Source organism: Blastococcus sp. SYSU D00922, assembly GCF_054050495.1.
In genome coordinates, this window is record NZ_JBJGZL010000003.1 from 335,594 (window position 1) to 392,707 (window position 57,114).

Genomic DNA, 57,114 nt, shown 5'->3' on the forward strand with positions numbered 1-57,114 from the left:
GGGGTTCCAGGCGACCAGGGCGCCGGGCACCTTCGAAGAGACCAGGTCGGCCAGGCCGGCCGCCGTCCCGACCGGGACGGTGGACTTGCCGACGACGAGCTCGCCGGGAGCCAGGACGTCGAGCAGCGACTCGACGGCGTCCTGGACGTAGTGCATGTCGGCGGCGTACTCGCCGCGCTTCTGCGGCGTCCCGACGCAGACGAAGTGGATCTGCGAGCCGGCGGCGTCGGCGAAATCGGTGGAGAAGCGCAGCCGGCCGGTCTCCAGCGTGCGGGCGAGCAGCTCCTCGAAGCCGGGCTCGTAGAACGGCGCCCGCGCCTGGTTGAGCGCCTCGGTCTTGGGCTGGTCGACGTCGATGCCGACGACCTCGTGGCCCAGCTCCGCCATCGAGGCCGCGTGCACGGCACCGAGGTAGCCGCAGCCGATGACCGAGATCTTCATGAGTGCTCCGCTTTCGTCGGGTGGCCAGGGACCACCCGTGCCCCAATGGCGCGATCAGGCGCCGTGTCACCCCGGACGGTAGAGGCACACCAGACCGTCAGCTACCTGCACGGAGGCCCCTCACCCGGCGCTGGTGCGGGCTTCCTCTCGACAAGGGACGGGCGGGCGCTGCGCGGCCGCCGTCGACCGTCACCGAATCGTGGCCATGCGGGTGGTTGGGAGCGGCGTACCGTGGGGAGTGATCCAGGGCACGCGGACGACGGGGAGTCCTCACTGTCCACGCCGGCGTCGAGCAAGGGCACCGGCCGTCACGTCTGAGGGACGGCTATGAGCTGGGTCCTGGTGGTCATCGCGGCATGGCTGCTGATCGCGATCGCGCTCGGCATCGTGCTCGGGCGCGCAGTCCGTCACGCCGACGAGCGAGCCGCGCTCACGAGCGCCGCGCCGGAGCCGAACGTCGTCATGGACGAATCCACGCGTGCCGGGGCGTCGGACACTCGGCAACAGCACCACCTGCCGGCTGCTCGCCGCCCGCTGAACCGCCCGCGCAGCCCGTCCTCCAGGCCCTCGGCACGCGGTCGGTCGTCCCGCCGCGGCTGACCGACGCCGGCGCGATCACCCGGCGGGGTGATCGACACGGCTGGGCTGCCCCTCCACCGCCGTACGCTCGTGCGGACTGTCGGAGTACGGGGGCTGGCGTGAGCGTGCACGAGACCGGCGAGCAGGAGTACTACTCCGCGGAACCGGAAGGTCGTCGACCTCTGCGCCGGGTCCTGATCAGCCTGGGCGTCCTCGGGCTGGTGCTCGCGCTCGTCGCGGGCGGCGGGTTGTGGTTCCTGACCAACCGGTACGCCGGCAACATCGACCGGGTCGCCGACGTCTTCTCCGGCCTGGACGAGGACTCCCGCCCGGCGCCCGCGACACCCGCGGAGCCGGCCGGCGACGACCCGGTCACCTTCCTGCTGGTGGGCTCCGATACCCGTGCCGAGCTCGAGCCTGGCGAGACGCCCGACGGCCGCTCGGACGCGATCATGATCGCCCGCTTCACCGCCGACCGGCAGCACGCACAACTGATCTCGATCCCCCGTGACTCGTGGGTCGACATACCGGGACACGGGATGAACAAGATCAACGCGAGCTACGCCTTCGGCGGGCCGACGCTGCTGATCCAGACGGTCGAGCAGCTCACCCAGGTGCGCATCGACCACTACGTGACCATCGACTTCGACGGGCTGATCCAGGTCACCGACGACCTGGGAGGCGTGGACGTCGTCGTCGCCGAGACGAGCACCAACGGGCCGTACACGTTCGAGGCCGGCGAGAACCACCTCAACGGCGAGCAGGCCCGTTGGTACCTGGCCCAGCGCAAGGGACTGCCCGGCGGCGACTTCGACCGGGTGCGGCGCCAGCAGCAGTACCTGCGGTCGATGTTCAGCAAGCTGTTCAGCTCAGACACGTTCACCGACCCGGGTCGGCTCGACGCTGCGCTGCGGGCGGTGACCGGCGCGACGACCGTCGACGACACCCTCGGCAACACCGACCTGCTGGCGCTGGCCTACTCCCTGCGCAACGTAACGCCGTCGAGCGTCGAGTTCTTCACCGCACCGGTGCTCGGCACAGGCATGGAGGGTGCGGCGAGCGTCGTGTACCTGGACGCGGTCACCGGCGAGCGGATGTGGACCTACTTGCGCACCGACTCGCTCGCGCAGAACGCAGCCGAGTTCGAGCAGCAGGCGCTGCCCGAAGTCCCGCGCTGAGCATCGCCCTGTTTCCGCCGGTGGAGCGGGCGACTCAGCGACCCTTGGTCAATTCGTACTCGATCCGCCCGTCGCGATAGGCGCGGAGCTCTTCGGCGGCCGCTCGTGCGGCGGCTTCCTCGAGATGACCGCCCGGGTCGGCGAACAACGTGCGCCAGGTGGCGTCTCTGCGAAGGCTGGCGACGAGCACATCGCCCTGGCGCTCGACACCCGTCCAGGGGGGCGCCCCTGACCCAGCCAGGACGAGCAGCGGGCTGACCGGAAGAGGCACCCCGCGGCTGGCGAGCAGCTTGCCGATCTGCCGCGCACCCTCACGCGCCTGGTTCAGCTTGCCGGGAAGGTCCGGAACATCACGCAGACCGTTGCGGCGGCCGAAGGTCGCCTTGACCTCCACGGCGAAGCAGCCGCTCTGCGCCAGCACGACATGATCGATGTCGCGGTGCTCGAACGAGATCCCGCTGATCACGGCGAACACACCAGGAGCCTTATGCAGCTCGTCGCCGACCATCGCTTCGAACGCACGCCCCAGGCGGGGAAGCGCACTGCCGTCGGCGATCGCGAGCAGGACCAGTATCAGCACCATGAGCATCCCGACGTAGACGCCCAACACCAAGCCGACGAGGAACTGCGAATCGCGTACCACCCATGCGAGCAGCGCCCCGGACGTCGCGAAGGCGACGATGACGACGGCCAGATCGGGCCAACGCGTCTGAAGCACGCGCCGGCGAGCGCCGCGTAGCTCGCGGTCCAACCACGAGGCCCTGCGTCTACGACGGCTCGCCCGCCAACCTGCCAGCGACCATCGACGCCGACTCCGAGTGGACCGCACAGCCTTCCATCGGCCGGTTCGCCGCCGAGCCTGAGCCGCTCAGGAGTGGGCGGCGCCCTCTGCGCGGCCGGGGAGCTGCTCCGGCAGGTCGAGCGTGTGCTCGTCGGCGGAGCGGCGCAGCGCCCAATCGGCGGGCAGGACCAGACGGGGTGCCACACCGACCAAGACCGCGATCAGGAACGAGACGCCGGCTAGTGCCTCGCCGGACTCCTCGACGAAGGTCGCCGCAGCGGCCCAGTTGCTCGCATAGCCCACGGCCCCCGTCACCGCCGAGGACACGGCGGAGAGGCCCACCGAGGCGGTTGCGTAGAAGGCGAGGACACCGAGCATCCGGCGCCGGTCTCGGCGCTCGGTGCGACTCAGGAAGGCGAGCCCGGCCAGGACGACCAGAGCGGCACTCACGCTGAGGACGAGCGCCCCCGTGTCACCGACGGCCGCGGCGGCCGTGCCCATGACGTCGGAGTGGACGGTGCTGCCGGCCTTCACCGCGGCGATCCCACCGGCGACCAGGCCGACGGCGAGCCACCAGGTGCGGCGGCCGGGGATGCTTCCCGCCCCGGCGACCGCGGCCAGGGCGGCCGCGGCGAACAGGGCAGCCACGAACAGCCGGGGCAGCGACCACGGCGCGTCCATGGACAGGAGGTCGGCGGCTTGGCCCGTGAAGCCGTTCAGGCGGCCGACATAGCCGACGGTCTCGAGGGCGACGGCGACGCCGAAGAGCGCGACGCCGATCGGCGGGACGGGGAGGGTGCGGCGGCGGACCCGCGCGGTCGCCCGCGCTTCGGCAGAGAGGCGCCCGTCAACCACGGCCGTTCGCAGCTCACGCTCGTCGGCCAGGCGCATGCCGCGGCCGAGGAGGACCCCGAGCGCGACAGCGACGACGATCCAGGCGGCCAGACCGCCGAGCACCCATAGCCACCACACGCCTTCACCATCGGCAGTGGGAGCGGTGACTGTGACCATGCGGTCGCAGTTCCCTCGAACGAGGCAGCCGCGCTGCGGCGCGCCGGTCGGTCAGTGGGCGGCCGACTCCCCCGCCGCAGCAGTCCCTGCCGTCCCTGGCACGCGCAGCTCGGCGAGCCGGCGCAGCAGCGGGAGGAGCGTCTCGACGATCACCTCGCCGGCTTCCTCGTGCGCCTCGATGGGCTGGTTGATCGGGTCCCAGACGTCGTCGTCGGTGCGCGTGGCCGCTCGTCCCGGGCGCGCATCAGCCATGGAGCGCACCAGGGCGCGTGCCCGGTCGGCGAAGCCGTCGCCGCCGAGGTCGCTGTCCTCGCCGAGCAGGGAGATGAGGGCGGCCGCTTCCCGCAGGGTGAAGGTGCGGGCCAGCGCGCGCGGGGCGAGGCCGAGCACCTGGTTCCGGTGTGCCCGGGTCATCGTGAGGACGAGGTCGGCCACAACCGGGAGTTCCTCGGTCAGCTGGCGGGCGCGAAAGTCGCCAGCCTCCACGCCGTAGCCCCGGAGGACGAGCGCACTGTCCGGGTGCATGGCCGATCCGACGACGGCACGGGTGCCAGCGCTGGTGATGGCCACCTCGCCTGCCCCGTCGCCGAGCGTCTCGTCGAGCCAGGCGCGGCCCAGCCGCTCGGCGAATGCCGACCGGCAGATGTTGCCGGTGCAGACGAGGAGGATCCGGAAGGGATCTCTGCTGACCGTCGACACCTGCCCAGTGTCGGCGAGCGGTTCAATTCTCGTCCGGTCGACCTACCCGCCAGGGTGACCAGTGACGGGCCGGTCCGTTCAGCAGATTCTGCCCGCGTGGCGGACGGTGACCGGCAGGTGCCGCTCCGTAGAACTACGGGCATGACCTGGCTACTTCTCGTCGCGTTCGCCTGGACGGCGTTCGCGCTGCCGGTTGGCCTGCTGCTCGGCCGGGCCATGCGGGTGGCCGACCGCCGCGACGACGCCGCGAGGCTGGAGAGTCGGGTCCCGGACTTCATCCCCGCCGAGGTCTTCGTAGCGGTCGCCGCCCAGCAACGCCGCTACTGACACCGCTGGCGGTCACAGTCGGTCGACGGCGTCGCCGCGAGCAGACCCGGGTGTCGGAGACCGAGGCACCGTTGAGCGCACCTCGGACGCGTCACCCCACACTCGGTGTGTGGTGCCCATTCACAATTCGACACCATTCAACGCCGAGTGACGTCCCGCCCTCCAACGGGCTCTGGATGCGCCGCTTCGTCGAATCAAGGGTTCCGCTACGGTAGCCACCCCGGTTCGAGAAGGGCTACCACGTGCGAACCATCGAGGTACGTCGCCGCGACGACATCCCGCGCCTGGCTTGGGCGGTCAGGGTCGACTTGGACAGCGGGAACGCGCTCGCCACCATTGGCCCATGGGTCGAGTCTCGACCCGATGCAATATTTGAGGGCGCATGGTGCGGCGATGTTCTGGAAGCCGATTTCAGTAATTCCTATTCATTCACAGGAAGCGGCGCGATCATCCGCGGGGATGACATCGTGATCGTATCGCCGTGCCATACGATCGAAGCAGTCTATTCAGTGCGGGGTTCTCGCTCGCTTCACTTCTCCAACTCGATTGCTTTCCTGCTCCAGGAAGCAGGAGCGTCCCTTGACTTGAATTATCTGGATTACGAAGCGGACGCGCTTAGCATCAGCAAAGGGCTCGGTCTCTACCGCAGGACATGGCCCCTCGCGGAGGGGCGCGAGATGGGGGTCCACTACTACTGCAACCTCGTCGTAAGTCCCAAGGGCGGGATTCGCGAGGAGTCAAAGCCAAAACCAAGTCCAATGACCAGCTTTCTTGAGTATCGGCAGTTTCTCAGCGACGTTGTCGCAGCAGTGCACCAGAATGCCACGGACGCGCGACGCGCGCACCAATACCATCCGTTAGTCTTCTGTTCGAACGGATACGACTCCTCGACATGTGCTGCACTTGGTCGCGAGATTGCCTGCGACGAGGCTGTAGTGTTTGAGTCTAAGAACAAGAGTCGGTCCGATAGTGGTCGCCGAGTCGTCGAGGCACTCAACTATTCGACGATTCACGAGATGGAGGAACTGGCCTACCGCGAGCGAAGAGATGCCCACCTATTCGTCGCGACGGGAGAGCTAGGAACATCGATATACTTCGCGGCGGCAGCTGACGAACTACAGGGCAAGTTGGTGCTGTCAGGCGTTCACGGCGACAAGATGTGGGACCGCGCCGCTCGGGTCAACGACCAGATCTACCGCTCGCCATACCCGGACACCGCCCGTAAAGAGTTTCGTCTCTGCACCGGTTACACCATGCTGGCGCCGGCATTCCTGACGGTTGGCCGCATGCAAGACATCGTCAGCATCTCCAACTCGGCCGACATGACGCCCTGGACACTCAACAACGACTACGACCGACCTATCCCTCGCCGTATCGTTGAGGAGGCTGGGGTCCCTCGGAACCTGTTTGGCCAGCATAAGGACGGCGGGGCCGGGAGTTCACTCCGTTTCGGCACTCTGGCGCAGTTGCGCCGAGTCATGCCGCACGCCAGTTTCGAGGAGTTTCTTCCCTATCTTCGCGCAGCACGGAGGAAACGGAAGAAGATGAATACTCGTTTCGCCAAGAGGGCCGTCGCCTACCTCTTCTTCTTGGCTGCCGTTTTGCTAGACTTTCGCGGCCTCAAGGCCCCGGCGCGCCTTGTCTGGAGGTGGCCCACGGCCTACCAATGTAGCGTGTTCGCTCCCTCCTATCTGTTCCCTTGGGGAGTTAGCGTATGCGCACAATCCTATCGCGATCCGGCTACCGACAACCGCTCCTAGTGGCGGCGGGATAGCTGAGCTGACGACGACTCGATCAGCAACACGGACACTCATGGATAGGAGGGATGGCTACCCTTGTAACCCTTCGATCAAGCTCAAAGGATCAACCCTTCCCCCTCGGCGCTTGGCGTACACCGGCAACGTCCCCCACCAGCTTCCGCGGGCGCGGCGAGAACGTCAAAGTCTCAGCCGCGCGAACCGATCGCGGAGGACGCCGGACTATCTGTTCCCTCCACGGCGCACGCTCGCCGGCCGTTTCCCTTTTACATGAGCCTGTGATGCGGCAGATCGCACTCGTCCAGGCCGCTCCGCCGCCCTGCCCGCATCCACGCGGGAAGACGCCCAGCCGACGAGAACCAGAGGTAGGCAGAAGTAGAAGCTTGCTTGAGAGACGGCGAGCCACGAATACAATGGCGACATTAAGAGCCAGACGGAAAGTAGCGCGACGCCGTATCGCGTGATCGGGCTACTCGACCGCTCCCTTAGCCTCCCCAACACTCCTGCTGCGCATCCCACTGCGGCGCCAACGAGTACGACCAGCAAGACGCCGCCTACAGCCCAAAGGTGTGCCCAAGTGGGCAGGATCTGGTCCTCGCTTCCTCCAGCCCCATAGATGAGCGCGTTGTATGCACGTGTGCCTGAAACCGCTCGGAGCGAGTCCGAAACACCAGGTACTGGCGACAGCACCTCGGCAACCAGGGATACCGGAGGGAACGACTCGGGGCTCTCGGCGACGACCGCTGCGAACTGAGGAGCCTGGCCATAAACCTGCAGGGTATCGGCCAAGGACGGACCAGTGGATGGCATTTCCTGACGCAACGCTGCCGGCATCTGGGCCATGCTCCGATATCGACCCCACAGGAGTAGGAGCCAGGCAACCAATGCGCCCGAGAGCGCTACTAGTTTCCAACGGACCGTACGCCGCTCGTCCCCTCTGAGCAGAAGGACGGCCACCAAGGGTGCGGCGAGGGCAGCACGATTCAACCCATACGTCCCCAGTACCAATAGGCCAACGAGACCTGTCCCGCCGACCGCGACAACGCTACGGAAGCGCGATCCTGTTGCCCAGCGCACCAGCAACATCCCTACACCGACTGCCAGGAAGGGGCGCGCGAGAGCAGAGAACAAGGCGGCCGATCCCGCCACCTCCGCGGCGCTAACGTCCCCAAGCCAATACGTCATCAAGGCAGACGGATTCGGAAAGCGAACCACCATGGCCACCGCCCCGACGAGTACAGCAGCCCAGGCGAGACGCACGTCAACAAGACGGCCAAGCGGGGGGCGGTGAGTTGCTGCGGTGGTTCTCGGCGCGGGCGAGGTCAGCCGCAGGCCAACAGCGACAGCGGCGAAGTATGTTCCCGCTAGCGCACTCATCAATATGAGAGGCGTGCCCCGTTCGATCGGTCGGAAGTCCGGGTCCGACACCCCACCAACGAGCATTGAGCCGTACACAGCGGTTGCGCTGACCAGGGCCAGCAGACCGAGCCACTTGGCAGGCGTAAACCCATGGCTTCCTCCGCGGCGCTCGCCCAAGATGGCAATGAAGAGCGCAGATCCGCTCATGAGAAGACTGGCGTAGTAGATGTCCGGGGCTGGCTCACGATCCATCATCCCGAGAACCAGCAGGAAGGAGAACCAGGCCAAGCCAAACGCTCGACTGGCGAGCCAAAATGGATCGCCCTTTCGGGCCGGTACGTCCCTTGGCGTCACCCTCGTCACCACGGTTGGTAGCTCACGTGAGCTCATGACCCCACCGCTACGACGAGTGAGCCTGGCGGCCCCGCTGGCATGAGGCCCGACATCTGCGCCAGCCAACGATTCTTCTCTCGGGTATCTACTCAAGCTCTCACGCTACTTGTGTTGATCTCGGTACTCCGCCTTAAGCGGAGGACGGCCCAAGACAATACACCGATAGATACGGTATAACCCGCAACATGGGCCACGGCGAGACCCAGCGCACCCGCCGCTGGGACGGTAGGCCAATAGACCAATGCCGCCACCGTCGCCAGCACCACATCGCTGACCACCCAAGCCCGGATGTGCCCACCTGCAAGTGCGACTGCACCGATGGTCTCGTTCATGACCACGGGCACGATACCGGCAAGCATCACGAAGAAGACGGCAGCAAAGTCCCCGTAGTCATGCAACCAGGTATCGAACAAATAGGGCATAACCAGTGAGACAGCTAGCGCGCAAAGCGCGGCGACAGCGGAGGGCATTACTGTCGAGTCCCGCCGAGAGATGTCGGGCCGACCACTGCTAAGGAGCGGCACGAGCACCGTCGTCAGCGCCGCCGGGATTACCGACGCTCCTAGCGCGATGCGCAGAGCGACTGCGAAGGCGCCATTAGCGGCTGCGCCGCCTGGCTGGCTCATCAACCACGCCGAGCCGCCCCAGAACGACACCTGGACCATCAGTGAAGCGAAACCAGAACTCGAGCCGATGCGCATGACATGGGCGAGCTTGGCGCGGGCGTCAAAAGACCTGGCATCCAGTCGCAGCAGACCGCGATAGCGAAGGTAGAGAAGCGTGCCAATAGCAACCCCACACTCCGTGAGGAGAACGGGGATTGTCGTCTGCCTAAAATCCCCGGAGAGAGCACCCGCCACGGTTGCGGCCGAGATGCTGATCGAACGCAGGGCTAGAACAAGCGCGGCCGACGAGAACCACTGCCTACCAACCAGGATTGCCTGTGCGATGGTCGACACACCGGATGCCATCGCCCAAGCTACTATCCCGACTGCAAGCCAGACGTCAACTGTACTCGCCACAGAACCTACGTCGAACAGTTTGATGACGACGATGCTTACCGCCGCAATCACGGCGGACGTGGTCGCCGTCGTCCCGATGACGACGGTGGCGAACGCCCCGGCGTCCGGCTTTTCCGTACGTGCAATCTCGCGGCTGACGATCGGCGCGATCCCCAATTGTCCCACGCCCGCGCTCAGTCCGACCGTGGCGAGGATGAAGGCATAAGTGCCGTATCCCCCTGCACCTAGGAGGCCGGCAGCACCAATGACTGACAGCATGGTCACGGCTCGTGCAACCAGGGTGCCAGCAAGCGTCGATGACGCGCTTGTCAAGACCAGCCGGTTTCTATCGACGAAAGTAGCCGCGGCGCGGCGCCCACGCCTAAGCATCCGTCACTGCCGATCCCGGTCGCGATTGCCGTGCAGCCTTGTCGTACCCGGGCTCCAAGATCCCGTAATAGCGCGCGTACTGCGCCAACCTCCACCTAACTATCGCGGCACTTACGCTGGCCACTGACATACCGAGGGCGCGACCCAGCCGATACTGTCCTCGCGAGATGGCTGCAACGTGCGCCCCATGTGGCGCAGCACCCCTACTCATCTGATTTGCGTGGACTCTATAGAGGAGAAGCCTCTCGGGGAGAACGGCGACGCGTCCGACCATCGCCATTCGCAGCCACAGATCGTAATCTTCCATCTGGCGGAGGTCTCGTCTGTACCCCCCTACCTTTTCATAGGCCGATCTCCGGATCATCACAGACGGGTGCACGAGTCGGTTTTTCACCACAAGCGCACGACGCGCGTCATGGGTGGCGGGCGCCAAAGACTCGCCAACGACCCGACCACTACTATCTATAAGACTCGCCGCTGTGCCGACAACCGAGGCGTCAGCGTTGGACTCAAGGTAGTTCTGTAAGGTGCTAAGTCGAGCCGGCGCGGACACGTCATCCGCGTCCATCCGGGCGAAGTATTGACCCTTTCCCGCTACTGCTGCCGCCTTCAAGGCGTTAGACAAGCCTGTGCGATGAGGGTTGACCAGTATCTTCACTCGCCTGTCCCGAATCCACGCCGGTTGGCCCTCCGCTCTCGCGCCATCCAGAACGAGGATGAGCTCGAGATCCACATCCTGTTGATCCAAGATGGACTCAGCCGCCTCGGTCAACCACCGGTCGACAGATATCGTGGACATGAGAACGGAAACGTCAGGCACAGCGCGCCCCAAAGACTCGAGGGGAAGGCTGCGCCTGGTCATGCTCTCGAGGAGACGTCGCGACTACCATTATCTGGATCTATACACGTCGGCGTAATCCTCGGCGATCTTCTCCCACGTGAACCGCAGCGCGTTCCGGAGGGCTGCCGCTTGCAAGTCGCGCCTCCTGACGTCATCGCTGGCGATTTCCGTTACTCGCTGCGCAAAGGCCTGCACGTCGCCCACCGGCGCGAGATATCCGCCCTCCCCCAAGGCCTCCGGGATACCGCCCAGATTGCTCGCCACGGCTGGCGTGCCGCACGCACCTGCCTCAATCAGCACCATTCCGAACATCTCATCGCGCCTCGTGGGTAGCACCAGAGCGATCGCACCACTCAAGAGACCCCGAAGGTCACTTTCGGGGACCGGCCCCAAGTACCTTCCGCCGGCCGAATGCAGAGCATCGACGAGGCTATCGTGCGCCCCCCTGCCGAACTGCCCCACCGGGCCGGCCGCGACGACGCTCTGCTCCTTCAGCGCTAACGCCAGTTCGGGGAGCGCGTCCGAGCCCTTTTGTCGGTTCAGGCGTCCGAGGTACAAGACGTAGGGGGCCCCGTTGAGGAGTCCGTAGGCCGCGGCAACTCGCGCCGCTTCAGCGTCGTCGGGGAAGAATTGAGACGTACTGACTCCGTTATAGACGACACTGGTGCGATCCCCGTAATCGGCACCGTAGAACCGCAGGAACTCATCTCGACAGAACTCCGACACGGGACAGATGCGATGGAACGCGCGCAGCGACGTCTTCATGAGTCGTTTGCCAAGCTTCCACTTCGTCGCTCGAAAACGAAAGAAGTCAACGGTCAGAATCAGCCGGGCATGTCGAGCTCTTCGCCCCAATATCCTTGCAGCATCAGGGACGCCATGCGAATGAATCACATCAAACCTTTGTGCCCGGAGAGCCGAACGGACGCGGTACAGGTACTCATAGTCCCTGAAAGGGCGCCTCAACGAGTACGGGATGCCGTAGATTCTGACGTCGCGAACAGTCCGGACCCCTTCCTCACCAGCAGAGAAGATGGTCACCTCATGACCGGCCTTCACCTGCTCTTGGGCCAATGCAAGCACGCGCCGTTCGACGGCGCCGCCCCTGTCGTGCGTGACGGGGATCGACGTAGGAAGCAGGTGTGCTATTTTCACGCTCGGTCCAGGACTGTCTTGTAAAGTTCGATGTGCTTGCTCGCCATCATTGCAGGCGAGTACAGGCGCTCCAATTCCAGCCCCCGCGCAAAGGCTGCTCGAGCGTACTCTCCGTATCTCGCCATTGCAGCGCGGATCGCGGACGAGTAATTGGCTATGTCGCGGTCCACCAGGATGCCGGCCGGGCCGCCGATCTGCTCCCGAATCCCACCGACGTCGGTAGCGATTATTGGACAGCCCGTGATAAGAGCCTCACTGACCACAGAAGGCAGCGCCTCGGCATACGACGGCATGAGGAGTAGGTGAGCGCTCTGAAAACGTTGATAGAGTTCATCACCCCCCGCCTGGCCCAGGAAGAAGACGCGATCCTGTAGGCCCAGACTGCTTGTAAGACTCCTCAGCTCATTCTCAAGGTGGCTGTTGTGGTAAGTGAGATGGAGTCGCACATAGCTTGGCAACTGGGTCAGGGCTTGAATAGCCAGATGTATCCGCTTAACTCGGATCAGCTGTCCGACTACCGCGACATTGAATTCGTCACCGTCTTGCCACTGTCGAAGTTCGGGCTGGTGGGACACAGTGAGCGGCGGGATGCCATTGGGGATGACGAAGGTCCTCCCGGCAAGCATTGGAAGACGATCGACTTTGTCACGTCTTTCGTTTTCACTAAGGCAGACAACGGCATCCGACTTCGTCCAGACGATCCTCTCGGCGTTGCGCCGGCGAATGGTCAAGCCGTATGTGCTGGAGTGTGGCGTAAACACCATCGTCCCCGGAAGGAGCGCCTGCATCACCGCCATCTTTGACATATGGTGAACATGCACGACGTCATACTTGCAAGCGCCAATGCCAGCCTTGAAGTCCTTGAGCGATATGGTGTAAACATCCTCGCCAGCTTCCCGGAGACCAGCGGCCAGCACTTCTTCCGGAGCGGGACGTTTCCGCGCTCGAGCGTCGGGAGGCAAGCTGTAGACACCGCCAGCCAGGAGTATCCGCATCTTAGTGAGCCGATCAAACGTCGAGGCGACGCCAAAAGGCGCCCGCCGGGATATGGCCATGAGTTGTATGTGCGCGGTGGCCGATGCGCTTCGCGCAGGAGGCAGCGATCATTGAACTCCCTTTCCCGTCAAAGCACGTTCCTGAATCAGCGTCCTTAGTCGTTCTTCCTGGAGCTTCCAAACAGTCTCTCGGGAGAAGTGCTCACGGACCCACTTCCGCGCCGCTGCACGTCGGCTTACCGCTGCCGCGGGGTCCCTCATCACCGTTCGCATTGCGCTGGCCAGCGAGGTGGCATCGCCTACCGGGACAATCAGACCTCGGTCTGCGGCCGCTACATCTCGTGCCCCTGTCGCCGAAGTGGTGATGATTGGGCAGCCCGCAGCTGCCGCCTCGAGGAGCACCATGCCCAGCCCTTCTCGGTACGTGGGCAAGACGAATGCGTCACCCGCTGCGAAATAGTTCTCGGGGTTATTCACGTCGCCACAATCGATGATGTTCGGGTTAGTGGAAATTTGGTGAGCGACCGCGGGCGACACCGGGTCAGTGCGATCCTCCCGTCCCACCATCAGAAGCTTCGCCCGGGCGCCTTCGCGTTCCAAGCTGGAGAAGGCTGCGACAAGCTCTCCTACGCCCTTGTCCTTGGTACGGCGTCCGATGAACAGGAAGACGAAGTCGTCGGCCGCCAGTCCAAGCGCCTCCTTGGCCACTGCGTCGCCGGCCCTGTCGAAGCGGGCCAGGTCAACGCCGTTACATGACCCTTCGCCTAGCAGGACCGTCCGAGTGGCCCGGTAAAGGCCCATTCTCAAGGCGACGTCGCGCAAACTGGGGCTGACGGGCCAGATCTCCGTCGACAGTCGGCCAATCATGCGTTCGATGAGAGACATGATGACGCGAGCGAGTCCAGTGAGCGTCTCGAGGCGGAGACCGTGCAGCACATAGATGCGGATAGGGACACGGTTCATTGTCGCCACGAGCGAACCCAAGAGAGCTGCCTTAGGTGTGCCATAGATGATGATCGCTGGCCGCTCCCGCCGAACATGACCCCACAAACGGGCGATCGCGCCGATGTCGGCCAGAAGCGAGATTTTTCGTTCGAAGTTCACCTCGAGCATGTGAGCGCCCTCTCGGGCACCCACGCTCTCGGCGACATCGCCCCCGGGGCACGCCACCGCGACATCGAAGCCAGCCGCCCGCAAGTAGGCAAACTGTCCCATGTAGAGCCTGTCGGCGGACTGAGGGGACGACAGGCAATAGAGCACCCTCGGGGTGGGGGAGATCTTGCGGCGCGCCCCGGCCCAGCGGGGCATTCTCCAACCGGCTACTCGCTTGACCATGCCACTCATCGGGCTGGCACCCCCACAACTGTGACGCCGGGGGAGACGTCATGCACGACGCAGGCGGCGGCCCCGACGATGGACCCTGCGCCGACCGTCAAGCCTTGAAGGATCACCGCGCCGGCGCCGACCATCACGCCTCGCTGCACGTGGCACCGCCCCGAGACCGCGCCGCCTGGGTTGACCGAGACGAAGTCGTCTATGACGGAATCGTGGCCGATCATCGCGTTCGCGTTGAGATGCACGTGCTTGCCGATTATTGCGTCGGCCAGTACCTGAACGCCCCCCAGGATTACAGTTCCTTGATCGACAGACACATGGGGGGATACAACTGCTCCCGGGTGCACGACGGTAACGCTGGGGAGACCCCGCTCTGCGAATCGCTCCGCGACATGCAATCTGACAGCAGGTATGCCCAAGCCGGACACGTACCTCACATCACGCGCCTCGGCAAGCCATCCCTCGATAGGACCGAGATGCGGAACGCCACGACGCTCGAGCCGTGCCAGATTCTCATGACCTGGGGAGTCGTCGAGGACCCCCAGCACATTTAGGGTGGGGCGGTCGGCCGCCCGGTTGACTGCCTCAATCGCATCCAGGACGTTCCGCCCGAAACCGCCAGCACCCACAACCACAATGGGCTCCGCGATCACGCGTTCTGCTCCGGGCTACCGGTGAACCGGGGCATCGTCTCTGAGCCCGCTGCGGAGACGCCCTGGCGGCTGAGGACCGTCCGAACCGTCGCTGCGAGAATCTTGAAATCAAGAACTAGCCCGCGAGAATCGACATACTCCACGTCGGCTTGAAACTTCTCCTCCCAACTCAAGCCGTTGCGTCCGCGAATCTGTGCCAGTCCGGTGACTCCGGGACGTACTTCATGCCGCCGAGCCTGTTGAGGAGTGTACAACTCAAGGTAATAGGTTCTCAGCGGGCGAGGACCTACCAAACTCATATCGCCTTTGAGGACGTTCCACAACGTAGGAAGTTCGTCGAGACTGGACTTCCTGAGCGCCCGGCCCAGTCTGGTAAGTCGTTCTGCGTCGGTCCCTTCGCCGTTGCGCATGCTCCGAAACTTCACAAGGAAGAACGACTTTCCGTGCAGACCGGGGCGTTCCTGACGAAAGAGAACCGGGCGCCCCAGTCCGCCCAATACGAGAACCGCCACAACCGCCTGCACCGGAGCGGAGACAACAAGACCTACCACCGCCGCCAAGATGTCGATCATCCGCTTGAGCAAGTCGTAACCCCTCATGCCTGGCGCGATCCGAGAAATCCGGCGATGGCATCAAAGATACGGTTGGTTTGCCTCGCGCAAAGGGCGGAACCGCTGGGCAGGGTGAGGCCGCGTTCAAATAGGTGATCCGCGGCCCCCGTGACGAGCGAGCTCGCACGAGCGAACACCGGCTGGCGGTGCATCGGCTTCCAGAGTGGCCTCGACTCAATGTCGGCGGTGTCCAGAGCCTTTCGGAGGTCATCGGACGACCAGCCGGCCTCTACCGGATCGATGACGACAGCGGTCAGCCAGCAGTTGTCGTCGCCGTCGCCGGGGTGCTGGAAGACGGTCGCTCCATCGACGCCTTCGAAGAGTTCGACGTACCGCTCCCGAAGGACGCGGCGGCGGCCGATCATCTCGTCAAGTCGCTCCAGTTGCGCCAGGCCGAGGGCGGCGAGCACGTTGCTCAGGCGGTAGTTGTAGCCGATCTCCGTGTGCTCGTAGTGCACGGCGGGCTGCCGCGCCTGCGTGCTGAGGTAGCGAGCGCGATCAGCGATCCTCACATCGTCCGTGAGCAGCATGCCGCCGCCGCTCGTCGTCATCACCTTGTTGCCGTTGAAGGACAGCGCGGCGGTGACGCCGAAGGAACCGGCCGGCCGCCCCCGGTGGCTCGAACCGAGCGACTCGGCCGCGTCGGAGATCAGCGGCACTTCGAAGCGATCGCAGATCGTCGAGATGGCCGTGTAGTCGACGCATCGACCGAGCAGATCGACCGGGACTACCGCCGCGATCCGAGCGCCCTCCGACCGGAGATCACCGAGCGCCTGCTCGAGCAGCTCCGGCGAGAGGTTCCCCGTCTCCTCGTCGCAGTCGACGAAGAACGGCTCGGCGCCGGTGTAAGCCACGGCGTTCGCGGTGGCGGCGAAGGTCATCGTCGGGACGACGACCACGCTGCCCGGGCCGGCACCTACCTGAAGCAGGCCGAGGTGGAGCGCCGCCGTGCCCGACGACAGGGCCACGGCGTGCTGCCGACCGCAGCGCTCGGCGATGGCAGCCTCGAACCGGTCGACCATCGGGCCGAGCGGCGCGATCCAGCCGGACCGCACCGCCTCGACGACCAGCTCCTCCTCGCGGGCGCCGACGTCGGGTGGCGAGAGGAGGATGCGTCCGCTCACTGCTGCGCCCCCGACTGCGCGAGACGGGTCTCGATCGGGTCGACCTGGAGAACCGCTTCGAGCGGCGGGAAGGGGCGCGCCAGCCAGCCCTCGAGGTCGCCCTCGATGGCCGGAACCGGCACGTGGCTGATCAGGGGGTGCACGGGCCGGCTGTCCTGCTCCTCGCGGCCGAACAGCTCCTCGTGCAGCTTCTCGCCGGGGCGCAGGCCGGTGAACCGGATGCTGATGGGTCGGCCCTCCATGGCGATGAGCTGGGCGGCCACGTCGGCGATGCGCACTGGCTCCCCCATGTCCAGCACGAGGGCCTCACCGCCGGTGCCGATTGCCCCGGCCTGGATCACGAGCTGCACCGCCTCGGGGATCGTCATGAAGAAGCGGGTGACCTCCGGGTCGGTGACCGTCACCGGGCCACCCCGGGCGATCTGGGCGGCGAACGTCTCGAGCACGGAGCCCCGGCTACCCAGGACGTTGCCGAACCGCACGGACAGAAACCGGCCCTCGTTGCGCTGCGCGTAAGTGGCGGTGAGCTTCTCGGCCATCCGCTTGGTCCGGCCGAGGACGTTGACCGGGTCGGCGGCCTTGTCGGTCGAGACGTTGATGAAGTGGCTCACGCCGACCGCTGTCGCTGCCTCGAGCACGTTCCGCGTGCCGAGGACGTTGGTCTTCCACCCCTCGCTCGGGTACTGCTCGAGCATGTTGACGTGCTTGAGCGCGGCCGCGTGGAAGACCACATCGGGCTGACGCTGCAGGAACAGCTCGCACAGGGCATCCCGGTCACGGATGTCCGCCAGGATCGCGTCAGGCAGGTGCAGTTGCGCCTCACCGTGGATGCTCAGGCTCACCGCGTGCAGTGCCGACTCATCGCGGTCGAGCATCATCAACTCGGCCGGAGCGAACGTGCTGATCTGCCGGCAGAGCTCCGAGCCGATCGAGCCGCCGGCGCCGGTGACGAGCACCCGCTTGCCCTTGAGGTAGCCCGCGATCTCGCCCACGTTGGTGTCGATCTGGTGGCGACCCAGAAGGTCGGCGATGTCGATGTCGCGCACGTCGCGGATGCCAACGCGGCGGTTCAGCAGGTCGGACAGCGACGGGAGCACCTTGACGGTGAGGCCGGCCGACGTGGCGCGCTGGGAGAGGTCACGCACCATCGCCGAATCCGCTGAGGGAACCGCGAGCACGAGGACCTCGGCATCGGTGGCAATGGCAGCCGAGGCGATCTGCTCTCGTCCGCCGAGCATCCGCACCCCGCGCACCCGGAAATGACGCTTCGCGAGATCGTCGTCGAGGAGCCCGACAGGGACGAACGGGCTCGACGGATCACCCAGCATGGAGCGCACGAGCTGGTGCCCGGCATCCCCCGCCCCGAAGACGAGCGTCGGCTGCCCCTGACGGGGCCGCACCGCACCCTCACGCTGGCTGCGGATGGCCAGCCGGTAGGTCAGCATAAGAACGAAGGCGACGATCCCGCCGAGCAGCGGCGCGCTCAACGGAAGAAGTCGCGGGTTCCCGGCGATCAGGTCGGCGGCGAACGCCGCCATCGCGGCGGTGGCCACAGCCGCGGCGAGCGCCTTGAACTCGTCGGCACTGCCCACGGCGTAGCGCCCTTGGTGCAGACGGAGGACCACCGAGACAGCCACGAACGCCGCACCGCCCGCCGCAGTGACGATGAGAAGCCCAGCGAGGCTCACGCTGTCGAGGTCACCGTCGTAGCGAGCCGCCGCAACGAGCGTGAACCCGACGGGGAGAGAGAGCAGGTCGGCCATGACCATGGCGAGGCGCGCCAGCTTCCAGAACGCACCGGACCGCGGGATCACGAGGCCGACCTCCGATCAGGCAGCAGACCGGCAGCACCGAGCCGGTGGTTGGACGCGGGGACACATGTAGAACGGACGGGTCCGCCGTTGGTGACGGGTCTGACGGAGATGACGCTGCTCAGGACCGAGCACCTCCATCGGAGCCCGTCGTCAGGTCATCGAGGGGAGAGTGACGGCGCCGGCCGGTGCGCCGCCCGGGGCGGCCGCGCTTCGGCTCCGGGACCGGAACTCGGCCCGGGTCGGCCTCGTAGCCGTAGCCATAGCCGTAGCTGCGGGCGATGGACGCGGACTGGGGCACCCGATTGAGTACGACCCCCAGCAGCTTCGCGTCGATGCGCGCCAGAACTGCGGCAGCCTCTTCGAGCTGCTCGCGCCGCGTGGAGCCGTATCGGGTGGTGATGAGACACCCGTCGGCCGCGACGCTGAGCACGGCGGCGTCCGTCACGGGCAGCAGCGGCGGGGTGTCGATGACGACGAAGTCGTAGTCCTCGCGCAGCCGCTCCAGCAGGCCGCGCATGTGACCCGAGCCGAGCATCTCGCTGGGGTTCGGCGGCATCGGGCCGGCCGCGAGCACCGAGAGCTTGCCGTCACCCCACGGCTGCAGCACCTCGTGCAGCTCCGCCGTCCCTGCGAGCACGTTGGTGAGTCCGGCCCCGCCCACCAGCCCCATGTAGCGGGTGACCCGCGGCCGGCGGAGGTCGGCCTCGAGCAGCACCACCCGGCTGCCCGACTGCGCCAGCGCAGTGGACAGGTTCACGGCGAGCGTCGACTTGCCCTCACCGGGCACCGAGCTCGCGACGACGATCACCTTGGGTGGGTTGTCGACGTCGAGGAACTGCAGGTTCGTCCGGATGGCGCGGAACGCCTCGGCCGTCGGCGTGTGGTCGTCGGCCGCGGTGATGACGTGCTTCTCGTCCAGACGTGAGTCCTCGAGCACGGTGCCGATGACGCCCGCGCCGGTCAGCGCATCGACGTCGTCGTTCGTCTTGACCGTGTTGTCGAGCCGGCTGCGAAGGAGCGCGAGCCCGAGGCCGATCAGGAGGCCGAGGACGGCACCCAACGCGAGATTGCGCGTCCAGTCCGGGCTGACGGGATCCGCATTGAGCTTCGGCGCCTGGACGGTGGTGACCTTGACGGTCGACGCCTCGGCGCCCTCGGGAGTCTCGAGCTCGGTCACCCGCTCGGTGAACTGCTCACCGAGCGACGCGGCGATGTCGCGGGCGCGCTCGGCCGAGGTGTCGGTCACCGTGACCTCAAGGATGACGGTGTCGGGCAGAGCTCGGGCGGCGACCTTGCGGGCGACCGCCTCCGCGCTCAGGTCCAGGCCGAGGTCGTCGACGACCTCCTCCGCCAACTGCTCACCGGTCAGGAGCTCGGCGTACGAGGTGACGCGCTGCTGGGAGAAGAGGTTGCCCTGGTACGCGGCCGAGGTGTCGGTGGTGCCGGCGACCGAGACGAACAGCCGGGTCGACGACGAGTAGAGCGGAGTAGCCGCCCAGCTCAGGGCACCGGCGAGGAGAAGTCCGACGAGGATCCCGCTGACGAGGAGCCACCAGCCAGAACGCACCGCACCCAGCACGTCCTTCAGATCCAACAGAGCCCCCGCTCGAACAGCACGGGCCTACCCCCGTCGGAGGCCCGCGTCGACCCCGCCGACCTCCGATGGTTGAGAGTCGAACGGGCATGCGAACGGTACCTGTGAGGGCCCATTCTCCGGGAGCCCCCGAAGGCCAGAAGGTGTCCGATTCGACCCTTTCGCGGGGCGTCGTCACTCCTTGGTGAAGCGATTCGCGGCAGCACATCGATCGAGGGTGAGCAGTCCATTACGGAACGGAGTCGGAACTCTGTCGTCGGTCGATCACCCGAGACTGCCCCACCCCATGTCGAAGACGTCACGCGGGCGGCGGCAGGTAGCCGTCTTGGACTGCTCGCACGTAGAGGTCGCGACGAGTGGGTGCGTCCCGGCCGACCTCGCGGTACTTGGCCCGGATGCGACGGAGATGGGTCTTGAACGTTTCCGGGTTCATCCCGAGACCCCGTGCGGCGACATCGAGGAGCTCGTTGCCTGCCGAGTAGGCGACGAGGACGTCGCGCTGCCTCGACGCGAGCACAGGCCGCCGCAACGGAGCCTGCGGCGGAGCAGCCGGAGGTGAGATCAGCACGTCCAGAGCGGAGCACGCCTCCAGCACCGCGAGCGACGTCGCCGTGTCGGACCAGCCCGTCACCACGACGCCCGGTACTCCGGCCAGGAGGCCGGCGAGCCGGCGCCGCTGTTCCTCGTCACCCCCGACCAGGGTCACCGCCAGCGGGGCGATGCTCTCCTCGCGAGGCCGCGGAACCGTGTCCGAGGGCAGCGTGCGAGACGGCATCGGCTGAGCGGTGAGTTCGGCCAGGTGCTGCGACATTGCGCCCTCCCGGGGACGTAGCGGACCACTGCGGGGGCAGAGCAGAGGCAGCACCCGGGAACGCTTTGCGGTACGCATACCGAACCGGGGCCTCCCACGCCCCGGCAAGGAAGTCTGGGCGCGAGGTACCGCAAGTTCGCGCATGCGCGGAACGGCGATGGCGCGGTCAACCGGCCCACTGCCCCTCGGCGTGCGATAAATACCCCCCAGCTTCGTGAGCACGGGGGTGCGATGACGGACACGGCGGGCGTACCAGGGCAGCAGTCGGTGTCGGCTGATCCCTTCGTCGCTCAGGTGAATTGGTTGGTGGCCGCGGCGGGGGGCAAGGAGCAGCTGTCCAGTCGCAGTGGCGGCCTCGTCAGCGTCCGCACCCTGGACAACTGGACGGCCGGCAGCTATCCGCGCACCAAGGTGACCGGAGCGGTCCGCGAGCTGGACACGTGGGCCCGCGCGGAGATGCCCGGATACCCGGACGCCGCGGGCGTCCCCGCCCTGATCCACTCCTGCGGCCCGTCGAGCCGCACCGCAGAACCGCTCGTCGTCACCGGCCCCGCCACGGCAGCGCCCGAGGAGCCCGTCGTGGAGGGGCGTCGGCGCTGGTTCCGCTGGGTCCTCGTGGCTGCCGCCCAACTGCTCGTCATCGCCGTCACCGCCTTCGTAACGGCGCTCGTGGTCGACGAGGACGACGCCACTGCCGCGGCGGATCCGACCGAGACCGCGGAGGACCTCGTCAACGTGCCTCTACCGAGCACCGGTGACGGCCGGCTGAGACAGGAAGAGGCAGGCAGCATCGGCGCCAATACCTTCGCCGACCCCCGCACGTTGGAGGGGGGCGGAACCGCGATCCCGCCGCACACCGTGCTGGAGGTGCGCTGCCGCTACTACGCGCCGAGCGTTCCCAGCGTCACGCCCGACGGCTTCTGGTACCTCATCGAGACCGAGCCGTGGAACGGCCTGTGGTCCCCCGCCAACTCCTACATGAACGGCGACGTCCCGGGCGGCCCGTACGTGCACAACACGGATTTCGACGTCCCGGTGTGCGAATAGCCCTCAGGGCTCCAGCTGGCGTTGCACCCTGTCCGCCTGCTCCTGGGCCCTTTGCAGCGCCACGACCATCCTCGTGCCGGCGTCCACCAGCGGCTGGAAGCGCTGCGCATCGAACCGTCGACGGAGGTCGTCGGACCAGCCCGCCGTGTCCGACCGCGCCCGCTCCAGCTCGGCCCGCGCCGCCTCCACCATGCGCATCGTCTCCTGCAGCCTCATTCGCCGGCCCCCGCCCGCCCGCCGTTCGAGCGCTTGCGCTGCTCGACCTCGACCTCCTTCCAGAGCTGCTGCTGCTCCCCGACGCGCTGCTCCTCCCGTTGCGACACCGAGGTGACGCGCTGAGCGGTCGGCAGGGCTCCCTGCGAGGCGTTGCCGACCACTGTGGCGACGTCGACAGTTCCCACCAGCACTTCGGCGGCGACACCGATCGTCGTGAGCGCACCACGGAGGGCGCCCCCGAAGCTGTCCCCGCTGATCTCCGCGAGCTTGCTCTGGAGGCCGCCGAGGATCGCGGAGGCCGCTGAACCCTGCTCGGACACCGCGGCCTCCGCCGCCTGCAACGAGACCACGAGATCCGAGCAAGCTGCGGCCAGCGTCGCCGCCGCACGTCGCGCCGCGTGGAGCTCGTGCAGCGCCCGCTGCAACCGCTGCTGAGCCGCAGCGATCGCCTGCTGCGCCTGCGCCCTCTGAGCTTCCGGCGCCCGTCCGGCCGCCTGCCGGGCGTGTTCGAGCTCGGCCGCTGCCCGGTCCGCCACGGCCCGACGCCCATCCACCACCTGCTGAGCCCGGGCCTGGGCCACCGCGGCCTCCCGGCGCGCTACCGCTGCCGCGTCGCGCAGTCGCTCGGCGTATCGCACGACGGCCTTCTGCAGCTGCTGGACGGCATGCCTCTCGGCCTTGATGACGTCTGACACAGCTGGTCACATCCTCGTCGAGCGGATGTCCTCGAGCTTGCGCGCCAGGTCCTTGAGGCCCTTCACCATCGCCGTCACCTCGCCGCTCATGAAGCGGTCGAGCCCCTTCTGCAGGTCTCGGTACCGGGCCTCGAACTTGTCCTTCTGGGGGTCGTGCCAGTTCGCGGCGTTCAGTGCGCCCCGCACCTTCTTGCCAGCCGCCGCGACGTCCTGCTGGTACGCGGCCAGAGCCGCGGCCAGCTTCCTGACGTCCTGCGGACTGGCGTTGACCAGATCAGCCACGATCGTCTCCTCGCCGTCCCGGCGACGCCGAACCGGTCGCCACAGTCGTGTACCCGCGGATCCGCCTCGCGGTCCCCTGTGTCAGGTCACCGACGAGCAGCTGGCCGTGGCGGAGCGGCGGAACGTCGCCGTACTGGCCGCTCGTCGTCGCCAGGTCCTGCTGGCTGGCCGCGCTGCCGGCGATCCGCATGGTCAGCTCCTGCAGGACGTCCGCCCCGAGCCGTCGCTCCACGGTACGGACGCTGTCGGCGCTCATGACGACGTGGACGCCGACCTCCGGGCCCTCGCGCAGCAGGTCGGCCAGCTGCTCACCGGCTGCGGGCTCTCCGGAGTCATCGGCGTCGAAGGGGTCCGCGGGGGAGAGCGCCAGCGCGCGCTCCAGACCGGTCATGACCAGCAGCCGCGCGGGAGCCCGGTACTCCCCCGCCGCCGTTCGCTCCACCACCGTCGACGTCAGCTCCGCCAGCACGGGGCCGAGACCGCGCGATCGGACGTAGGCGGCACCCGTCTCGGCGGCGACGTCGAGGACGCTCAGCGTGCCGTCGACCTCCTCGTCGTCCCCCATGAAGTCGACGACCGTCACACCCGCCCGTTGCGCGGCGGCAGCGAGCAGGAAGGAGTGCACGACACCCCGCACCGCGGGATCGCGGCCGGCCAGGTCCTCGCGGTCGCCCACGATGAGGACGCCGGCGCCGCGCGATCTGCGCAGGACCACCACGTCCCGCTCGGCGAGCGTGAACGGCTCCCCGATCGGGACGGTCAGCCGGGCGCCCGACCCCGTCAGGTGCAGCGCGTCGGGCGGCCTGGGGACGACGGCGTCACCGTCGAAGACGCGTGCACGGCGCGTCCATCCGGCGCCCTGGGCCTTCCGCGCCAGTTGGCCGATCAGCGCACCGCGCTCCTCCGTGCTGACGTAGAGCCCCTGGAACGGCTGGTTCCTCGACTCGTCCCCCCGCGAGGGGTTGAAGAGCCCCTCGCCGGTACGCGCGAGCAGGCGGGGCGCCTTGTTCGTGTCCCCCATGACGATCTCGGCGTCGTACTCGTTGCACATGAACGCCACGCGCTGCGGGAGGAGCATCAGCGTCGGACGATCCATGGCCGGCATGCTGGACAGCGTCTGCGACGCGACGACGACGTGGACGCCGGAGAACGGGCCCATCCGGACGATGTTGCTGAACGCGTCGAACGCTGCCATGCCGACGTTGTCAGGCTCCTCGAACAGCTCGTGGAACTCGTCCATGACCAGGACGATCCGCGGCAGGACAGCACCGGTCGCCGCGCGGTACTCGGTGAGGTTGGCTCGCCCTGCACCATCCGCCTTCATGAGCTCGGCCCGCCGGCGGATCTCCGCCTCCAGGCTCTTCAGAACGGCGAGCGAGAACTCGCGTTCGCTGTGCACCGAGACCATCCGGGCATGCGGCAGCTCTTCGTAGACCTTGAACTCGACACCGTGCTTGGCGTCGATCAGGTACAGCTCGAGCTCCTCGGGCGGGTAGAGCATGGCCATCGTCAAGATGAGCGCGTGCAGGGACGTTGTCTTGCCCGAGCGAGGCAGACCGACCATGATCGCGCCGCCGGCGACCTCGGTCGACGAGAAGTGCATCGCCGTCACGCCTTGCGCGCCGCTGCGTCCCAGGGGCGCCACGGCGCTGCCGGCGGTCCGCGCCCCCCACCACGTCGCCGGATCGCGGGAGACCGGCGCGGCATCCGGCACGTACTCCGGCTGGACTCCGCCACGGTTCCGGCTCAGGACCGGCAGGAGGCTGTCCAGGGTGACCGCCGGCGGCCGTGCGTGCCGCTCCCGCACCTGCGCTCCCACCGCGGCGAGCAGAGCAGCGAAACCCGTCTCCGGGTGGCCGTCCGAGGCGAAGGCGACGGGTGCCGCGCTGTCCGGAACCAGCTCGAATTCGATCTCGCCGAGCGGGTCGGTGAGCCGCAACCGCGCCCGCCCGCGGGTCCACTCAACCTTCTGCATGCTGTGCACCAGGCGCTCGATCGGCACCTGTCCCCTGTCGTCGCTCCGCTCAGCACGCCGGTCGTGGTGCAGCACGGTATAGACCCCGCACCGCGGGCCGTTCTCGATGAGGCTCAGCAGCTGGCGCTGAGCCCGCTCGGAGAAGCCCGTCGGGTAGTCGAACACCGCCAGGACGCGATAGGGCTCGGCCACCTCACCGGCATGCCGGTTGTAGTCGTCGATCGACTCGAACTGGCCTCGCAGGTACGACGAGATGACCACCTCCAGGTGACTGGACAGGTCGTCCATCAGGCGCTCGATGTCGCGCTCCGCCGTCCAGGTCTTCTCGTCCACGAGCCGGCTGTCGTACTCGGCCAGGTGACGGAATTCCGCGACCGACTGCCCCAGGGACACCGGGTCGACGACCTTGAGGTGCAGCCCCCCGGGGGGAACAGCCGCGAGCAGCCGCAGCAGTAATGCCTTGAGCAGGCCGGTCGCGGAGTCGCGATCCGCCACGTCGGATGCCAGCGCGAGCCCGGCCTCGAGGGGGAAGACGGCCAACGCCGGCACGGCGCCGACGCCGAGCGCAGGCGGGAGGTCGACCAGCAGGTCACCGAGCCGGAGGTAGTGCTGGACCGCGTCGGCCGGCGCCGGTGCCCCCCACCCCGGATCGGACCAGGCGCGGCCGGCCAGCCCGACGGACGACTCGACCGCGGCGGTCGCCGCCCGCACTTCACCGGCCAGTCGTCGCTGGTCGGCGAAGCGTTGCTCGCTCTCGGCGGCCAGGGTGACCTCGGCAGCCCCGGACACCTCACGGACGCGGTCCGCGATGAATGCCTGCTCGAGAACCGGCACGGCACGGTGGATCGAGTCGAGCAGATCGAGTTCACGCCACAGGTCCTCCGGGACCGTCGGCATCGACTTCTCCCGCTTGAACAGTCGCCCGTGCCAGGTCGCGAGGGCTGCCTGTACCTCGTTCACCCGGCGCCGGGCATAGGGGGCGAGGGTCGACCACTCCTCAATCGCAGCCGACAGCGAGACCGGCGGCGGACCCGGATCCACGTGCCGCACCTCGACGATGGGCCAACGGTCCAGGTCGGCGCGCAGCTCGCCACCCAGGGACGCGCCGCCCGTGCTGCCGGGGGCGCGCGCGAGGAGCAGCGCCGCCTCCGCCCGCGCCTCCTTCTCGGCGGCGGCGACGTCCTGCCGGAGCTGGTCGTCCAGGCGCCCCAACTCCGCCGCGTCCCGCGCACAGGCCGCGTGCAACCGGGCGATCGCATGCAGCATGCGGCGCATCAGCTGGTCGGCGGAGGGCGCGGGCGCCTGCGCTCGGCGCGACGTCGTCACGACGGGGGCCGTGCGGCGTGCAGCCGCTCGCGCTGGCGTCGGGTCATGACGTCGGCCGGCATGGCCACCCCGAGGATGCCGGATTCCGCGACGAGCACGATCGCACGCTCCAGCAAGAGCTCGTAGCCAGCGGTGCGGAGGGCCCCGAGGTCCAGGTAGTCCTCGACGAATCGAGCAGCCCCCAGCGAGGACCACACCCCGTGGTGCACCGCGCGATCGTCCAGCACGGCCTCGGCCAGCCGCTCGACGAACAGAGCGTGGTCGACGCCGGTCGCGGCGGCGACGGCCGGGCGCACCACACCCGGCTCGAAGGAGATGTCCGGGCTGACCAGCAGCGGCCCCCGGTGGACCAGCAGGCCGAAGTCCCACATCGCCCGCGCTGCCTCGTCGACCGGCCCCGGTGGCACGCCCGGCGCAGAAGGCACCCGCCCGATCCGGCGGCCGGCGGCCGCGGCGACGGCCGCGTCGAAGTAGTACTGCCGAGTGGGACCGAACCCGGAGTCGAAAACCGGCGGCCCGAAGAATCCGTCGTGCGGCGGCGGCCCCCCGGTCAGCTCGGTGAAGCGCGGGGTGTCGATCGGCGCCAGGTGGATGGCCAGGTTCGTGACCCGCATCCGGTGGATGGCGAGCAGCCCAGCGTCGACCAGGTCGTCGGCGCCGGATTCGGGAGCCAGGAACTCGCGCACGAACTTCCAGGCGCCGACCTTCTCCCACTCACCGCGCGCTGCGTGCCGGCGCAGTTCGGCGACGACCTCGGCCGCATCCGGACCGTCGGGCGGGATGCACCGTGGGACGAGAGCCGAGACCAACCCGTACGGGTCCCTGACACCGCTCTGCTCGCCGAGGAACTCGAACCGGCCGAAGTCGGCGAGCGCGTCCGACCCGATGGCGTCGACGACCCCCGGCTTGCGGCTCCACCAGGCCACGCCGGCCCCTACGCCCGCGTCATCTGCGTGACGGCCTGCTGCTGGTCCCGGTTCAGGACCGAGAAGGCACCTTCGGCCAACCTCAGGCACCCGCGCCGGATCTCAGGCGCCCGAGGATGCGCGGCGCCGTCCCGGGCTCCGACGAATCGCGCGGCCAGGTCGATCACCTGCCGGACGTTCGTGCGGACACCGTTGTCGGTCTCCGCGTCCTCGCCGGCGGAGTGGGCGAGCCAGAAGCAGAGGTCGTCAGCAACACCGTCCGGATCGCCGTTCTCCAGGCCGATCCAGACGAGGTGGAACAGGATGCTGCCCGGTCCTGAGAAGCGGGCGTAAGTACCTGCCTCGATCGCCGTCCTGACCCGGGCGCGCGCCTCGGAGACCGCCGCCGGATCCCGCCGGAGCACGGCGTCCCTGAACTGCCAGACCAGCCACTGGTCCTGGTGGTAGCCGCCACCTCTCCCGGGGTCGTTCCGGAGGATCCACTGGAGCTCGACGCCCTCGGCGTCGTGCTTCCACGGCGGATCCAGCTGCGGATCCGCCGCCGTCCCGCAGCTGGGGCACGCCTTGGGCCAGCGCCGGACCGGCTCATGCTCGCCGATTCCGCAATCCTGGTCGGGGCAGATCCAGCCGTGAGCAGTCGCGCCCGGCGGTGGCAGGTAGCCGTACGACGTCCTGGGCAGGGACGTGGACGTGGACCTGAACCAGCTCACCGTTGCCCTCCTTCCCGATGCTTGCCTGCTGGGTCAGAGGACTCAGAGGTTGCCGTCCGTGACGGCGAGCCGCTGGTCCGCTGCCTGGAAGTGCTCGAGGAACTTGCGGGTCATACGCGCCGATCGGGCGCCGCCGAGCAGCCCGTGCTGGGACACCAGCTGCACGGAACGTTCGCCACCGCGGTCGTCGACGTACATGTGCACGTGGGTGCCGTTGCCCTGGCCGCCACCGTTGAACTTCAGGATGTTGATGCCGATGGCGAAGTCGGGCACGCCGTCGACCGAGGCGAAGGGCGAGTCGAAGGTCGGCGTGTAGTACCCCGTCGCTGCACCGTTGCCCATCGCACCCGCCACCGTCTCGAAGATCTTCCCCTTCACCCCGCGCGTGGCATCTCCGGCGGTCCGGAAGATGTCCGCGCATTCCTTCACGGACAGCCCGGTGGTGAAGACGATTCCCTTTTGACCCATGACGCGTCCTCTCGATTCGGCGGCGGGGAACTGAGCAGGCGGCAGACATTCGACGACATTCACCGAGGACGCCCCCGCGCCGTCCCGATCACATCCCGATGCCAATCCGGCGAGGATCCGAGAACGTGTGCGCGATTGCTCCCGCAAGCGCTTCGAGCCCGTGTCCACGCCAGGAGTCGGACGCTAACAACCACCAATCTGCCCGCCAAGAGCGCGGAAGTCGGCGGACTGTGACCTGTCTGGGGTACATGGCAGGAACTGGTCGGAGAACGCGCCGCGCCCTACCGTTGAGCTTTCTCCACCGTCCAGCGGCGAGGTAGGGCATGGGCTATTCAGGGGACCGCGACATGCATTGCAGCAAGGAAGGAAAAAGGACGCGCCACGTCCGTTGTCCGCAGTGCAATGGTAAGGGCGGCGGCTGGTCGACCCAGTGCCCGCACTGCCAGAACAGTGGCTACAAGTGCATCAACGGTGTGCACGACCGCTGGCACAGCTGATCAGCACGTGCTCGTCACGTTGTGCCGTCAAGCCCCTGGAACCGGCGACCGAGACTCTCCCGCATCCGGGCGGCGTCAGCGGGCGGCTTCGCCGGCCAGGCGCCTCGCCCGGCGGGGAGGACGTTGACGCCGTGAGAGGCGGCGGTGGCCCGGAAGCTCAGATCAACCTGAGGCAGCGCGGCCAGGAGCAGGGTCCCGACGAAGCCGAGTGAGGTCGTGCTCGTCCTGCCCAGTCGCCGTCGGCTGTCCGCCCCGGTGACGACCTCCGCGCCCAGGGCGCCGTCGGTCGGAAGCGCACGCCCGAGCAGGCCGCCGAGCACGGAGCCCACGCGCTCCAGCACCCAGGAGCGGCCCGGCAACGGCGGGAGCACTCTGAGCAGCCGCTCCAGCTCACGATCGAGCGCGCTCTCGGTGAGCACCTGGGAAACGGGAGCCGTGTGCAACGCGGTGACCGCCGACCAGGGGATGTCCTCGTCGTCCAGCCCGATCCCCAGCGGGCCGACTGCCACGCGGCCGAACCTGTCCAGCACAGCGAGCGCCCGGCGCGCAACGGGGTTGACCTGACCGCTTGCGCTGACCAGGGCGCTGACGGACAGCTCCCAGTGCGACGTCGCGGGAGCGGCAGGAAGGCCGTGCCGCTCGAGCATCGCCGCCATCGACGGCGGCCCCTCGGCGGGCGTCATCTTGCTCATTCCGGCGGTGCCGAGCCGGCGGGCATCCCGCGCCATCCCCCGCAGGTCCATGGTTGCCCTTCCTGTCGACCACTCCGGTCGGACAGGACGATGCCTGATGGCACTCGGGGCGGGAACGGACGCTGTGTACCCCGTTCCAGGCACACCGGCGGGGCGGAACCGCGATCCGGCGCCCGCCGGCAGCTCAGCGGGTGATCGTCGACGCGTGGTCGTGCTGCCCGGAGGCCAGCCGCTCGCGCTGCGGGACGACGACGTACTTCGGGTCCTTCGTGCTCGCGATGCCGGCCTTGAAGACGCCGAAGCGGGTCAGCAGCGAACCGACCGCCAAGACCGCTCCTGACGCAACCGCTCCCCACCTCCGACGCCCGGTGAGGAGGGTGAGCCCGAGGCCGACCGCGGTGAGCCTCGTGGAGGCTTGCATGAGCTTGCCCGAGCGTCCCTCGTGGAAGGGCTCGGCGAGGATGCCCGGGTCGTTCTCCATCCGATACCCGACGACCAACTTCACGGCGGCTCCAGCAGCGGCCATCTTCCGCGCCGGCCCGGCCTCATCCACCGGCGTGAAGGCCATGCAGATGCCGCCCCCCGCCGCCATCGCCGACCCACCGAAGACGTAGGGCAGCTCCTTGTGGAACGCGTGCCACGTCGGCACGGCGGTGTTGGCCAGCAGCACCCCGGTGTAGGTCGCCAGCGGCCCGCCGAAGATGGCGGCCACCACGCCCCCGAACCGCTTCAGCCGAGGGAACCAGCCCAGCAGCTCCACGGCCGCCGTCGCCCCGGCCGCCGCGCTGAACGGCGACAGGATGTAGGTGCCCACCGACAGCGGCGACGTCGGCTTGAACACCCGCAGCATGTGCAGGAACCGCTCCGGCCGGCCCAGGTCGTGCACCAGGGCGACCACCGACAGGATCGACCCCGCGCCGGCGGTGTACCGCGCGACGCGCGTCAGCTTCGGACGGTCGGTCAGGTCGGAGAGCGCGCCGAGGATCGCCGACGACCCGGCCGCACCACCCAGGAACAGGTACAGCGGCACGTCCGGCGACTTCCACACCGGCGTCTTGACGATCTGCCGGCCGTAGTATGAGGTGAACTCGACGTCGTCGACCATCGACACCTCGCCGCGGCCGCGCCCGCCGCCGCGCCGGCGCCGCTTGTGCGTCCGCTGCGTCGCCGGGCCGCGGTCGGCCTGCCGCCAGCCGTGATCCGGGCTGGTGATGCCGCCGGTCATGTCACCTCTTCCGCGAACCCAGGACCGCCGTCACGGCGACCCCGATCATCATCAGGGCCGCCTTGCCCGCCGCCTGCCACATGGCCGGCAGGTCGCGGGTGGTGACGATCGGGTCCGGCGGCAGCCCGTAGACCTCCGGCTCGTCGAGCAGCAGGAAGAACGCCCCCGCTCCCCCGACGCCGTCCTCCTCGTCGCGCCCGTAGAGCCGCGCCGTCTCCACGCCCTGCGACTTGAGCGTCGCCAGCCGCGCGTCCGCGCGGGCCTGCAGCTCGTCGAGGTCGCCGAACTGGATCGACTGCGTGGGGCAGGCGGTCGCGCACGCGGGCTGCAGCCCGTCGGTCAGCCGGTCGTAGCACATCGTGCACTTGAAGACCCGGCCGTCGCCCTTGCGCTGGTCGATGACGCCGTAGGGGCAGGAGGCCACGCAGTAGCCGCAGCCGTTGCAGATGTCGCCCTGGACGACGACCGTCCCGAACTCCGTCCGGAACAGCGCCCCGGTCGGGCAGACGTCGAGGCACCCGGCGTGCGTGCAGTGCTTGCAGACGTCGGAGCTCATCAACCAGCGGACCTGCTTGTCGGCCCCGGTCTGCCCCGTCTGCGGGTCGAACTCCGAGAGGGCCTCCGCGTTCAGCACGCTCTGCTGGGCGTTCGCCAGGCTGACGTCGCTGCCCGACTCCGCGGGTGACGGGCCGATGTCCTGCCGGTCGTCACCGGGCCGGCCGAACGTCGGCATCGGCAGGTCGACGGTGCGCGACTGCTCGATGAACGCGACGTGCCGCCACGAGTTGGCACCCAGCTGCCCGGTGTTGTCGAACGACATCCCCGACAGCCCCAGGGTGTCCCGCACGCCGTGCGAGTCGTCCATCGGCAGCGTGTTCCACTCCTTGCACGCCACCTCGCAGGCCTTGCAGCCGATGCAGACCGAGGTGTCGGTGAAGAAGCCGACCCGCTTCGGGTGCTCCTCGACGTAGCCGGCCTGCTCGGACACGTCCGGCACCGGGCCGTACAGCCGGTTCCCCGGGTCGCGGCCGGTGAAGGCCGCACTCGCCGAGCTGATGGTCGTCACAGGTTCGAGCCCTCCCCGGCGTCGGCGGCGACGGGGTCGCGGCCGTTCACGCCGACCCTGCCCGAGTCCACGCCGGCCCGCCGCCGGTAGGACTCGACGAACTCGAGCAGCTCGGGCCCGCGCGGACGCCGGCCGGGCACGATGTCGCAGGAGCTCACCTTCGACTCCTGGATGTGCGTGTTCGGGTCCATCACGATCCCGAGCAGGTCGTTGGCCGCGTCTCCGGTCGAGATGCCCGCGTAGGACCAGTGGTACGGCATGCCGATCTGGTGCACGACGGTGCCGTCGCGCAGCCTGATCGGCCGCACCCGCTCGGTCACCAGCACCTTGGCCTCCACCGCGGTGCGGGCGCTGACCAGCGTCGCGTACTCGTTGTTCCGCAGGCCGCGCAGCGCCGCCAGCTCCGGGCTGACCTCGACGAAGAACTCCGGCTGGAGCTCGGCGAGGTAGGGCAGGGTGCGGCTCATCCCGCCGGCCGTGTGGTGCTCGGTCAGCCGGTAGGTCGTCACCTGGAACGGGAAGACGTCGCTGCGGCTCGGGTTCGCCCGGTTCCACGGGCCCTCGATCTTCTCGACGGTCGGGTTGGCCTGCTGCTTGTAGAGACCGTTCTCGACCACCGACTCGAGCGGCTCGTAGTGCGTCGGCAGCGGCCCGTCCACCACGCCGGCGGGCGCGAACAGCCACGCCTTGCCGTCGCCCTGCATGACGAACGGGTCGTTGCCGGCCAGCGCGTCCTGCGCCTTCGCGCCCTCCGGGGGCACGTAGTCCGGCCGCTTGTTCTTCTCGAAGTCGGGGATGTCGAGACCGGTCCACTCACCGGCGGCCTCGTCCCACCAAACGTACTTCTTCCGCTCGCTCCACGGCTTGCCGTCCGGATCGGCCGAGGCGCGGTTGTAGAGCATCCGGCGGTTGAGGGGCCACGCCCAGCCCCACTCGGAGGCGACCGGGCCCTGCTCCTTGCCGGGCTTGCGCCGCCGCGCCTGGTTGACCTCGTCGGCGTAGACGCCGCAGTAGATCCAGCAGCCGCCCGTCGTCGAGCCGTCGTCCTTCATCTGCATGTACGACGACAGCACGGTGCCGTCGGGGCCGGTGCCGTTGATCTCGCGCAGCACCGCCTCGGCCGACGGGTCCTGCGTCTCGCCGTGCACCGGGTAGTCCCACGTCAGGTCGAGCAGCGGCCGGTCGCGCGGGTCGTCCGAGTCCTTCAGCCGCTCGCGGAGGATCCGGCCGAGGTGGAAGTAGAACCACAGGTCGCTGCGGGCGTCGTCCGGCGGCTCGACCGCCTTGTCCCGCCACTGCAGCACCCGCTGGGTCTGGGTGAAGGTGCCGTCCTTCTCCACGTGCGTCGCCGCCGGCATGAAGAAGACCTCGGTGCCGATCGTCTCCGGGGCGAGCTCCCCGGTCTCGTGCTCCGGGCCCTCCTTCCAGAAGGTCGCCGACTCGATCATCTGCAGGTCGCGGACCACCAGCCAGTCGAGGTTGGCCAGCCCGAACCGGTTCATCCGGCTGTTCGGGTGGCCGACGCCCGGGTTCTCGCCGACGAGGAAGTAGCCCGACACCTCGCCGCGGATCATCGCCGCGATCGTCTGGTACGAGCTGTGGTCGCCGTCGATCTTGGGCAGGTAGTCGAAGCAGAAGTCGTTCTCCGCCGTCGCGGCGTCGCCCCACCAGGCCTTGAGCAGGCTGACCATGTACGACTTCTTGTTGCCCCAGAAGCCGGCCTTGCCGGCGGCGTCGGCCACGTACTGCTCGAGGCTCTGGTGCTGCAGGGCGTGCGGCATCGGCAGGTAGCCGGGCAGCAGGTTGAACAGCGTCGGGACGTCGGTCGAGCCCTGGATGCTGGCGTGCCCGCGCAGCGCCATGATGCCGCCGCCCGGACGGCCGATGTTGCCGAGCAGCGTCTGCAGGATCGAGCAGGTGCGGATGTACTGCGCGCCGACGCTGTGCTGCGTCCAGCCCACCGAGTACACCCACGCCGTCGTCCGGTCGCGGTTGCTGTTCTCGGTCACCCACCGGGCGACCTGCTCGAACACCTCCGGCTCGATGCCGCAGACCTCGGACACCATCTCCGGGGTGTAGCGGGCGTAGTGCCGCTTGAGGATCTGGAACACCGAGCGCGGGTGCTGGAGCGTCTCGTCGCGCTTCGGCTTGGCTGGGATCGGCGGGCCGCCGCTGCCGGCCGCCTGGGCCCGGTCGGACTTCTTCACGTCCGGGTGCTGCTCGGAGCGCTCCTGCTTCGCGGCCTCGGCCGGCTGGTCGGACCCCGAGTGCGCCGGCTCCTCCGGCTCGTACTGCCAGCTCGCCTCGTCATAGGTCCGGTTCTCCGGGTCGAAGCCGGAGAACAGGCCGTCGAGGTCCTCGCTGTCGACGTACTCCTCGCCGACGAGCGCCGCCGCGTTCGTGTAGGCGGCCACGTACTCCGTGAAGTAGAGCTCGTTGGTCAGGACGTAGTTGATCAGCCCGCCGAGGAACGCGATGTCGGTGCCGATGCGCAGCGGCACGTGCAGGTCGGCGATCGCGCTGGTCCGCGTGAACCGCGGGTCGATGTGCACGATCTTGGCGCCGCGCGCCTTGGCCTCACCGACCCACTGGAAGCCCACCGGGTGGCACTCGGCCATGTTCGAACCCTCGATGACGATGCAGTCGGAGTTCGCCAGGTCTTCCAGGAAGTTGGTTGCGCCACCACGGCCGAACGAGGCACCCAGACCGGGCACCGTGGCGGAGTGCTATATGCGCGCCTGGTTCTCGATCTGGATGGCTCCCAGCGCGCTGTAGAGCTTCTTCATGAGGTAGTTCTCCTCGTTGTCGAGGGTCGCCCCTCCGAGGCTCGCTATCCCCATGGTCCGGTTGACCCGGCGCCGGTCGTCGGCCGATCCGGCGGTCTCCTGCCAGCCCTTGCGCCGGGCCTCCAGGACGCGGTCGGCGATCATCTCCATCGCCGTGTCGAGGTCCAGGTCCTCCCAGTCCGTCCCGAACGGACGGCGGTACTTGACCGTGGTGACCCGGGTCGGGCTGGTGACCAGCTGCTTGCTCGCGCTGCCCTTGGGGCACAGCCGGCCGCGGTTGATCGGGGAGTCGGGGTTGCCCTCGATCTGGACGATCTTCTCGTCCTTCACGTAGACGTTCTGCGAGCAGCCGACGGCGCAGTACGGGCAGACGCTCTTCACGACGCGGTCGGCGGTCGCGGTGCGCGACACCGTCGCCTCGGTGCCCTTGCTGCGGGCGGCCTTGCCCCGACCGAACGGGTCGGGGCCGGTGAGCTGCCGGTACACCGGCCAGCTGTCGAGCCAGGTCTTCACTCCCGGAACTCTGCCACCCGAAACCCGGTACGGCACGACGGAGTTCCGAGCGTGTTCCGCACGAGCGGCTCGCGGTCAGGCGGAGAGCAGTTCCTCGCCGTGCTGGTTGCGCGCGCCGCAGGCGCGGCAGCGCTCGTACACGCGGATCGCCGGCTGCCAGCGGGGGTTGAGCCGGGCCAGGCCCTCGCGGAGCTCCTCGGCCTGGACGACGACGACGTCCTCGCTGCGGCACAGGCCGCACGGACGGGTGGCGGCTGCCCGCTCGGTGCGCTTCCAGGTCACGACCCGAGGTTCGCACCGGCTGCGGCCGTCGCCGCGCAGCGACGCACGGTGACGATCACCGCAGTCCCAGGCGTCGCAGCGGCCACCTGGGCTCAGACGCGCTGCCCGTCCTCGGTCCGGTGCTTGGCGCCGCAGTCGCGGCAGAGATCGTGGGTGCGCGGCGCCGGGTCGAACCGCGGGTTGATCCACGCGCTGCCCCGGCGGACCGCCTCCGAGCGCCGGGCGACGACGTTGCGGCTGCCGCAGATGCCGCAGGGCTCGGTGCTCGGGCCGAGGTCGGTCGCCCGCCGCTGCCGCACCTCCACAGGCGTCATCCTGGCGGCGAACGGTGTCCGCCAGGTAGCCCCACGTGCACGACGAACCGCACTTTCCCGTTCCTCGTCGAACGAGCCGGTGGTCGACCGGACCGGTCAGTACCGTCCGGCAGATGGCGAGGGTGCCCGGCCGGCCCGGCTTCTTCCGCAGGCTGCCGCTCCCGAGCCGCAGGGAGGGTCTCGTCGTCCTCGTCCTCCTGCTCGTGACGGCCGCCGCCGTCGGGGCGTCGGCCTGGTACGCGAGCACCCGCCAGCCGCCCGCCTACCAACCCCGGGAGGACGCCGCTGCGTCCCCCACCTCTCGCGCACCCAGCCCGTCCGCCGCCCCGGCGACGAGCGCCCCCACGACGAGCGCCCCGCCCGTCCTCGCCGTCTACGGCGACTGGTTCGTCGCCGGCACCGACCGGGGCGGGCTGGGGGACGCCGGCTGGCAGGCGGTCCTCAGCGGCCGGGTGGGTGCCCGGCTGGCGACGCCGCACGCGGCGACCGACGCCGGGTACACCGCCGCGTCGGCCGGCACCGGGGACACCTTCGCGACGCTCGCGGAGAACGCGCCCGAACCCGACGCCGACGTCACGATCGTCTTCGGGGGCCGCAACGACTACCGCGCGCCCCCGGACGAGATCACCGCCGCTGCCGGGCGCACCTTCGACGCGATCCGGACCGCGGCCCCGGGTACCCGGCTCCTGGTGATCGGCCCCGCCTGGACCGGGGCGGACGTCCCACCGGAACTGCTCCCCGTGCGCGACGCCGTCCAGCGTGCGGCGGAGCCTGCGGGCGCCACGTTCGTCGATCCGCTCGCCGAGGGGTGGTTCGCCGACGGGACGGGTCTGGTCGCCGACGACCTCATCAGCCCGACCGATGCCGGTCACCGCTACCTCGCCGACCGCATCGAGCAGGTCGTCCGCCGCCTCCTCGCCGAGTCCCCCTGAGACCCGCCGCGGAAGAATTGCTACAGCTATCGCTGCCGCGTGCCGATCACCGGTCCGAGTGACAGGAGATCCCTCCTGTCCACGGAAGTGACAGGAGTGGCCGGTGGCCGGCAGGTCGGTGCTCGCGATCGGGGCACACCCCGACGACGTCGAGCTCGGCTGCGGCGGCACCCTGCTCGCCCACACCAGCGCGGGCGACACCGTGACCATGCTCGTCGTCACCGGCGGCGAGAACGGCCCGGGTGTCAGCCAGCGCCGTGACGAGCAGACCGCCGCGGCGAGCGCGCTCGGCGCCCGGCTGCGCTGGGGTGGCTTCCGCGACTGCACCCTCGCCCCCGACGCCGCGACCGTCCGGGTGATCGAGGAGGCCCTCGAGGAGACGAAGGCCGACCTGGTCTACGTGCACGCCCCCGACGACAGCCACCAGGACCACCGCGCCGTCTCGGCCGCCACGCTGTCGGCCGCCCGCCGGCACCCCCGCGTCCTGCACTACCAGAGCCCCTCCACCCTGGCCTTCAACCCGACCGTCTTCGTCGACGTCACCAGCCACCTCACCGGCAAGCTCGCCGCCCTCCGGGCGCACGCCTCGCAGGTCGAGCTGTCGGCGATGGTCGAGCCCGACGCCGTCGTCGCCTCCGCCCGCCACTGGGGCGCCCAGGCCCGCATCGGGTTCGCCGAGGCGTTCGTCCCGACCCGCATGGTGCTCGACCTCGCCCCGGTCCCCCGCAGCTCGGTCCCGACCCGGCGCACCGACCGGACCCGGCGCGCCGACCGCCCCGCCAAGGTGCCCGCCCCGCGCCGCACCGCCGCTGCCCGATGACCACCGCGCTCGAGCCCACCGCCACCGCGCACGCCGGCCGTCCCGACGGCCGGCGTCTCGTGCTGTTCCTCTACGTCGCCCTGCTCGCCGTCACGATCTGGGCGTTCGGCGCCGACCCCGTGCTCGGCTGGATCTCCGGCGCGCTGAACATGGTCTTCGCCGTCTACTTCTTCCGGCACCTGGCCTTCGCGGTCAGCGCCGCCCGCTGGGCCGGCACCGACCTCCTCGCCCCCGACGTCGACCTCGACGGCTACACCCCGTCGGTCGCCGTCCTCGTGGGCTGCAAGAACGAGGAACTCGTCGTCGACGCCATGATGACCGCCCTCCTCGGCATGCACTACCCGCCCGACAGGCTGACGCTCGTCGTCGTCGACGACGGCTCGGACGACGCCACCGGCGCCATCCTCGACGCCCGCGCGGCGGTCGAGCCGCGGCTGCGCGTGCTGCACCGGCCGCCGAACGCCGGCGGCGGCAAGTCCGGCGCGCTCAACGAGGCGCTCGCGACGGTGGACGCCGAGATCGTCCTGGTCTTCGACGCCGACCACGAGCCCGAGCCCAACGCCCTCCTCCGGTTGGTCCGCCACTTCCGCGACCCCCAGGTCGGGGCCGTCATGGGCCGCTGCGTCATCCGCAACGGCGAGGAGTCGACGATGGCCACCACGGTCTTCGTCGACTTCCTCTCCGGCTACCTGGTCAACGAGTACGGCCGCCAGGCGCTGTTCGAGCTGCCCGCCTACGGCGGCGCCAACTGCGCCGTGCGCATGTCGACGCTGCGAGCGCTGGGTGGCTGGAACCCCGAGACGGTCACCGAGGACACCGACCTCACCCTGCGCGTGCTGCTCTCGGGCCAGCGCGTGCGCTACGACGTGTCGGCCATCGACTACGAGGAAGCCGTCGTCACCGCCCGCCGCTTCTGGACGCAGCGCTACCGCTGGGCCCGCGGCCACCAGAAGTGCTTCCGCGACTACGTCGGCCCGACGATCCGCTCGACGCACCTCTCGCTGGTCGAGAAGTGCGAGTCGGTCCTCTTCCTGCTCAGCTACCACGTGCCGGTGCTCAGCGGCCTCGGCGTGCTGCTCGCCGTCCTGCGCGCCTTCGACATCGGGAACGAGCCGGCCGTCGGCATCCTGCCGCTGTCGATGCTGCTGTTCGTCGGCCCGCTCGCCGAGCTCACCGTCGGCCTGCTGGTCGGCCGGGTCGAGCGGCGCGCCGCCTGGAGCCTGCTCGGCTTCATCCCGGCGTTCGCGCTCTCGATCTGGATCACCACGCGCGCCTACCTCGACGGCATGCTCGGCCGGCAGTACTCGTGGGTGAAGACCTCGCGCACCGGCGCCACCTCGACCGTCGCGGCGGCCGCGCGATGACCGCGTCCGCGCAGCGCCGCTGGGTCGTCGTGGTCGAGCTCCTCGTCGCCGTCGCCATCTGCCTGGCCGGCTACTTCTGGGCGTCCACCTGGTTCCGCGAGCAGGAGGGCGCGCTCGCCGTCCTCGTCCTGCACCTGTTCGGCGTCGACGAGGTCTCGTCGATCATGCCGGGGCACATCCTCATGTTCCGCGGCGACGGCGAGGTGCTCGACGGCGTCGTCACCACCTCCTGCTCCTCGCTGCTGACGGTCATGGGGCTGACCGCCCTCAACGTCGCCGTCATGCGCTCCCGGCGCGGGCACGCGCTGCTCGGCCTGCTCGCCGCCGTCGTCGCCGTGGTCATCGCCAACAACGTCCGGCTCACGCTCTCGGCGCTCGCCGGGCTCTGGTGGGGCGCCCCCGCCATGACCCTCTTCCACGACTGGATCGGGACCCTCTGGGCCCTCGCCACGACCCTCGGAGGCTTCCTCGTCATGGTCGCCGTCACGCTGCCGGCTGCCGAGCGCGCCGAGCAGGACGTCGCCGGCCGGCACACCGCCCGCCGCCCGAGCAGCTGGGCCCGCCCCGGCCTCGGCTACCGCGCCATGCAGCCGGTCGACCCGGCCCGCTCCGGCTGGTCGCTCGCCGGGTTCATGCACCGCCGCGTCCTCCCCCGCGCCCTCTCCCGCCGCATGGCCGCCAAGCGCGAGGCCGGCCGCATCGACTACCGCATCGGCCACCAGCCGCGCGACGAGCGGATCGCCACCATCCAGCGCCTGGTCGACGACGGCCTCGGCGCGCACACCGCCTCGCTGCTCGCCGTCGCCACCTACGAGGACGACGTCGAGGTCATCGACGCCCTCGCCGAGGCCGTCGCGGCCCGGCAGTGGGAGCCGGTCACCAACGACCGCATCGCCGCGCTCCGGCTGTGGGCCCGTGGCTGGCTCCTCGGCCGGCGCACGGCCGAACCCGTCGCCCCGGTCGAGGACGACGAGACGGACGTCGTCGCGATCGCCGCGGGGATGCCGCCGGTCCCCGCCGCGCGTGCCCCCCGGCGCCCCCAGCCCCGCTCCTTCGCCCGACCCACTCCCGAGGACCTCTCATGACCGCCGTCCCGCAGCTGCCGGTCCCCCGTCCCCCGGCGGACCTCCCGCCGTCCCCCGCCGGCGACGGCGCCGTGCTCGTCACCGGCGCCGGAGGGCCCGCGGGGATCGCGGTGATCCGCCGGCTGGTCGCCCTGGGCCACCGCGTGGTCGCCGCCGACGCGGACGGCTCCGCGGCCGGCGCCTACCTCGCCTCCCGCTCGGTCACCCTGCCCCGCGGCGACCACCCCCGCTTCGTCGACGCCGTCCTGGGTGCCGCCGCGGCCTTCGGCGTCGACGCCCTCGTCAGCACCGTGGCCGAGGAGCTGCCCGCGCTCGCGGTCGGCGCGCACCGGCTGGCCGACGCCGGCGTGGGCACCTGGCTGCCCGACCCGGCCGCCGTCGAGCTCTGCTGCGACAAGGCCGCCTTCGCCCGGCGCATGGCGTGGGCGGGCATCCCCCACCCCGCCACCGCGTCGAGCATCACCAGCCTGTCCGAGGTGCCCGGCCCGTGGGTGGTCAAGCCGCGTACCGGCCGGGGCAGCCGCGGGGTGCAGCTCCTCGACACCCCCACCGCCGTCGCGGCCGCCCTGGTCGCCGACCCGGAGCTGATCGCGCAGACCCGCCTCGGTGGGCGTGAGTTCACCGCCGACGCGCTCGTCGACCGCTCCGGCGACGTGCTCACCGTCGTCCCCCGCTGGCGGACCGAGACCAAGGCCGGCATCTCGGTGAAGGGCGAGACCTTCGCCTCCGAGCCGGTCACCGAGCTGGTGCGCGCGGCGCTGACCGCCGTCGACCTCACCGGCCCGGCCAACGTGCAGGGCTTCGTCGCCGACGACGGCAGCGCCGCGGTCGTGGAGATCAACCCGCGCTTCTCCGGGGGCCTGCCGCTGACGCTCGCGGCCGGTGCCGACGTGGTGAGCGCCTACCTCGCCGGCGTCCGCGACCCGGAGGCACCGCTGCCGCAGCTGTGGTTCACCCCCGGGATCCGGATGAGCCGGTTCTTCGCCGAGACCTACACCGACGCGCACGGTCTGCCGGTCGCCGACCCGTGCGCCGCGGCGGTCCTCGCATGAGCCGCACCCGGCACGTGCTGGTCCCCTTCGGCACCCGCCCGGAGGTGGTCAAGCTCGCCCCTGTGGTCGCCGCGATGCTCGCGGCCGGCCACCGGGTCACGACCGTCGACACCGGCCAGCACACCGACCCGGCGCTCGCCTCCTCGCTGCAGGAGGCCCTCGGGCTGGTCCCGACGCACCGCTACCGGCTGCCCACCGAGCAGCCGGCGCGCACGGGTGCCCTCCACGCCGACGCGGCCGACGCCGTGCAGCGGTTCGCCCCCGACCTCGTGCTCGCCCTGGGCGACACGAACACCGTGCCCGCGTACGCGCTGGCCGCCCGCGGCGCCGGCGTCCCGTTCGCGCACGTCGAGGCCGGGCTGCGCAGCCTGAACATGCGCAGCGTCGAGGAGGTCAACCGGCGGGTGGCCGCGGCCGCCGCGCAGCTGCACTTCGCACCCACCCGCCGGGCGGCCGCCTTCCTCGCCGCCGAGGGCGTCGACCCCGAGCGGGTCTTCGTCGTCGGCAACCCCGTCGTCGACACCCTCGTCGCCCGGGGGGTCGCCCCCACGCCGGTCGACGAGCGCGACGGCGTGCTGGTCACCGCCCACCGCCCGACCAACGTCGACGACCCGGCGCGCCTGGCCCGGCTGGTCGCCGTCGTCCGCTCGCTGGCCGAGCAGGTCGGCGCGGTCACCTTCCCGGTGCACCCGCGCACCGCCGCCCGCCTGTCGGCGACCGGCCTCGACCGCGAGCTGGACCACCCCGCGGTCACGCTCACCGGCCCGCTGGACTACGACAAGCTGCTCGTCACCCTCGCCTCCTCGCGCCTGGCGGTCACCGACTCCGGCGGCATCCAGGAGGAGGCCGCCTACCTGGGCGTGCCGGTCGTCGTCCTGCGCTCGTCCACCCCGCGCTGGGAGGGCGTCGAGGCCGGCACCACCACGCTCGCCGGCCTGGCCGACGACGCCGCGGGCGCCGAGGTGCTCACCGCCGCCCTGGCCCACGCCTCCCCCGCCGGGCAGGAGCGCGCGGCGTCGGCACCGTGCCCCTACGGCGACGGCACCACCGGCGCGCAGGTCGCCGCGATCCTGGCCGAGGAGCGCACCGACAGCCTCCTGGCCCTCACCGAGCCGGACTTCACCGACGGGCGCCTCCCGTGGTGATCTACCGGCCGTTCGGCGTGGTCGTCGACCTCGACGACACCCTGTACCCGCAGGCCGACTACCTCGCCGGCGCGGCCGCCGCGGTCGGTGCCGCGGCCTCCGACCTCGGCCTGGACGGCGTCGCGGTGCACGCCGCCCTGGCCGCCGAGCTCGCCGCCGGCTCCGACGCCGGCGGCACGATCGACCGGGCGCTGCTGGCCACCGGCGTGCCCGCCGACGAGCTGCCGGCCCTGCTGCCGCCGCTCGTCGCCGCCTTCACCGAGCACGCCCCGGCCCGGCTGGCTCCTTACCCGGGGGTGGAGACGGCGCTGCGGGCGCTCGCGGCCGTCGTCCCGCTGGCCTGCCTCACCGACGGCAACCCGGCGATCCAGGAGGCCAAGCTCGCCGCCACCGGGCTGGGCCACCTGCTGCCGGTGGTCGTCATCACCGACACCCTCGGCGGCCGGGAGGCCCGCAAGCCGCACCCTGCCGGGCTGCTCGCCGTCGCGGACCGGCTGCGCGTGCCCGCCGACCGGCTCCTGGTCATCGGCGACCGGCCCGGCAAGGACGTCGCCGTCGCCGCCGCCGTCGGCGCCCGCGCGATCCGGATCCGCCAGGGCGAGTACGCCGACGCCCCCGACCTGCCGACCCCGTGGGCGGTCGCCGGTTCCTTCCCCGAGGCCGCGGCGATCGCGCTCGGCGCGCTCGGGATGCCACCCGACCGGGTGAATCCGCTCCAGGAACCGCGCCGACCTGCCGACGACGTCCTGACGGCACCTGCACCGTCGCTGCCTCGAGGAAGTGTGCGATGAACGCCAGCCCGACCCCCCGCGCCACCGCGCGGCCGCGCCGCCGGCTGACCCGGTTCGCGCTGGTCGCCGTCCTGATGACGCTGTTCGTCTCGGCCGTCCCCGGTACCGCGTCGGCCGCGGGGATCGTCCCGCTGGCGGAGTGCTACGCGCAGAACAGCAACGGCACCTTCACCGTCGTCCTGGGCTACAACAGCCCGTACAGCTCGACGCGCACCATCGCCCGCGGCTGGAACAACTACGCGACGCCGTCGACGTACACCAGCCAGCTGCCGACCACCTTCAAGCCCGGCCTGCAGCGCGGCGCCGCCAAGCTCACGGTCACGCAGACCGACCTCTACAGCGGGAACGTCAGCTGGTACCTGGACGGCAACACGCTCAACACGTGGAACGCCGGCAGCATCCCGGTCTGCACCTCGGCCCAGCTGCCCGCGTACGCCAACGGCGCCGCGCTGGTCGTGCTGCTGCTGGCCGCCGGCGCGGTCGGCGTGCTGGTCGTCCGCCGCGTCCGCCGCGTCACCGCCGAGCGGGCCGGACCGCTCGCCGTCTGATCGGGGAGGCGTGCGTCCAGCCGCCTCCCTGGGGAGGTCGCGCTGCCCTCTAGGGTGCGACGAGTGCGCTCGCTGGGGGTTCTGCGGATCGGCCTGCTCGCTGCCGTCGGCGTCCTCGGGGCCGTGCTGGTCGTGCTCTCCACCCGCCGGTACGGGCTGAGCCTCAGCCCCGACTCCATGTACTACCTCGCCGGGGCTCGGGGCATCGCCGGAGGGGACGGCGTGGTCGGGCTCGACGGAGAGCCGATGTCGCTCTACCCGCCCGGGCTGCCTCTCGTCCTGGCCCTGCCGGCCGCACTGGGCGTCGCCCAGGGCGCGGCCCTCGGCCTGAACGCCACGCTGCTGGGCGCGACCGCCTTCGGCGTGGGCCTGTTCCTGGCCCGTCGCATCCGCTTCCCGCTGGCGGCCGGCGCTGCCGTGGTGGTCGCCACCTCCACGCAGCTGCTCGGGCTGCACACGTGGCTCTGGTCGGAGCCGCTGTACACCGCCCTGTCCCTCGCCTACCTGGCCGTCCTGGTCCGTGCCGCCGGCACGGCGGAGCGCTCCTGGAGGACGCCCGTCCTCGCCGGCCTCGTCGCGGCGGCGGCCACGCTGACCCGCTACACCGGTGTCTCCCTGATCCCGGTGGGCGCGCTGGTGCTGGTCCTCCGGCCCGGGACGTGGCGCCGGCGCATCCGGGACCTGCTGGTCTTCGGCGTCGCCTGGGCCGGTCCGGTCGGCGCATGGCTCGCCAGGAACGCCGCCACCACCGGCCATCTCGCCGGCGAACGCGCCTCGAACCAGCTGACCCCCGTGCAGGTCGCGATCGACGCTGTGCGGGGCATCCAGGCCTGGGTGGTGCCGGAGTCGGTGCGGGTGGACGCCCAGGACCTCGCGCTGCTGGTCTACGCCGTGGCGGCCGTCGGGGTCCTCGTCGCCGCCCTGCGACGGCTCCCGGCGCGGGACGACCCCCGGGTGCACGTCCTCGCGATCGCCGGCGGCTATGCGGTGCTGGCCGCTCTCGTCATCTACTGCATGACCGTCACCAGCAACGTCGACCGGCTCGACGCCAGGCTGCTCGTCCCGCTGTTCCCGGCGGCCCTCGTCGCGTTCGCGGCCGCTCTCGATATCGCGATGGACAACCTGCCCCGGCTCGTGGGTGCGGCCGTCGCCGGTGCCGCCGGGCTGGCCTTCGCGCTCAACGTCGCCTACTCCCTGCCGGCCCTGCTGGAGGCCCGCGGAGGCGGCTTCAACGCGATGAACTCACCGGAGCGAGCCACGCCCGAGGCGCGCCGGCTGGTGGAGGCCGTCCCGGCCGACGCCACCCTGGTGACCAACCAACCGTGGCTGGCGGCGCACCTGACCGACGGTCGGCCCGCGGTGGAGAGCCCCCGCGCCCACTACTACGCCTCCACCGAGGTTCCCGACGACCTGGCGGACCTCGCGGCGACGCTCGACGGAGAGCCGGTCTACCTGGTGTGGTTCGACGCCTGGGACGACTACCACGTGCCGCCGGCCGATCTCGCCGCCGCGTTCGACCTCCAGCCGCTCCAGACCACCGGAGCCGGCACCGTCTTCACCGGGGCCGGCTGATCGCTGCGTCGCGAGCGCCCGCCGCGCCGGCTCGCAGCCCCGCGGTCAGGGACGCTCGTCGAGCTCCAGCTCGAGGCCGAGGACGGCGGAGGCGCCGACCGCGAGCAGCCAGAACCCGACGGTGAAGCACTTGCGAACCGCATCGACGTGGTGGTGTTCCGCGCGCCAACTGCTCGTCATGGCTCCCTCTCTCGTCGTAGGCAACGAAAGCTAGCGACGGAGCCGGCGACGAGCACCACGGATGTGACGGGCGGGACGACTGGGACCCGATCGTCAGGGATCCGTTATCTGCGGGCCCTCAGGGTGCCGATGACTGGTGGCCGGCCCGCGTCAGCGGCGGCGCGGCGGGAGCAGCGGCTCGTGCGGGCCCGGGCGGTCCCACGTGCACGTGAAGGCGCCGCGCACGTAGTGCTCGGTGTCGCCCTCGACGGGGACGTGGACCACGCGTCCGGCGCCGCCGCAGCGGCAGAGGACGACGCGGTCGGCGTCGCGCTGAACCCGGTCCAACACCTCGGCGTCACCGATCACGGGCCGAAGCTTCCGGTCCCAGGGGGTGACGGGCAAGCACCTCGAAGATGAACAATCGGTGAACCGACGCCGGTCGGGTGACACGGTGTCGGCGAGGTCACGCGGAGCCCGTGACGGCGCTCACCGGCGGGGGCGCATCGCCCTCAGCGCGAGCACCCCGGCGACCAGCGACACGACCAGCATCGCGCCCGCGACGACGCTCGTCGCCGTCCCGCCGATCCAGAACAGCGACGCCGCGATCCCGATGACGAGCACCAGCTCGACGATCACGACCGCCGCGAGGAGGACGACCAGCAGCTTGCCCACGCGGCGCAGGGTGCCACACGGCCCGGCCCCCGAGGGGCCTTGTGGGCCACGATGGCCCGGCCGGCCGTCCCCCGTCCGGGTGACAGATCGGTAACGACGCTGCAGCAGGCGGCACGAGATCCCGATCAGACCCTGTGACCACCGCCCCCGTCCTGGGGCAGCCAGGGCCTGCGCTCCCGGTCGCGTCCCGCAGCGGACGCACCGGGGTGCTCGCCGTCCCCGTGGCCGTGGTCGCCGTCGCCGCCGTCGTGGGCGGCCTGCTCGCCGTCCCCTCCGCCCTGGGTCTCGTCGTCGCCGGCGCCGGTCTGGCCGTGCTCGTCGGGTTCCAGGCGGTGCTGTGGACGCGCCAGCGCCGGCTCACCGGAGCGCTGCAGCGCAGCCAGTCCTCGTTCCGGATCCTGGTGAAGGGCAGCGTCGACCCCGTCGTCATCCTCGACGACCGGCTGCGCATCACCTTCGCCTCCCAGGGCATCGCCGACCTGCTCGGCGTCGACCCCGCCACCGTCACCGGCCTGCCGGTGGCCACCTGCGTCCACCCCGACGACCGCTCCGAGCTCACCGGCGCCCTGGCCGCCGGACGCATGCGGCCCGACGAGCACGCCGTCCGCACCGCGCGGGTCCGGCACGCCGACGGCCGCTGGCGGCTGATCCAGGCCACCGTCCGCGACCTGCGCACCGACCCCGAGGTCGGTGCGCTCGTCCTGTACTGCCGCGACGTCAGCTCCCGCGGGCCGGCGGCCGGCGTCGACCTCGACCTGCAGGAGTTCTCGCTCACCGACCCGGTCACCGGCCTGCCGAACCGGGCGGCCCTGGTCCGCCGCCTGGGCGCCGTCCAGCGGGACGCCGTCGGCCACCCGTACGCCCTCGCGCTGGTCCGCATCAGCGGCTTGGACTCCGAGGTCCTCGCGCCCAACGTCGAGAGCGCCGTCCTGCGCTCGCTGACCGCCCGGCTCACCCGCGCCCTGCGCGGGCACGACTGGCTGGCCCGCGGCAAGGACGGCGACTTCGTCGTCCTCGTCGACGGCGGCATCGCCGACGCCGAGACCGTCGCCACCCGGCTCGTCGAGGCCGTCGGGCCGGTCCAGATCCCGGGCGGCTCGCTCCGGCTCACCGCCGTCGCCGGCGTCACCGCACTGTTCACCGACGTCGACACCGGCGAGGCCCTGCGCCGCGGCGAGCTCGCCCTGCGCAGCGCCCGCACCGCCGGCGCGGGCGCCGTCCACCGCTACGACGACGCCCTGCGCGTCGAGGAGGACCGGCGGGCCGCCCTGCGCGCCGACCTCGACGGCGCCCTGGACCGCGGCGAGCTGCGGCTGGTCTTCCAGCCCGTCGTCGACGTCGTCATGCACCGCACCGTCTCGGTCGAGGCCCTGCTGCGCTGGCGGCACCCCGTCTTCGGCGACGTCTCCCCCACCGAGTTCGTCCCGCTGGCCGAGGAGTCCCCGCTCATCACCGACCTCGGCCGGTGGGTGCTGCGGGAGGCCTGCACCACGATCGCCCACCTCGACGAGGACCTCGCGGTCGCCGTCAACGTCAGCGCCCGGCAGGTCCGCAGCGGTGAGCTCGTCCCCGACGTCCTCGCCGCCCTGGAGGACAGCGGTCTGCCCTCGTCGCGGCTCATCGTCGAGATCACCGAGTCGGTGCTGCTCGACGACTCGCACGTTATCGAGGACCTCACCGTCCTGCGCCAGCTCGGCGTCCGCGTCGCCGTCGACGACTTCGGCACCGGCTGGTCGTCGCTGGCCTACCTCGTCGGCATGCCGGTCGACGTGCTCAAGATGGACCAGTACTTCCTGGCCAACGTCGAGCACGACCCCGCCCGCCGCGCCATGTGCCGGGCCGTGCTCGACCTGGGCAGCAGCCTGGGCCTGCCGGTCATCGTCGAGGGCGTCACCGACGAGGCCGTGCTCACGCTGCTGCGCGACATGGGCCACCGCTACCTGCAGGGCTACGTGTTCGCCCGCCCGCTCGAGGCCGAGCAGCTCGCCGCCGGCGCGTGGGCCGTCCCCGACCCCGTCCCGGCGGCGACCCCGTGATCGGCCTGCGGGAGCTTCCCCGCAGCGTCCGCTGGACCGTGCCGCTCGGCCTCCTCGGCCTGGCGGTCACCGTGCCGTTCAGCGCCCCCGACGGCACCGGCATGCAGTGGGACGAGCTCGTCCTCGGCGCCGTGGCCGCCAGCTCGGCGTGGACGCTGTTCCGGATCACCCGCGGCATGGACCGCACCGCCGGCCGCCCCTGGCGGATCGTCGGCGGGGCCGCGCTGCTGTTCATGACGGCCCAGTGGCTCGCCGCCGCCTTCCCGGGCCCGGAGCTCGACGGCTTCGGCTTCGACGACGTCTTCCTCTTCGCCGGCGCGGTCTCGCCGCTGCTGGTGTGCGGCCTGCTCGCCCGCCGGGTCAGCCGCACCCGCTGGCCGGCGCTGGTCGTCGACGGGCTCACGATCACCGTCGCGCTGCTGGTCGTCACCGAGGTGCTGCGCACCCCGATCGTCAACCCCGCGAACGCCCCGGACGACCTGCGCTCGCTCGTGCTCATGTACGGCGCCTACGCCGCCGTCATGCTCGGCGGCGCCGGCGCGCTGTGCACCGTCTCCACCGCGGCACTGCGCCGCTCGGTCAGCGTCATGATCGGCGCCGTCGGCTGGCAGGCCACCGGCGGCGTCGCCGAGGCCATGGCGATCCTCGACCCGTCGGCCGTGTGGACGGCGACGTCGGACGTCGCCGTCGCCATGGGCCTGCAGACCGTCGTCATCGCGGCGAGCTTCGCCCCGAAGCGCTTCGCCGACCACACCGAGCGCGCCGCGGCCCCGGTCGTCAGCCCCCTGGGCATGGCGCTGGTCGTCGGCGCGCTGCTGGCCCTGCCCGTCGCCATCGGCCTGATGGAGTGGCGGGACCACTCGCACTCCACCGCCGCCGAGCTGGGGATCGCCGTCGTCCTCACCCTGATGGCCCTCCGCCTGGTCCTGCGCATGCGCGAGGACGGGCGGATGACCGAGGACCTCGTCCGCAGCGAGGAGGACTTCCGCGAGCTGATCGAGGCCAGCTCCGACGGCATCGCGATCATGGACGCCGAGTTCCGGCTGCTGTTCACCTCGCCGGCTGCTCGCAGCCTGCTCGGGCTGCGCGCCGACGGCGAGGACGAGGTGTCGCTGCTCGACCTCGTCGACCCGGCCGACCGGGACACCGTGTTCGCGGCGACCGTCGAGGTGCCCGCCGGCGAGGGCGCTCCGCTGCACTTCCGCGTGCTGCCGGCCGACGGCTCCGCCCGGGAGCTGGAGGCCACCTCCACCGAGCGGCCGGGCAGCGGCCGCCGCGTGCTGTACCTGCGCGACGTCACCAAGCGCCGCCGCCGCGAGCGCGAGCTCGAGCGCATGGCCTACACCGACCACCTCACCGCCCTGCCCAACCGCGCCATGCTGTTCCGCGAGCTGGCCGCGGGCTCGGAGGAGGAGCGCTGCCTGCTGGTGCTCGACCTCGACGGGTTCAAGGCGGTCAACGACGTCGCCGGGCACGAGGCCGGCGACCAGCTGCTGGTCGAGGTGGCCCGCCGCCTGCACACCGTCGTCCGCGACGACGACCTGGTCGCCCGCCTCGGCGGCGACGAGTTCGCCGTCCTGGTGACCGGCTCGCTCCCCGAGGCGGAGGAGGTGGCCCAGCGCGTCGTGGACGCCCTCGGCCTGCCGCACCGCACCGCCGACGGGACCTTCGCCGTGGGTGCCAGCGTCGGTGTCGCCGAGCTCGGCGCCGCCGGTGGCCAGGTCGCCTTCCGCGAGGCCGACGCCGCGCTGCGCGCCGCGAAGCAGGCCGGCAAGGGGTGCGTCCGCGTCGCCGGCGACGACGCCCCGGCGCCCGGCGTCGAGAGCGAGCCGGACTTCCAGGACGTCGTCGCCGAGGGCCTGTTCAGCGTGCGCATGGACGCCGCCGTCTCCCGCGACGGCCGCATCGAGTTCGTCCACGCCGTCCCGATGTGGAGCCACCCGGTGCACGGCAGCGTCCGCGGCCTCGAGCTGTGGGGCTTCGCCGAGCGCCAGGGCCGCGCCGCGGAGCTGCAGACCTGGTTGCTGCACGAGGCCACCCGCATGGCTGCGCAGCTGCCCGACGACCGGGTCGGCGTCGCCGTGAGCCTCCCGGCCGGCTTCGTGACGGCGGAGGGGCTGGCGGCCGATGTCGCCGGGGCGCTGCGTGCCTCCGCGCTGCCGGCCGAGCGCCTGACGCTGTCGTTCACCGAGGAGACGCTGCTGGCCGGCACCGCGGCCTTCGTGCCCGAGCTCGAGGCGGCGCGGGCCACGGGCGTGAAGCTGTGCCTGGACAACTACGGCATGGGCCACAGCCTGTTCGCGCTGCTCGCCCGGCTGCAGCTGGACCTGGTCCGGGTGGACGTCGCCGCGCTGGCCGCCCGCGACGACACCGACCGCGCCCTGCAGGTGCTGGCCGCGATCCTGCGGACCAACGGCGGCTTCGGCATCACCACCATCGCCGGCGGCGTGAGCAGCCCGGAGCTGCGCGACGCCGTCCTCGCCGCGGGCGCGACGCTGCTCAACGGCCGGCTCCACCCGCACGACCTGGACGCCGACGAGCTCGCCGCCCTGGTCGCCGTCCCCGCGGTCTGACCCCCATGCCCAGCTTTCTGTACAGAAAGCGCACTCGGGGTTTCCCCCCATTTCGGCCGCCGGAGCCCCCCAGACGGGCGCAAACGCCTTGGGAACTGTCTCCGCCACCGCGAATACTGGCGCCGTGACGAGCCCGGAACTGCACTTCCTGGGCCACTCGACGGTCCGGGTCGAGCTGGCCGGGCGCACCGTGCTCACCGATCCCCTGCTCGCCACCACCGTCGGCCTCCTCCGCCGCGTCGTCCCCCTGCCGGAACCGTCGACCTGGGCCGGCGTCGACGTCGTGCTGATCAGCCACCTGCACGGCGACCACCTGCACATCCCGTCCCTGCGCACGGTCGGGCCGCGCACCCGCATCGTCGTCCCCCGCGGCGCCGCCGCCTGGCTGCGCGGCCGGGGCTTCCCCAACGTCGACGAGCTCTCGGCCGGGGAGGCGATCTCGGACGGCGACCTGCGGATCACCGCCGTCCGGGCCGAGCACAGCGGTCACCGCTGGGGCCCGCGGTCCACGCACGGACCGGACACCGAGGCGATCGGCTTCCTGCTCGAGGGCGGCGGGTCGACCGTGTACGTCAGCGGCGACACCGGCCTCTACGACGGCATGGAAGTGATCGGCGAGCGGGCAGTCGACGTCGCCCTGCTGCCGGTCTGGGGCTGGGGCCCCACCCTCGGGCCCGGTCACCTCGACCCGGTCACCGCCGCGGACGCCGTGCGCCTCATCCGGCCGACGTTCGCCGTCCCGGTGCACTGGGGGACGCTCACCCTGGCCGGAATGGCGTCGGTCCCCTCCCCGTTGCGGGCTCGTATGCGGCGGTTGCTGGTCGATCCGCCGCGCGCCTTCGCCACCGAGGTCGCCGCGCGCGGCCTGGCCACCCGCGTCGCCGTGACCGAGCCCGGGTCAGCGGTCGACCTCTCCGAGGCGGCAGCGGCGTGAACCTCGACCTGCTCACCTCCGCCTGGGACGGCCACGACGCCGTCGGGTACCCCCTGCTGTTCGGGCTGGTCCTGCTCGGCTCGATCGTCCCGGTCGTACCCACCGGCCTGGTCGTCGGCACCGCGGCCGCCTTCGCGATGACCACCGACACCCTCGGGCTGGCCGTCGTCCTCGCCGTCGCCACCCTCGCCGCGCTGGCCGGTGACCTGACCACGTTCGCGATCTGCCGCTTCGGCGGGCCGTCGGCCGTCCGCTGGGTCACCCGCGGCCAGCACGTCGAGCGGATCGACGAGGTGCGCGAGCAGTTCCGGGCGCACGGCTGGCAGATCATCGTGGCCGGTCGGCTGCTGCCCGCCGGGCGCATCCCCGTCCTTGTCGCGGCCGGCGCGCTCGCCTACCCGTGGCGGCGGCTGGTGCCCGCGTCCCTGCTCGCCGCCTTCCTGTGGGCGCTGGCCTACGCGCTGCTCGGCGTGGTCAGCGGCGGCATCTTCGACTCCCCGCTGATCGCCATGCTCGTCGCCACCGTCCTCGTCCTCGCGGTCGGCGCGGTCGCGAACCTGGTCAGCGCCCGCCGGCGCCGGTCGGTGCCCACCGCCCCCGAGCCGGAGCACTGCGAGTCCTCATGAGCACCGCCCCTCCGCACGGCCGGCTGCTGCGCACCGGCCGCACGCTCGCCCGCGTCGTCATCACGTGGGCCGCCGTCACCGGTGCGCTCGTGGTGCTCAGCCACCGGGTCCACGGCTTCGAGCTGCCGTCGTGGTGGCAGGCGCCGGTGATGGCGCTGCTGCTCGGCCTGCTCTCGGCGCTGGCCTGGCCGCTGGTCATGCGCGTGGCCCTGCCGATCGCGTTCTTCACCCTCGGCCTCGGGAGCTTCCTGCTGTTCGGGGCGCTGGTGCTCGCCGTCTCCTTCGCCATCCCGGGCGTGGTCGTGGCGGGGCTGCGCGAGGCGGTGGTCGTGGCGGTGGTGCTCGCCGCGGTGTCCGGCCTGGTCAGCAGCCTGCTCGCCGTCGACGAGGACGAGATCTTCTTCCGCCGGGCCCGCCGCCGGGCACCGGCCGCCGCCGCGGACGCCGACCGGCCGCCGGGCGTGCTCTTCCTCCAGATCGACGCGCTCGCCTACGACACCGCCCGCCGCGCGGTCCGCGACGGCTGGATGCCCAACCTCGCCGCGTGGATCCGCTCGGGCAGCCACACCATGACGTCCTGGCACACCGACTGGAGCTCGCAGACCGGCGCCTCGGTCAGCGGCATCCTGCACGGCTCCAACCACGACATCCTCGGCTTCCGCTGGTACGAGAAGGACCGCGACCACATCACCCGCGTCTCGCACCCCGCAGACGCCGTCGAGGTGGAGCGGCGGCACTCCGACGGGCGCGGGCTGCTCGCCCCGGACGGCGCCGGCCGCGGCAACCTGTTCACCGGCGACGCCGCCCACGTCAGCCTCACCATGAGCTCGCTGTCGCACGTCGTGCCGGCCCGCGCGCGGCGGACCCGGCGCACCCGCGACCGCGTCGGCTCGGGCTACTACGCCTACTTCGCCAGCCCGGTGAACGCGCTGCGCACCCTCGGCGTCTCCGCCGTCGACATCGTCCGGGAGCTGGCCGCGGCGGCCCGCGAGCGGCGCGACGACGTCCGGCCCCGCGTCTCCCGCGGCGGCATCTACCCGCTGGCCCGCCCCGGGGTCACGGTCATCTCCCGCGACGTCGTCGTCTTCGCGCTGCTCGAGGACATGCTGGCCGGGCGCCCGGTCGTCTACTCCGACTTCCTGGGCTACGACGAGGCGGCGCACCACGGCGGGCTGGAGCGGGCCGACAGCCTGGCGGTGCTGCGCAGCATCGACCAGCAGCTCGGCCGGCTGCACCGGGCCGCCACGCTGGCGCCGCGGGAGTACCACCTCGTCGTCCTCTCCGACCACGGGCAGACCCAGGGCTGGGCCTTCGCCGACCGGTTCGGGGAGACGGTCGAGGAGCTGGTCGGCCGGCTCTGCGGGTTCCCGGGGACGGCGCCGACCACGGGCACCCGGGACAGCCGGCGCCCGGTCGAGGGCTGGCAGGTGACCACCGCCCTGAGCGAGAGCGGCGGGCCCATCGCGCGGCGGCTGCGCGAGCGGGTGGAGCGGGCCGGAGCGGTCCGTCACGACCACGCCGTCGAGCCGGGGCTGACCGGCGAGGTGCCCCGCGTGGCGCCCGGCGTCGTCTGCGTGGTCTCCGGCCACCAGGCGATGGTGTCGTTCCCCGACATCCCGGGGCGGGTCTCGCTGGAGGAGATCGAGCAGCACTGGCCCGGCCTGCTCCCCGGCCTGGTCGACCACGACGGCGTCGGCTTCCTGCTGGTCCACTCGGAGGAGTTCGGCCCGGTGGTGCTCGGCCGCGACGGGCTGCACCGGCTGGCCTCCGGCGTCGTCATCGGCACCGACCCGCTGCTGCCCTACGGCGAGCACGCCGCGGCCCTGGTGGCCCGCGTCTCGTCGTTCCCCCACTGCGCCGACGTCGTCATCAACAGCCGGTACGACCCCGACACCGACGAGGCGTCGCCGTTCGAGCCGCACGTCGGCTCCCACGGCGGCCTCGGCGGCCCGCAGCAGCACGCGCTGCTGGCCTACCCGAAGGCGTGGACGGCGCCCGGCGAGGTCGTCGGGGCCGAGCACCTGCACCGCGTGCTGCGCGGCTGGCTCACCGACCTCGGCCACCCGGAGCCGACGGGCGAGGGCGCCGCGGTCGGCGAGCAGAGCGTGACGGCCCTGAGCCGAGTGGCGCCTGCCGTCTAGCGCGGTTCGGCGGCACCCGGCGCCTGGCGACGGGCACGCGCGTGCCCGCTGTCGGCTCGCTCCGGCATCGCGCCCGTGTCCGCCAGCTCACGGGCCACGTCGACCAGCTTGCGGTTCATCTCCTGGGACACCCGCGCCAGCACGCCGAAGGCCTGCTCGGCGCTCAGCCGGAAGCGCTCCATGAGGATGCCCTTCGCCTGGCCGATGAGGTCGCGGTTGTCGATGCCGGCCCGCAGGTGGTGCTCGTGCTCGGCGCCGGCGAGCGCGATCGCGGCGTGGCTGGCGAGCACGTGCCCGATCTCCTCGCTCTCCCGGTCGAAGGCGTGCGGGCGCCGCGAGTAGAGGTTCATGGCGCCCATCTGGTTGCCGACCACGAAGAGCTGGAAGCACAGCATGCTGCCGACCCCGCGGCGGGCCGCCTCCTGCGCGAACTCCGGCCAGCGTTCCTCGCCCGCGACGTCGTCGACCCGCACCACCTCCTCGTCCCAGACGGCGTCCAGGCACGGCCCCTGCCCGACGCGCTCCTGGAGGAGGTCCACCTCGCGGGACAGCTCGCCGGTGGAGGCCCTCGGTTCGATCTTCCGGCGGCCGATCACGTAGCTGATGCTGCAGTCCTCGGCCCCCGGCACAATGGTGACCGCGGCCGCGGTGATGGCCTGGAGGGTCGCCTCGATGTCGCCGTGGTCCTCCTGCAGCTGACGCGCCACGCGGCTCATCGCCTCGCCGAGACGGTGACGGGGGTCCGCTCCCGTCTCCCCCGGCTCCCGGGTGCTCGTCGTCATGGCGGAACAGTACGACCGCGCGCGCGTGCTGACGACCGCTCCGGCCTGCGCCTAGACTCGCACCCGGCCGCCTCCGGGCGGCCTTTCCCGGGTCAGGCAGCGGCCCGGCGGACGGGTGCCTCCGGGCACTGCTCCGGGACCAGGCGCACGCCCGGTCGGCCGGACCCGACAGGCCGGACCAGCCCATGAGCACCGACGAGAAGTCCACCCTCCCGCTCGATGCGCGTGACGCCTTCGAGGAGCTCGGGCGGCTCACCTTCACCGACACCTCGCTCGACGCCATGCTGCAGCGCATCGCGGAGCTGGCCAAGCAGGTCATCCCCGGGGTCACCGAGGCGTCGGTCAGCCTCGTGATCAGGGACAAGGCCACCACCCCGGCCTTCACCGGCCAGCTGGCACGAGACCTCGACGAGTCGCAGTACGACCGGGGGTACGGCCCGTGCCTGGAGGCCGCCCTCGGCGAGGAGATCCGCGAGATCTCCGACGCCCGCCAGGAGGAGCGGTGGCCGGAGTACGCGGCGGTGTGCGTGGAGAAGGGCGCGCTGAGCTCCCTGTCCGTGCCGGTCCCCGTGCGCGAGACCGTGCAAGGAGCCCTGAACCTGTACGCCGCCGATGCGTACGCCTACGACGAGGAAGCGCGTGAGGTGGCCCGGGCGTTCGCGTCCTACGCGGCCGTGGCGATCCACAACGTGCACCTGTACGAGTCGGCCCGTGATCTGGCCACCAACCTCGACGTCGCGATGCGGACGCGGGCTGTCATCGAGCAGGCCAAGGGCATCCTGATGGCCCAGCGGCGCTGCGACGCGACGACGGCCTTCGACCTGCTCGCGGCCGCGTCGCAGCGGTCGAACCGCAAGCTGCGCGACATCGCCCAGGCGATCGTCGACGGCGTGGCCGGCGACCCGACGCAGAACTAGGGCCGGGCCTGGTCGCCGGCCGGCGCTCAGCCCTCGCGGCGGCCGCGGGCGGCGTCGAGCGCCACCCCGAGGGCCACACCGAGCGCGAGCCCCACGCCGATGTTGTCGAAGGCGGTCAGGCCGAGCACGGTGCCCAGGCCGAGCCCGATCGCGAGCCCGGTGCCCTGGAGCCACCCGTCCTCCTCCGGCGAGGCGGGCTGCTGCTCGGTGGGCTGCGGCTCGGGCACGTCGCGGACCGTAGCGAACCGGAACCCGGACGTCACGAGGGGTGGCCGGTGCGTCGCTGCTCGAGCAGGACGCCGACGACCCGCTCGACGAGGTCGTAGGGCACCGGCCGGTCGTAGCGCAGCTGCAGGGCGTCCTTGGCACCGCGGTAGGGCTCGACCGCGGCCGCCAGGTCGTCGTCCATCGGGGGCAACGGGTAGAGCCCGAGGTGCTTCTTCCACGCCGCCACGTGCACCAGCGGCCTGCCGTCCAGGACGAACGTGGGCATCTGGTAGCTGATCGCCTCGTCGACGCCGGGCACGACGCGGTGGACGAGGCGGCGCACCTCCTCCAGCACCGGGCGCGCGTCGTCGGGCAGGGACGCGGCGTACTCGTCGACGGTGCTGAAGCGGGCGGCCATGCCGGAGTTCTACTGGCCGTCGACCGGCTGCGACAGCTCGACCGTCGCGATACCGGGGGCCACGTCCCCTCCGGCGGGGGCGCCGGAGAGGTCGCCGAAGGCGCCCAGGCCGGCGAGGGCGAAGGCGCCGCCCAGGACCGCGGAGACGACGGCGAGCCGCGCGCGGACGACGCGGCGGGTCAGGGCTGCGTCGGTGCGGGTCATCGTGTCTCCTCGGTCCGGGCGGCGGTTCCCCCTGTGGTGCAGGACCGACTGTGCGCGCGGAACCGCACGGCGGACGCCGGGGAACCGCAAGGGATCCGCAAGATGCGCCGGCGTCGGCACGGGTGAGAATCCGTGACGAACGCGTGAACAGGCGGGTGCCGTCCTGGCACGGAGCGCGCTCCTGGTCGACAGTGAGGCGATGAGACCCGACGCCCGCGCCTGGTTCGAGCACCGCACCTCGTCGGCCACCGGCCTGGCCGAGCT

The 57,114-nt window shown here is 70.7% G+C and carries 55 protein-coding genes and 1 pseudogene (2 of these 56 only partly in view); 21 read left to right on the plus strand and 35 right to left on the minus strand.

The window, feature by feature from the left end:
- Positions 1-441 carry the beginning of a UDP-glucose dehydrogenase family protein gene (locus ACI78T_RS06610; protein WP_456557283.1) on the minus strand. It extends 879 nt beyond the left edge of the window, so the window shows 441 of its 1,320 coding nt (coding positions 1-441); it begins with the start codon at positions 439-441; the stop codon falls past the left edge of the window.
- Between the two features lie 327 nt (positions 442-768).
- Here ACI78T_RS06610 and ACI78T_RS06615 point away from each other — a divergent pair, with 327 nt between their 5' ends.
- Entirely contained in the window at positions 769-1,041 is a 273-nt protein-coding gene (locus ACI78T_RS06615) for a hypothetical protein (protein WP_456557284.1), read from the plus strand.
- 98 nt (positions 1,042-1,139) lie between these two features.
- A complete protein-coding gene (locus tag ACI78T_RS06620; RefSeq protein ID WP_456557285.1) occupies positions 1,140-2,198 on the plus strand; it encodes an LCP family protein in 1,059 nt (352 codons plus the stop codon).
- Between the two features lie 34 nt (positions 2,199-2,232).
- Here ACI78T_RS06620 and ACI78T_RS06625 read toward each other — a convergent pair whose 3' ends face one another.
- From ACI78T_RS06625 to ACI78T_RS06635, 3 genes are all read right to left on the minus strand, one after another.
- Entirely contained in the window at positions 2,233-2,916 is a 684-nt protein-coding gene (locus ACI78T_RS06625) for a nuclease-related domain-containing protein (protein ID WP_456557286.1), read from the minus strand.
- A 150-nt stretch (positions 2,917-3,066) separates the two neighbouring features.
- Complete coding sequence (locus ACI78T_RS06630) at positions 3,067-3,990, minus strand: hypothetical protein (RefSeq protein ID WP_456557287.1); 924 nt, start codon at positions 3,988-3,990, stop codon at positions 3,067-3,069.
- Between the two features lie 51 nt (positions 3,991-4,041).
- Positions 4,042-4,689 (minus strand): arsenate reductase/protein-tyrosine-phosphatase family protein, encoded by a 648-nt coding sequence (locus ACI78T_RS06635; RefSeq protein ID WP_456557288.1) that lies wholly within the window; start codon positions 4,687-4,689, stop codon positions 4,042-4,044.
- Positions 4,690-4,830: 141 nt separating this feature from the next.
- Between ACI78T_RS06635 and ACI78T_RS06640 the strand changes: the two genes are divergently transcribed.
- Together ACI78T_RS06640 and ACI78T_RS06645 are read left to right on the plus strand one after the other, a co-directional pair.
- Positions 4,831-5,016, plus strand: coding sequence for a hypothetical protein (locus ACI78T_RS06640; protein ID WP_456557289.1), 186 nt, complete (start codon positions 4,831-4,833; stop codon positions 5,014-5,016).
- A 242-nt stretch (positions 5,017-5,258) separates the two neighbouring features.
- Complete coding sequence (locus ACI78T_RS06645; protein WP_456557290.1) at positions 5,259-6,776, plus strand: hypothetical protein; 1,518 nt, start codon at positions 5,259-5,261, stop codon at positions 6,774-6,776.
- Between the two features lie 1,838 nt (positions 6,777-8,614).
- On the opposite strand, the gene ACI78T_RS06650 is transcribed toward ACI78T_RS06645, so the two are convergent.
- The 11 genes from ACI78T_RS06650 to ACI78T_RS06700 form a co-directional block, all read right to left on the minus strand.
- On the minus strand, positions 8,615-9,811 hold the full coding sequence (locus ACI78T_RS06650; protein ID WP_456557291.1) for a hypothetical protein: 1,197 nt from the start codon (positions 9,809-9,811) through the stop codon (positions 8,615-8,617).
- Between the two features lie 97 nt (positions 9,812-9,908).
- On the minus strand, positions 9,909-10,778 hold the full coding sequence (locus ACI78T_RS06655) for a glycosyltransferase (RefSeq protein ID WP_456557292.1): 870 nt from the start codon (positions 10,776-10,778) through the stop codon (positions 9,909-9,911).
- Positions 10,779-10,805: 27 nt separating this feature from the next.
- Positions 10,806-11,912, minus strand: coding sequence for a glycosyltransferase family 4 protein (locus ACI78T_RS06660; protein WP_456557293.1), 1,107 nt, complete (start codon positions 11,910-11,912; stop codon positions 10,806-10,808).
- Complete coding sequence (locus ACI78T_RS06665; protein WP_456557294.1) at positions 11,909-12,967, minus strand: glycosyltransferase family 4 protein; 1,059 nt, start codon at positions 12,965-12,967, stop codon at positions 11,909-11,911. Before ACI78T_RS06665 ends, ACI78T_RS06660 begins: the two co-directional genes overlap by 4 nt.
- A gap of 48 nt (positions 12,968-13,015) precedes the next feature.
- Positions 13,016-14,251, minus strand: a complete 1,236-nt coding sequence (locus ACI78T_RS06670) for a glycosyltransferase family 4 protein (RefSeq protein ID WP_456557295.1) — start codon at positions 14,249-14,251, stop codon at positions 13,016-13,018.
- Positions 14,248-14,895, minus strand: coding sequence for a NeuD/PglB/VioB family sugar acetyltransferase (locus tag ACI78T_RS06675; protein WP_456557296.1), 648 nt, complete (start codon positions 14,893-14,895; stop codon positions 14,248-14,250). The genes ACI78T_RS06670 and ACI78T_RS06675 overlap by 4 nt, the downstream gene beginning before the upstream one ends.
- Positions 14,892-15,467, minus strand: coding sequence for a sugar transferase (locus ACI78T_RS06680; protein ID WP_456557297.1), 576 nt, complete (start codon positions 15,465-15,467; stop codon positions 14,892-14,894). Before ACI78T_RS06680 ends, ACI78T_RS06675 begins: the two co-directional genes overlap by 4 nt.
- Before the next feature lie 23 nt (positions 15,468-15,490).
- Positions 15,491-16,630 (minus strand): aminotransferase class I/II-fold pyridoxal phosphate-dependent enzyme, encoded by a 1,140-nt coding sequence (locus ACI78T_RS06685; RefSeq protein ID WP_456557298.1) that lies wholly within the window; start codon positions 16,628-16,630, stop codon positions 15,491-15,493.
- On the minus strand, positions 16,627-18,444 hold the full coding sequence (locus tag ACI78T_RS06690; protein WP_456557299.1) for a polysaccharide biosynthesis protein: 1,818 nt from the start codon (positions 18,442-18,444) through the stop codon (positions 16,627-16,629). Before ACI78T_RS06690 ends, ACI78T_RS06685 begins: the two co-directional genes overlap by 4 nt.
- Before the next feature lie 118 nt (positions 18,445-18,562).
- On the minus strand, positions 18,563-20,038 hold the full coding sequence (locus ACI78T_RS06695) for a polysaccharide biosynthesis tyrosine autokinase (RefSeq protein WP_456557300.1): 1,476 nt from the start codon (positions 20,036-20,038) through the stop codon (positions 18,563-18,565).
- A gap of 298 nt (positions 20,039-20,336) precedes the next feature.
- Positions 20,337-20,849, minus strand: coding sequence for a hypothetical protein (locus ACI78T_RS06700; protein WP_456557301.1), 513 nt, complete (start codon positions 20,847-20,849; stop codon positions 20,337-20,339).
- Between the two features lie 231 nt (positions 20,850-21,080).
- Here ACI78T_RS06700 and ACI78T_RS06705 point away from each other — a divergent pair, with 231 nt between their 5' ends.
- Positions 21,081-21,896 carry a hypothetical protein gene (locus ACI78T_RS06705; RefSeq protein ID WP_456557302.1) on the plus strand — a complete coding sequence of 272 codons (816 nt, stop codon included), beginning with the start codon at positions 21,081-21,083 and terminating at the stop codon, positions 21,894-21,896.
- 3 nt (positions 21,897-21,899) lie between these two features.
- On the opposite strand, the gene ACI78T_RS06710 is transcribed toward ACI78T_RS06705, so the two are convergent.
- From ACI78T_RS06710 to ACI78T_RS06770, 13 genes and pseudogenes are all read right to left on the minus strand, one after another.
- Positions 21,900-22,112, minus strand: a complete 213-nt coding sequence (locus tag ACI78T_RS06710; RefSeq protein WP_456557303.1) for a hypothetical protein — start codon at positions 22,110-22,112, stop codon at positions 21,900-21,902.
- On the minus strand, positions 22,109-22,807 hold the full coding sequence (locus ACI78T_RS06715) for a hypothetical protein (protein WP_456557304.1): 699 nt from the start codon (positions 22,805-22,807) through the stop codon (positions 22,109-22,111). The genes ACI78T_RS06710 and ACI78T_RS06715 overlap by 4 nt, the downstream gene beginning before the upstream one ends.
- A 6-nt stretch (positions 22,808-22,813) precedes the next feature.
- Positions 22,814-23,089 (minus strand): hypothetical protein, encoded by a 276-nt coding sequence (locus tag ACI78T_RS06720; protein WP_456557305.1) that lies wholly within the window; start codon positions 23,087-23,089, stop codon positions 22,814-22,816.
- The gene (locus ACI78T_RS06725; protein WP_456557306.1) at positions 23,082-26,390 is read right to left on the minus strand and encodes an FtsK/SpoIIIE domain-containing protein; all 3,309 of its coding nucleotides are present in this window, start codon (positions 26,388-26,390) and stop codon (positions 23,082-23,084) included. The genes ACI78T_RS06720 and ACI78T_RS06725 overlap by 8 nt, the downstream gene beginning before the upstream one ends.
- The gene (locus ACI78T_RS06730) at positions 26,387-27,316 is read right to left on the minus strand and encodes a hypothetical protein (protein ID WP_456557307.1); all 930 of its coding nucleotides are present in this window, start codon (positions 27,314-27,316) and stop codon (positions 26,387-26,389) included. Before ACI78T_RS06730 ends, ACI78T_RS06725 begins: the two co-directional genes overlap by 4 nt.
- Before the next feature lie 8 nt (positions 27,317-27,324).
- Positions 27,325-28,026 (minus strand): hypothetical protein, encoded by a 702-nt coding sequence (locus ACI78T_RS06735; RefSeq protein ID WP_456557308.1) that lies wholly within the window; start codon positions 28,024-28,026, stop codon positions 27,325-27,327.
- Positions 28,027-28,068: 42 nt separating this feature from the next.
- A complete protein-coding gene (locus ACI78T_RS06740) occupies positions 28,069-28,494 on the minus strand; it encodes a hypothetical protein (RefSeq protein ID WP_456557309.1) in 426 nt (141 codons plus the stop codon).
- Positions 28,495-29,005: 511 nt separating this feature from the next.
- A complete protein-coding gene (locus ACI78T_RS06745; RefSeq protein ID WP_456557310.1) occupies positions 29,006-29,734 on the minus strand; it encodes a hypothetical protein in 729 nt (242 codons plus the stop codon).
- Positions 29,735-29,867: 133 nt separating this feature from the next.
- Positions 29,868-30,908 (minus strand): NrfD/PsrC family molybdoenzyme membrane anchor subunit, encoded by a 1,041-nt coding sequence (gene nrfD / locus ACI78T_RS06750; RefSeq protein WP_456557311.1) that lies wholly within the window; start codon positions 30,906-30,908, stop codon positions 29,868-29,870.
- A 1-nt stretch (position 30,909) separates the two neighbouring features.
- Positions 30,910-31,974 carry a 4Fe-4S dicluster domain-containing protein gene (locus tag ACI78T_RS06755; RefSeq protein ID WP_456557312.1) on the minus strand — a complete coding sequence of 355 codons (1,065 nt, stop codon included), beginning with the start codon at positions 31,972-31,974 and terminating at the stop codon, positions 30,910-30,912.
- Positions 31,971-35,273, minus strand: a pseudogene (gene fdh / locus ACI78T_RS06760) (formate dehydrogenase). The gene ACI78T_RS06755 and the pseudogene fdh overlap by 4 nt, the downstream one beginning before the upstream one ends.
- Before the next feature lie 75 nt (positions 35,274-35,348).
- Positions 35,349-35,555: a hypothetical protein gene (locus tag ACI78T_RS06765; RefSeq protein WP_456557313.1), complete on the minus strand. Its 207-nt coding sequence runs from the start codon at positions 35,553-35,555 to the stop codon at positions 35,349-35,351.
- Between the two features lie 92 nt (positions 35,556-35,647).
- On the minus strand, positions 35,648-35,860 hold the full coding sequence (locus tag ACI78T_RS06770) for a hypothetical protein (RefSeq protein ID WP_456557314.1): 213 nt from the start codon (positions 35,858-35,860) through the stop codon (positions 35,648-35,650).
- 122 nt (positions 35,861-35,982) lie between these two features.
- Between ACI78T_RS06770 and ACI78T_RS06775 the strand changes: the two genes are divergently transcribed.
- From ACI78T_RS06775 to ACI78T_RS06815, 9 genes are all read left to right on the plus strand, one after another.
- A complete protein-coding gene (locus ACI78T_RS06775) occupies positions 35,983-36,801 on the plus strand; it encodes an SGNH/GDSL hydrolase family protein (protein WP_456557315.1) in 819 nt (272 codons plus the stop codon).
- A 103-nt stretch (positions 36,802-36,904) separates the two neighbouring features.
- Positions 36,905-37,621 carry a PIG-L deacetylase family protein gene (locus tag ACI78T_RS06780; RefSeq protein ID WP_456557316.1) on the plus strand — a complete coding sequence of 239 codons (717 nt, stop codon included), beginning with the start codon at positions 36,905-36,907 and terminating at the stop codon, positions 37,619-37,621.
- The gene (locus ACI78T_RS06785; protein WP_456557317.1) at positions 37,618-38,985 is read left to right on the plus strand and encodes a glycosyltransferase; all 1,368 of its coding nucleotides are present in this window, start codon (positions 37,618-37,620) and stop codon (positions 38,983-38,985) included. Before ACI78T_RS06780 ends, ACI78T_RS06785 begins: the two co-directional genes overlap by 4 nt.
- The gene (locus tag ACI78T_RS06790; protein ID WP_456557318.1) at positions 38,982-40,070 is read left to right on the plus strand and encodes an exosortase/archaeosortase family protein; all 1,089 of its coding nucleotides are present in this window, start codon (positions 38,982-38,984) and stop codon (positions 40,068-40,070) included. Before ACI78T_RS06785 ends, ACI78T_RS06790 begins: the two co-directional genes overlap by 4 nt.
- Positions 40,067-41,122, plus strand: coding sequence for an ATP-grasp domain-containing protein (locus ACI78T_RS06795; protein ID WP_456557319.1), 1,056 nt, complete (start codon positions 40,067-40,069; stop codon positions 41,120-41,122). Before ACI78T_RS06790 ends, ACI78T_RS06795 begins: the two co-directional genes overlap by 4 nt.
- Positions 41,119-42,267, plus strand: a complete 1,149-nt coding sequence (gene wecB, locus ACI78T_RS06800; protein WP_456557320.1) for a non-hydrolyzing UDP-N-acetylglucosamine 2-epimerase — start codon at positions 41,119-41,121, stop codon at positions 42,265-42,267. The genes ACI78T_RS06795 and wecB overlap by 4 nt, the downstream gene beginning before the upstream one ends.
- The gene (locus ACI78T_RS06805) at positions 42,264-43,058 is read left to right on the plus strand and encodes an HAD family hydrolase (RefSeq protein ID WP_456557321.1); all 795 of its coding nucleotides are present in this window, start codon (positions 42,264-42,266) and stop codon (positions 43,056-43,058) included. Before wecB ends, ACI78T_RS06805 begins: the two co-directional genes overlap by 4 nt.
- Complete coding sequence (locus tag ACI78T_RS06810) at positions 43,055-43,606, plus strand: hypothetical protein (RefSeq protein WP_456557322.1); 552 nt, start codon at positions 43,055-43,057, stop codon at positions 43,604-43,606. The genes ACI78T_RS06805 and ACI78T_RS06810 overlap by 4 nt, the downstream gene beginning before the upstream one ends.
- Positions 43,607-43,669: 63 nt before the next feature.
- Positions 43,670-45,178: a hypothetical protein gene (locus ACI78T_RS06815; RefSeq protein WP_456557323.1), complete on the plus strand. Its 1,509-nt coding sequence runs from the start codon at positions 43,670-43,672 to the stop codon at positions 45,176-45,178.
- A 45-nt stretch (positions 45,179-45,223) separates the two neighbouring features.
- Here ACI78T_RS06815 and ACI78T_RS06820 read toward each other — a convergent pair whose 3' ends face one another.
- The 3 genes from ACI78T_RS06820 to ACI78T_RS06830 form a co-directional block, all read right to left on the minus strand.
- Positions 45,224-45,358, minus strand: a complete 135-nt coding sequence (locus tag ACI78T_RS06820; RefSeq protein ID WP_456557324.1) for a hypothetical protein — start codon at positions 45,356-45,358, stop codon at positions 45,224-45,226.
- Positions 45,359-45,508: 150 nt separating this feature from the next.
- Positions 45,509-45,706, minus strand: a complete 198-nt coding sequence (locus ACI78T_RS06825; RefSeq protein ID WP_456557325.1) for a hypothetical protein — start codon at positions 45,704-45,706, stop codon at positions 45,509-45,511.
- Between the two features lie 120 nt (positions 45,707-45,826).
- A complete protein-coding gene (locus ACI78T_RS06830) occupies positions 45,827-46,012 on the minus strand; it encodes a hypothetical protein (RefSeq protein ID WP_456557326.1) in 186 nt (61 codons plus the stop codon).
- A gap of 134 nt (positions 46,013-46,146) precedes the next feature.
- On the opposite strand from ACI78T_RS06830, the gene ACI78T_RS06835 reads away from it, so the two are divergent.
- From ACI78T_RS06835 to ACI78T_RS06855, 5 genes are all read left to right on the plus strand, one after another.
- The gene (locus ACI78T_RS06835) at positions 46,147-48,048 is read left to right on the plus strand and encodes a putative bifunctional diguanylate cyclase/phosphodiesterase (protein ID WP_456557327.1); all 1,902 of its coding nucleotides are present in this window, start codon (positions 46,147-46,149) and stop codon (positions 48,046-48,048) included.
- Positions 48,009-50,621, plus strand: coding sequence for a diguanylate cyclase domain-containing protein (locus ACI78T_RS06840; RefSeq protein ID WP_456557328.1), 2,613 nt, complete (start codon positions 48,009-48,011; stop codon positions 50,619-50,621). Before ACI78T_RS06835 ends, ACI78T_RS06840 begins: the two co-directional genes overlap by 40 nt.
- Before the next feature lie 124 nt (positions 50,622-50,745).
- Positions 50,746-51,555, plus strand: a complete 810-nt coding sequence (locus ACI78T_RS06845) for an MBL fold metallo-hydrolase (RefSeq protein ID WP_456557329.1) — start codon at positions 50,746-50,748, stop codon at positions 51,553-51,555.
- Positions 51,552-52,181, plus strand: a complete 630-nt coding sequence (locus ACI78T_RS06850; protein WP_456557330.1) for a DedA family protein — start codon at positions 51,552-51,554, stop codon at positions 52,179-52,181. The genes ACI78T_RS06845 and ACI78T_RS06850 overlap by 4 nt, the downstream gene beginning before the upstream one ends.
- Positions 52,178-54,322, plus strand: a complete 2,145-nt coding sequence (locus ACI78T_RS06855) for a phage holin family protein (protein WP_456557331.1) — start codon at positions 52,178-52,180, stop codon at positions 54,320-54,322. Before ACI78T_RS06850 ends, ACI78T_RS06855 begins: the two co-directional genes overlap by 4 nt.
- On the opposite strand, the gene ACI78T_RS06860 is transcribed toward ACI78T_RS06855, so the two are convergent.
- Complete coding sequence (locus tag ACI78T_RS06860) at positions 54,319-55,104, minus strand: GAF and ANTAR domain-containing protein (RefSeq protein WP_456557332.1); 786 nt, start codon at positions 55,102-55,104, stop codon at positions 54,319-54,321. The two genes, ACI78T_RS06855 and ACI78T_RS06860, sit on opposite strands and share 4 nt — an antisense overlap.
- Before the next feature lie 185 nt (positions 55,105-55,289).
- On the opposite strand from ACI78T_RS06860, the gene ACI78T_RS06865 reads away from it, so the two are divergent.
- On the plus strand, positions 55,290-56,021 hold the full coding sequence (locus tag ACI78T_RS06865) for a GAF and ANTAR domain-containing protein (RefSeq protein ID WP_456557333.1): 732 nt from the start codon (positions 55,290-55,292) through the stop codon (positions 56,019-56,021).
- Between the two features lie 26 nt (positions 56,022-56,047).
- Here the strand turns inward: ACI78T_RS06865 and ACI78T_RS06870 are convergent, their stop codons facing one another.
- The 3 genes from ACI78T_RS06870 to ACI78T_RS06880 are packed head-to-tail and all read right to left on the minus strand — an operon-like array spanning position 56,048 to position 56,850.
- On the minus strand, positions 56,048-56,248 hold the full coding sequence (locus ACI78T_RS06870) for a hypothetical protein (protein WP_456557334.1): 201 nt from the start codon (positions 56,246-56,248) through the stop codon (positions 56,048-56,050).
- A gap of 32 nt (positions 56,249-56,280) precedes the next feature.
- A complete protein-coding gene (locus ACI78T_RS06875; RefSeq protein WP_456557335.1) occupies positions 56,281-56,646 on the minus strand; it encodes an iron chaperone in 366 nt (121 codons plus the stop codon).
- A gap of 9 nt (positions 56,647-56,655) precedes the next feature.
- A complete protein-coding gene (locus ACI78T_RS06880; protein WP_456557336.1) occupies positions 56,656-56,850 on the minus strand; it encodes a hypothetical protein in 195 nt (64 codons plus the stop codon).
- Positions 56,851-57,049: 199 nt separating this feature from the next.
- Between ACI78T_RS06880 and ACI78T_RS06885 the strand changes: the two genes are divergently transcribed.
- Positions 57,050-57,114, plus strand: partial view of a glucosyl-3-phosphoglycerate synthase gene (locus tag ACI78T_RS06885; protein ID WP_456557337.1) — the 5' portion only. Its footprint extends 928 nt past the window's final position; only the first 65 of its 993 coding nucleotides appear in the window; the start codon lies at positions 57,050-57,052; the stop codon falls past the right edge of the window.

What these genes read in the sequence shown, in the direction of transcription:
- ACI78T_RS06785 (WP_456557317.1), top strand. Translation starts at nt 37,618, where the DNA reads ATGACCACCGCGCTCGAGCCCACCGCCACCGCGCACGCCGGCCGTCCC.
- wecB (WP_456557320.1), top strand. Translation starts at nt 41,119, where the DNA reads ATGAGCCGCACCCGGCACGTGCTGGTCCCCTTCGGCACCCGCCCGGAG.
- ACI78T_RS06655 (WP_456557292.1), bottom strand. Translation starts at nt 10,778, where the DNA reads ATGACCAGGCGCAGCCTTCCCCTCGAGTCTTTGGGGCGCGCTGTGCCT.
- ACI78T_RS06875 (WP_456557335.1), bottom strand. Translation starts at nt 56,646, where the DNA reads ATGGCCGCCCGCTTCAGCACCGTCGACGAGTACGCCGCGTCCCTGCCC.
- ACI78T_RS06705 (WP_456557302.1), top strand. Translation starts at nt 21,081, where the DNA reads ATGACGGACACGGCGGGCGTACCAGGGCAGCAGTCGGTGTCGGCTGAT.
- nrfD (WP_456557311.1), bottom strand. Translation starts at nt 30,908, where the DNA reads ATGACCGGCGGCATCACCAGCCCGGATCACGGCTGGCGGCAGGCCGAC.
- ACI78T_RS06860 (WP_456557332.1), bottom strand. Translation starts at nt 55,104, where the DNA reads ATGACGACGAGCACCCGGGAGCCGGGGGAGACGGGAGCGGACCCCCGT.
- ACI78T_RS06810 (WP_456557322.1), top strand. Translation starts at nt 43,055, where the DNA reads ATGAACGCCAGCCCGACCCCCCGCGCCACCGCGCGGCCGCGCCGCCGG.
- ACI78T_RS06745 (WP_456557310.1), bottom strand. Translation starts at nt 29,734, where the DNA reads ATGGACCTGCGGGGGATGGCGCGGGATGCCCGCCGGCTCGGCACCGCC.
- ACI78T_RS06790 (WP_456557318.1), top strand. Translation starts at nt 38,982, where the DNA reads ATGACCGCGTCCGCGCAGCGCCGCTGGGTCGTCGTGGTCGAGCTCCTC.
- ACI78T_RS06795 (WP_456557319.1), top strand. Translation starts at nt 40,067, where the DNA reads ATGACCGCCGTCCCGCAGCTGCCGGTCCCCCGTCCCCCGGCGGACCTC.
- ACI78T_RS06775 (WP_456557315.1), top strand. Translation starts at nt 35,983, where the DNA reads ATGGCGAGGGTGCCCGGCCGGCCCGGCTTCTTCCGCAGGCTGCCGCTC.
- ACI78T_RS06630 (WP_456557287.1), bottom strand. Translation starts at nt 3,990, where the DNA reads ATGGTCACAGTCACCGCTCCCACTGCCGATGGTGAAGGCGTGTGGTGG.
- ACI78T_RS06880 (WP_456557336.1), bottom strand. Translation starts at nt 56,850, where the DNA reads ATGACCCGCACCGACGCAGCCCTGACCCGCCGCGTCGTCCGCGCGCGG.
- ACI78T_RS06855 (WP_456557331.1), top strand. Translation starts at nt 52,178, where the DNA reads ATGAGCACCGCCCCTCCGCACGGCCGGCTGCTGCGCACCGGCCGCACG.
- ACI78T_RS06640 (WP_456557289.1), top strand. Translation starts at nt 4,831, where the DNA reads ATGACCTGGCTACTTCTCGTCGCGTTCGCCTGGACGGCGTTCGCGCTG.
- ACI78T_RS06670 (WP_456557295.1), bottom strand. Translation starts at nt 14,251, where the DNA reads ATGAGTGGCATGGTCAAGCGAGTAGCCGGTTGGAGAATGCCCCGCTGG.
- ACI78T_RS06700 (WP_456557301.1), bottom strand. Translation starts at nt 20,849, where the DNA reads ATGTCGCAGCACCTGGCCGAACTCACCGCTCAGCCGATGCCGTCTCGC.
- ACI78T_RS06615 (WP_456557284.1), top strand. Translation starts at nt 769, where the DNA reads ATGAGCTGGGTCCTGGTGGTCATCGCGGCATGGCTGCTGATCGCGATC.
- ACI78T_RS06820 (WP_456557324.1), bottom strand. Translation starts at nt 45,358, where the DNA reads ATGACGAGCAGTTGGCGCGCGGAACACCACCACGTCGATGCGGTTCGC.
- ACI78T_RS06865 (WP_456557333.1), top strand. Translation starts at nt 55,290, where the DNA reads ATGAGCACCGACGAGAAGTCCACCCTCCCGCTCGATGCGCGTGACGCC.
- ACI78T_RS06665 (WP_456557294.1), bottom strand. Translation starts at nt 12,967, where the DNA reads ATGGCCATATCCCGGCGGGCGCCTTTTGGCGTCGCCTCGACGTTTGAT.
- ACI78T_RS06680 (WP_456557297.1), bottom strand. Translation starts at nt 15,467, where the DNA reads ATGATCGACATCTTGGCGGCGGTGGTAGGTCTTGTTGTCTCCGCTCCG.
- ACI78T_RS06710 (WP_456557303.1), bottom strand. Translation starts at nt 22,112, where the DNA reads ATGAGGCTGCAGGAGACGATGCGCATGGTGGAGGCGGCGCGGGCCGAG.
- ACI78T_RS06740 (WP_456557309.1), bottom strand. Translation starts at nt 28,494, where the DNA reads ATGGGTCAAAAGGGAATCGTCTTCACCACCGGGCTGTCCGTGAAGGAA.